This is a genomic window from Sphingomonas sp. 4RDLI-65, from assembly GCF_049472435.1.
Lineage (GTDB): Bacteria > Pseudomonadota > Alphaproteobacteria > Sphingomonadales > Sphingomonadaceae > Sphingomonas.
On the sequence record NZ_JBCEBT010000001.1, the window covers coordinates 518,120 to 574,756 of the forward strand.

At 66.0% G+C, this 56,637-nt stretch carries 51 protein-coding genes and 2 tRNA genes (2 of these 53 only partly in view); 22 read left to right on the forward strand and 31 right to left on the reverse strand.

Translation table 11 applies throughout. The annotated features are described in order from the left end of the window. On the reverse strand, window positions 1–972 hold the start of the coding sequence (gene gspD / locus VH567_RS02200) for a type II secretion system secretin GspD (protein ID WP_423322788.1). It extends 1,236 nt beyond the left edge of the window; the window shows 972 of its 2,208 coding nt (coding positions 1–972); it begins with the start codon at window positions 970–972; the stop codon falls past the left edge of the window. Next, the gene (locus VH567_RS02205; protein WP_423322790.1) at window positions 969–1,787 is read right to left on the reverse strand and encodes a type II secretion system protein N; all 819 of its coding nucleotides are present in this window, start codon (window positions 1,785–1,787) and stop codon (window positions 969–971) included. The genes gspD and VH567_RS02205 overlap by 4 nt, the downstream gene beginning before the upstream one ends. Before the next feature lie 135 nt (window positions 1,788–1,922). Between VH567_RS02205 and VH567_RS02210 the strand changes: the two genes are divergently transcribed. Further along, a complete protein-coding gene (locus tag VH567_RS02210) occupies window positions 1,923–2,579 on the forward strand; it encodes a prolyl hydroxylase family protein (RefSeq protein WP_423322792.1) in 657 nt (218 codons plus the stop codon). A gap of 161 nt (window positions 2,580–2,740) precedes the next feature. Here VH567_RS02210 and VH567_RS02215 read toward each other — a convergent pair whose 3' ends face one another. Together VH567_RS02215 and VH567_RS02220 are read right to left on the reverse strand one after the other, a co-directional pair. Further along, a complete protein-coding gene (locus VH567_RS02215; RefSeq protein ID WP_423322794.1) occupies window positions 2,741–5,479 on the reverse strand; it encodes a TonB-dependent receptor domain-containing protein in 2,739 nt (912 codons plus the stop codon). 82 nt (window positions 5,480–5,561) lie between these two features. Then, entirely contained in the window at window positions 5,562–7,172 is a 1,611-nt protein-coding gene (locus VH567_RS02220) for a hypothetical protein (protein ID WP_423322796.1), read from the reverse strand. Between the two features lie 296 nt (window positions 7,173–7,468). Here VH567_RS02220 and VH567_RS02225 point away from each other — a divergent pair, with 296 nt between their 5' ends. Next, the gene (locus tag VH567_RS02225; protein ID WP_056058003.1) at window positions 7,469–7,804 is read left to right on the forward strand and encodes a DUF6481 family protein; all 336 of its coding nucleotides are present in this window, start codon (window positions 7,469–7,471) and stop codon (window positions 7,802–7,804) included. Window positions 7,805–8,096: 292 nt separating this feature from the next. Here VH567_RS02225 and VH567_RS02230 read toward each other — a convergent pair whose 3' ends face one another. The 7 genes from VH567_RS02230 to lon all read right to left on the reverse strand — a co-directional run bounded on the left by VH567_RS02230 (window position 8,097) and on the right by lon (window position 16,292). Further along, on the reverse strand, window positions 8,097–9,560 hold the full coding sequence (locus VH567_RS02230; protein WP_423322798.1) for an efflux transporter outer membrane subunit: 1,464 nt from the start codon (window positions 9,558–9,560) through the stop codon (window positions 8,097–8,099). Continuing rightward, entirely contained in the window at window positions 9,560–11,173 is a 1,614-nt protein-coding gene (locus VH567_RS02235) for a DHA2 family efflux MFS transporter permease subunit (protein ID WP_423322800.1), read from the reverse strand. Before VH567_RS02235 ends, VH567_RS02230 begins: the two co-directional genes overlap by 1 nt. A gap of 1 nt (window position 11,174) precedes the next feature. Beyond that, window positions 11,175–12,338: an HlyD family secretion protein gene (locus tag VH567_RS02240; protein ID WP_423322802.1), complete on the reverse strand. Its 1,164-nt coding sequence runs from the start codon at window positions 12,336–12,338 to the stop codon at window positions 11,175–11,177. Beyond that, entirely contained in the window at window positions 12,335–12,982 is a 648-nt protein-coding gene (locus tag VH567_RS02245) for a CerR family C-terminal domain-containing protein (protein WP_423322804.1), read from the reverse strand. Before VH567_RS02245 ends, VH567_RS02240 begins: the two co-directional genes overlap by 4 nt. A gap of 233 nt (window positions 12,983–13,215) precedes the next feature. Beyond that, window positions 13,216–13,290 (reverse strand) — tRNA-Val (locus tag VH567_RS02250). 207 nt (window positions 13,291–13,497) lie between these two features. Further along, entirely contained in the window at window positions 13,498–13,770 is a 273-nt protein-coding gene (locus VH567_RS02255; RefSeq protein ID WP_056048186.1) for an HU family DNA-binding protein, read from the reverse strand. Window positions 13,771–13,898: 128 nt separating this feature from the next. After that, entirely contained in the window at window positions 13,899–16,292 is a 2,394-nt protein-coding gene (gene lon, locus VH567_RS02260) for an endopeptidase La (RefSeq protein WP_423322806.1), read from the reverse strand. A 261-nt stretch (window positions 16,293–16,553) separates the two neighbouring features. Between lon and VH567_RS02265 the strand changes: the two genes are divergently transcribed. Further along, window positions 16,554–18,278, forward strand: coding sequence for a M1 family metallopeptidase (locus VH567_RS02265; RefSeq protein ID WP_423322808.1), 1,725 nt, complete (start codon window positions 16,554–16,556; stop codon window positions 18,276–18,278). Window positions 18,279–18,588: 310 nt separating this feature from the next. Beyond that, the gene (locus VH567_RS02270; protein WP_423322810.1) at window positions 18,589–18,972 is read left to right on the forward strand and encodes a c-type cytochrome; all 384 of its coding nucleotides are present in this window, start codon (window positions 18,589–18,591) and stop codon (window positions 18,970–18,972) included. Window positions 18,973–18,974: 2 nt separating this feature from the next. Here VH567_RS02270 and VH567_RS02275 read toward each other — a convergent pair whose 3' ends face one another. Further along, on the reverse strand, window positions 18,975–20,099 hold the full coding sequence (locus VH567_RS02275; RefSeq protein WP_423322812.1) for a calcium:proton antiporter: 1,125 nt from the start codon (window positions 20,097–20,099) through the stop codon (window positions 18,975–18,977). A gap of 100 nt (window positions 20,100–20,199) precedes the next feature. Between VH567_RS02275 and VH567_RS02280 the strand changes: the two genes are divergently transcribed. Then, complete coding sequence (locus tag VH567_RS02280) at window positions 20,200–20,652, forward strand: hypothetical protein (RefSeq protein WP_423322814.1); 453 nt, start codon at window positions 20,200–20,202, stop codon at window positions 20,650–20,652. A 426-nt stretch (window positions 20,653–21,078) separates the two neighbouring features. On the opposite strand, the gene clpX is transcribed toward VH567_RS02280, so the two are convergent. The 5 genes from clpX to VH567_RS02305 form a co-directional block, all read right to left on the reverse strand. Beyond that, window positions 21,079–22,344: an ATP-dependent Clp protease ATP-binding subunit ClpX gene (clpX, locus tag VH567_RS02285; RefSeq protein ID WP_056048170.1), complete on the reverse strand. Its 1,266-nt coding sequence runs from the start codon at window positions 22,342–22,344 to the stop codon at window positions 21,079–21,081. A 123-nt stretch (window positions 22,345–22,467) separates the two neighbouring features. Next, window positions 22,468–23,157, reverse strand: coding sequence for an ATP-dependent Clp protease proteolytic subunit (locus VH567_RS02290; RefSeq protein ID WP_056048165.1), 690 nt, complete (start codon window positions 23,155–23,157; stop codon window positions 22,468–22,470). 214 nt (window positions 23,158–23,371) lie between these two features. Further along, window positions 23,372–24,298 carry a glycosyltransferase family 2 protein gene (locus tag VH567_RS02295; protein ID WP_423322817.1) on the reverse strand — a complete coding sequence of 309 codons (927 nt, stop codon included), beginning with the start codon at window positions 24,296–24,298 and terminating at the stop codon, window positions 23,372–23,374. A 212-nt stretch (window positions 24,299–24,510) separates the two neighbouring features. Further along, window positions 24,511–26,166 carry a trigger factor gene (tig, locus tag VH567_RS02300; RefSeq protein WP_423322819.1) on the reverse strand — a complete coding sequence of 552 codons (1,656 nt, stop codon included), beginning with the start codon at window positions 26,164–26,166 and terminating at the stop codon, window positions 24,511–24,513. Between the two features lie 70 nt (window positions 26,167–26,236). Continuing rightward, window positions 26,237–26,321: transfer RNA gene (locus VH567_RS02305), tRNA-Leu, on the reverse strand. Window positions 26,322–26,432: 111 nt separating this feature from the next. Between VH567_RS02305 and VH567_RS02310 the strand changes: the two genes are divergently transcribed. Together VH567_RS02310 and VH567_RS02315 are read left to right on the forward strand one after the other, a co-directional pair. Beyond that, window positions 26,433–26,588: a hypothetical protein gene (locus VH567_RS02310; RefSeq protein WP_423322821.1), complete on the forward strand. Its 156-nt coding sequence runs from the start codon at window positions 26,433–26,435 to the stop codon at window positions 26,586–26,588. A 2-nt stretch (window positions 26,589–26,590) separates the two neighbouring features. After that, window positions 26,591–26,809, forward strand: a complete 219-nt coding sequence (locus tag VH567_RS02315) for a hypothetical protein (protein ID WP_423322823.1) — start codon at window positions 26,591–26,593, stop codon at window positions 26,807–26,809. Window positions 26,810–26,812: 3 nt separating this feature from the next. On the opposite strand, the gene VH567_RS02320 is transcribed toward VH567_RS02315, so the two are convergent. Then, window positions 26,813–27,343 carry a hypothetical protein gene (locus VH567_RS02320; protein WP_423322825.1) on the reverse strand — a complete coding sequence of 177 codons (531 nt, stop codon included), beginning with the start codon at window positions 27,341–27,343 and terminating at the stop codon, window positions 26,813–26,815. A 350-nt stretch (window positions 27,344–27,693) separates the two neighbouring features. On the opposite strand from VH567_RS02320, the gene VH567_RS02325 reads away from it, so the two are divergent. Continuing rightward, window positions 27,694–28,254: a retropepsin-like aspartic protease family protein gene (locus tag VH567_RS02325; protein ID WP_423322827.1), complete on the forward strand. Its 561-nt coding sequence runs from the start codon at window positions 27,694–27,696 to the stop codon at window positions 28,252–28,254. A gap of 302 nt (window positions 28,255–28,556) precedes the next feature. Here the strand turns inward: VH567_RS02325 and gatB are convergent, their stop codons facing one another. From gatB to gatC, 3 genes are read right to left on the reverse strand one after another with little or no spacing between them, the layout of a single operon-like run. After that, the gene (gene gatB / locus VH567_RS02330) at window positions 28,557–30,038 is read right to left on the reverse strand and encodes an Asp-tRNA(Asn)/Glu-tRNA(Gln) amidotransferase subunit GatB (RefSeq protein ID WP_423322829.1); all 1,482 of its coding nucleotides are present in this window, start codon (window positions 30,036–30,038) and stop codon (window positions 28,557–28,559) included. 1 nt (window position 30,039) lies between these two features. Beyond that, window positions 30,040–31,524 carry an Asp-tRNA(Asn)/Glu-tRNA(Gln) amidotransferase subunit GatA gene (gene gatA / locus VH567_RS02335; protein ID WP_423322831.1) on the reverse strand — a complete coding sequence of 495 codons (1,485 nt, stop codon included), beginning with the start codon at window positions 31,522–31,524 and terminating at the stop codon, window positions 30,040–30,042. Beyond that, window positions 31,524–31,826 carry an Asp-tRNA(Asn)/Glu-tRNA(Gln) amidotransferase subunit GatC gene (gene gatC / locus VH567_RS02340; protein ID WP_056048145.1) on the reverse strand — a complete coding sequence of 101 codons (303 nt, stop codon included), beginning with the start codon at window positions 31,824–31,826 and terminating at the stop codon, window positions 31,524–31,526. Before gatC ends, gatA begins: the two co-directional genes overlap by 1 nt. Before the next feature lie 245 nt (window positions 31,827–32,071). On the opposite strand from gatC, the gene VH567_RS02345 reads away from it, so the two are divergent. The 4 genes from VH567_RS02345 (at window position 32,072) to VH567_RS02360 (ending at window position 35,910) form a co-directional block, all read left to right on the forward strand. Next, entirely contained in the window at window positions 32,072–33,178 is a 1,107-nt protein-coding gene (locus tag VH567_RS02345; protein ID WP_423322833.1) for a DUF3089 domain-containing protein, read from the forward strand. Beyond that, window positions 33,175–33,642, forward strand: coding sequence for a Holliday junction resolvase RuvX (ruvX, locus tag VH567_RS02350; protein WP_132898100.1), 468 nt, complete (start codon window positions 33,175–33,177; stop codon window positions 33,640–33,642). The genes VH567_RS02345 and ruvX overlap by 4 nt, the downstream gene beginning before the upstream one ends. A 64-nt stretch (window positions 33,643–33,706) precedes the next feature. Further along, window positions 33,707–34,693, forward strand: a complete 987-nt coding sequence (locus tag VH567_RS02355; protein WP_056048137.1) for an aspartate carbamoyltransferase catalytic subunit — start codon at window positions 33,707–33,709, stop codon at window positions 34,691–34,693. Then, window positions 34,690–35,910 (forward strand): dihydroorotase, encoded by a 1,221-nt coding sequence (locus VH567_RS02360; RefSeq protein ID WP_423322836.1) that lies wholly within the window; start codon window positions 34,690–34,692, stop codon window positions 35,908–35,910. Before VH567_RS02355 ends, VH567_RS02360 begins: the two co-directional genes overlap by 4 nt. Window positions 35,911–36,075: 165 nt before the next feature. On the opposite strand, the gene VH567_RS02365 is transcribed toward VH567_RS02360, so the two are convergent. The 3 genes from VH567_RS02365 to VH567_RS02375 are packed head-to-tail and all read right to left on the reverse strand — an operon-like array spanning window position 36,076 to window position 38,577. Next, window positions 36,076–37,398 (reverse strand): SPOR domain-containing protein, encoded by a 1,323-nt coding sequence (locus tag VH567_RS02365; protein WP_423322838.1) that lies wholly within the window; start codon window positions 37,396–37,398, stop codon window positions 36,076–36,078. Continuing rightward, window positions 37,395–37,868 (reverse strand): hypothetical protein, encoded by a 474-nt coding sequence (locus tag VH567_RS02370; RefSeq protein ID WP_423323685.1) that lies wholly within the window; start codon window positions 37,866–37,868, stop codon window positions 37,395–37,397. The genes VH567_RS02365 and VH567_RS02370 overlap by 4 nt, the downstream gene beginning before the upstream one ends. Window positions 37,869–37,872: 4 nt before the next feature. Next, window positions 37,873–38,577, reverse strand: coding sequence for an AAA family ATPase (locus VH567_RS02375; RefSeq protein ID WP_423322840.1), 705 nt, complete (start codon window positions 38,575–38,577; stop codon window positions 37,873–37,875). Between the two features lie 173 nt (window positions 38,578–38,750). On the opposite strand from VH567_RS02375, the gene VH567_RS02380 reads away from it, so the two are divergent. The 3 genes from VH567_RS02380 (at window position 38,751) to VH567_RS02390 (ending at window position 40,683) form a co-directional block, all read left to right on the forward strand. After that, window positions 38,751–39,806, forward strand: a complete 1,056-nt coding sequence (locus VH567_RS02380; protein WP_423322842.1) for an SPOR domain-containing protein — start codon at window positions 38,751–38,753, stop codon at window positions 39,804–39,806. 10 nt (window positions 39,807–39,816) lie between these two features. After that, window positions 39,817–40,116, forward strand: coding sequence for a putative quinol monooxygenase (locus VH567_RS02385; RefSeq protein ID WP_423322844.1), 300 nt, complete (start codon window positions 39,817–39,819; stop codon window positions 40,114–40,116). An 81-nt stretch (window positions 40,117–40,197) separates the two neighbouring features. Then, a complete protein-coding gene (locus VH567_RS02390) occupies window positions 40,198–40,683 on the forward strand; it encodes a hypothetical protein (protein WP_423322846.1) in 486 nt (161 codons plus the stop codon). Between the two features lie 136 nt (window positions 40,684–40,819). Here VH567_RS02390 and serB read toward each other — a convergent pair whose 3' ends face one another. Further along, window positions 40,820–41,701 (reverse strand): phosphoserine phosphatase SerB, encoded by an 882-nt coding sequence (gene serB / locus VH567_RS02395; protein WP_423322847.1) that lies wholly within the window; start codon window positions 41,699–41,701, stop codon window positions 40,820–40,822. On the opposite strand from serB, the gene miaA reads away from it, so the two are divergent. From miaA to leuA, 6 genes are all read left to right on the forward strand, one after another. Continuing rightward, window positions 41,694–42,623, forward strand: a complete 930-nt coding sequence (gene miaA, locus VH567_RS02400) for a tRNA (adenosine(37)-N6)-dimethylallyltransferase MiaA (protein ID WP_423322849.1) — start codon at window positions 41,694–41,696, stop codon at window positions 42,621–42,623. The genes serB and miaA overlap by 8 nt on opposite strands. An 82-nt stretch (window positions 42,624–42,705) precedes the next feature. Next, a complete protein-coding gene (locus tag VH567_RS02405; protein WP_107961894.1) occupies window positions 42,706–44,454 on the forward strand; it encodes an acetolactate synthase 3 large subunit in 1,749 nt (582 codons plus the stop codon). A gap of 143 nt (window positions 44,455–44,597) precedes the next feature. Next, entirely contained in the window at window positions 44,598–45,113 is a 516-nt protein-coding gene (gene ilvN / locus VH567_RS02410) for an acetolactate synthase small subunit (protein WP_056057922.1), read from the forward strand. Between the two features lie 100 nt (window positions 45,114–45,213). Continuing rightward, entirely contained in the window at window positions 45,214–46,233 is a 1,020-nt protein-coding gene (ilvC, locus tag VH567_RS02415; protein WP_093397093.1) for a ketol-acid reductoisomerase, read from the forward strand. Between the two features lie 483 nt (window positions 46,234–46,716). After that, on the forward strand, window positions 46,717–47,322 hold the full coding sequence (locus VH567_RS02420) for a YceI family protein (protein ID WP_423322852.1): 606 nt from the start codon (window positions 46,717–46,719) through the stop codon (window positions 47,320–47,322). A gap of 225 nt (window positions 47,323–47,547) precedes the next feature. Further along, window positions 47,548–49,206 carry a 2-isopropylmalate synthase gene (leuA, locus tag VH567_RS02425; RefSeq protein ID WP_093397090.1) on the forward strand — a complete coding sequence of 553 codons (1,659 nt, stop codon included), beginning with the start codon at window positions 47,548–47,550 and terminating at the stop codon, window positions 49,204–49,206. 254 nt (window positions 49,207–49,460) lie between these two features. Here leuA and VH567_RS02430 read toward each other — a convergent pair whose 3' ends face one another. From VH567_RS02430 to folE, 3 genes are read right to left on the reverse strand one after another with little or no spacing between them, the layout of a single operon-like run. Further along, a complete protein-coding gene (locus VH567_RS02430) occupies window positions 49,461–49,811 on the reverse strand; it encodes a dihydroneopterin aldolase (protein WP_423322854.1) in 351 nt (116 codons plus the stop codon). After that, on the reverse strand, window positions 49,804–50,574 hold the full coding sequence (locus VH567_RS02435; RefSeq protein ID WP_423322856.1) for an SDR family NAD(P)-dependent oxidoreductase: 771 nt from the start codon (window positions 50,572–50,574) through the stop codon (window positions 49,804–49,806). Before VH567_RS02435 ends, VH567_RS02430 begins: the two co-directional genes overlap by 8 nt. After that, entirely contained in the window at window positions 50,574–51,212 is a 639-nt protein-coding gene (gene folE / locus VH567_RS02440; RefSeq protein WP_423322858.1) for a GTP cyclohydrolase I FolE, read from the reverse strand. Before folE ends, VH567_RS02435 begins: the two co-directional genes overlap by 1 nt. Before the next feature lie 204 nt (window positions 51,213–51,416). Here folE and VH567_RS02445 point away from each other — a divergent pair, with 204 nt between their 5' ends. Further along, on the forward strand, window positions 51,417–54,437 hold the full coding sequence (locus VH567_RS02445; RefSeq protein WP_423322860.1) for a TonB-dependent receptor: 3,021 nt from the start codon (window positions 51,417–51,419) through the stop codon (window positions 54,435–54,437). Between the two features lie 250 nt (window positions 54,438–54,687). On the opposite strand, the gene fghA is transcribed toward VH567_RS02445, so the two are convergent. The 3 genes in view from fghA to VH567_RS02460 are tightly spaced (at most 10 nt apart) and all read right to left on the reverse strand, a layout consistent with a single transcriptional unit that may run on beyond the window. Beyond that, a complete protein-coding gene (gene fghA, locus VH567_RS02450; RefSeq protein WP_423322862.1) occupies window positions 54,688–55,524 on the reverse strand; it encodes an S-formylglutathione hydrolase in 837 nt (278 codons plus the stop codon). Next, entirely contained in the window at window positions 55,524–55,907 is a 384-nt protein-coding gene (locus tag VH567_RS02455) for a VOC family protein (RefSeq protein ID WP_423322864.1), read from the reverse strand. Before VH567_RS02455 ends, fghA begins: the two co-directional genes overlap by 1 nt. Before the next feature lie 10 nt (window positions 55,908–55,917). Then, on the reverse strand, window positions 55,918–56,637 hold the 3' portion of the coding sequence (locus VH567_RS02460; protein WP_423322866.1) for an S-(hydroxymethyl)glutathione dehydrogenase/class III alcohol dehydrogenase. It continues 387 nt past the right edge of the window; only the last 720 of its 1,107 coding nucleotides appear in the window; its start codon lies off the right edge, out of view — the gene reads right to left on this strand; the stop codon is at window positions 55,918–55,920.

Here is a 56,637-nt window from a genome sequence, read left to right on the forward strand (position 1 = left end):
GGTCGGCGTCGACTGATTGACCTGTGGCTGCGAGATGTTCGACTGGCCACCGGACGCCCCGTTGGTGCTGCTCGATCCGAAATTGGAGCGGGAGAGTGCGGTCTGCACAGGCTGGGTCGGGGTCTGGCCGACGAGTTCCTGCAGGACCGGCAGCAACTGTTCGGCGTCGGCGTTCTCAAGGAATACGACCTTGATCTCGGTGCCGTTCCGCGCCTTCTGGTCGAGATCGGCGGCGACCTGCGCGAGGCGGGCGACGGTGGTCGGGTCGCCGCGCAACGCAACCGCGTTCGACCCTTCGACGGCAACGACCGAGGCGCTCGGGCCGGTCGCGGCGGCGCCCCCCTGCCCGCCTCCGGTGCCCGTGCCGATCAAGCCCTGAAGCGCGGTAGCGATTTCCTTGGCGCTGGCGTTCTTAAGCGCGACGACGCGGGTCGACGACGTGTCGGTATCGATACGACGGAGGACTTCGCGGATGCGACGGATGTTGTCGGCAAAATCGACGACCACGAGGCTGTTGCCGCCGCGGTTGGCGCTGACTGAGCCTTGCGCGCTGACCAGCGGACGGACGGTTTCGACCGCGGATTGCGCGTCGATCGCGCGGAGGCGGACGATCTCGGTGACGTAGCTGTTGCGCGCGGCGCCTGCGACACCGATTCGGCTCGGCTGCGAGGCGGCGTTGTCGAGCGGCTGGACGCGGAACGCCCCGTTCGAGGTCGGTACCGCGACGAGGCCGTTAGCGCGCAAGGTCGAGAGGAAGACCTCGAAATATTCGGAGCGCGACAGCGGTCGGTCAGTGACCACGGTCACCTTGCCGGCGACGCGGTTGTCGATGATGAAGGTGCGGCCGGTGACCTTGGCGGCATCGGCGATGAACGCGCGGATGTCGGCGTCGCGAACGTTTAGCGTGGTCTGGGCATGGACGCCGGCGGCGAGCGCGAGGGCCACGACGGGGCCGAGAAACAGTTTTTTCATTGGGGTGGCGCGATCGTGATGGCGAGCGGCAGGGTATCCTGGCCGCGTTCTACGGTGATGGGGACGTTGCCGCCGCCCGCGAAATCCTTGGCGATGCGGTCGAGATCGCCTGGGCCGGAAACCGGGCGACCGCCGATCGAGGTGACGACGTCGCCATCCTTGAGCCCGGCCGAGCGAAACGCATTGCCCGTGCCTTGCGCGCGGACGGTGAGCCCGCTGATGCGGCCGCCGTCGATGCGCGGGATGAAACCGATCTCGCTGCGAAGCTGCGCGACCGGGATGCCGACCGCGGGGGCTGGCGCGCCCGCTGGTGCTGCGCCGGGCGCGACCGGGGTCACGGCGCCGGACTGATCGAGGAACAGGTCTTCGTCGGCGCCGCCGCGGTCGATCGTGACGTGGTCGAACGCGACCGCTTTCAGCCGCACGCCCGGCTGGATCTCGTCGCCGATCGCCACGCTCTGCTGCACGCCGTCGGGGCCGGCGATGATCGCCGAACTGCGGCCCATCGCCTCGTCCATGCGCGTGCCGAACAAGGTGAGTTGCAGCGACGTCACGGTCGAGGGCTGGCCTGCCGCGCCGCCGAGACGGAAGAACGGATCGAAGCCGCGGAGGATGTCGGCGGGCGAGCCGACCACGACCGGCGCAGCGGGGCGCCAGTCGCCGAGCGGCGTGATCGGCGTCACGATCGTCCAGGCCAGCCGCGCGCACTGCACCGCCAGCCCGGCCAGCAGCGCGAGTTCGACGACACTATAGACATTCACGACCGGCATACGCCGCAAGATACGGCGCGCCCGCGCGTCCAGCTTCAATCGCATCCGCGACCCACCCCATTTTCCCGCATCTCGTCGCGTAGGCATGCCATGTTACAATTCCGCGTCAATGGCTTGCGCGTCGGTTGTCCGCATTCCGATGGGGTAGCGCTCCGTCTCCAGGGTTGGCAGAAGACGCGGATGTCCGAGCAACTCCCCTCCAGCGGCTCCGGCCTGCCCCCCGAACCGGTCATCGCGCGGCTGTCGGTGCCGGGCGTGCAGCGGGTGCCGAGCGCGAAACTCGACCTGTTCGTGCGGAAGGACTTCCTGCCGCCAGACCTGTGCGCGGCGCTGATCGAGCGGATCGATGCGGTGCGGCGGCCGTCGACGATCTCCGATTCGAACGGTGATTTGAGTTATCGGACGAGCGAGACGGGCGATCTGTCGGCGGACGATCCGGTCGTGATCGAGGTCGAGCGTCGGATCCTTGCGCTGACTGGGCTCGACGGCCGCCACGGCGAACCGTTGCAGGGGCAACGCTATGCCGTCGGGCAGGAGTTCAAGGGCCACACCGATTATTTCGAGCCGAACGGCGTCGATTACCAGCGCTATTGCGGGGTCGCGGGGAACCGGACTTGGACCGTGATGGTCTATCTCAACCAGCCTGAGGCGGGTGGTGCGACGCGGTTCAAGGCGATCGACAAGATCGTCCAGCCGGAGACGGGCAAACTGCTCGCGTGGAACAACCGGCGTGCGGACGGGAGCTTGAATGCGGCGACGCTGCATCATGGGATGAAGGTGCGCGCAGGGGTGAAGTATGTGATCACGAAATGGTTTCGGGAGAAGGCTTGGGGGTGAGGCGTGGGGGTCAGTCGGCCTCATACGCTCACACCACCCCGGCGGAGGCCGGGGCCCAATTGGGGGACGGCAATGACAAAGCGCACCGCTCCATTACGTCCACCTTGCCAATTGGGCCCCGGCCTCCGCCGGGGTGGTGGCGCGCGAGGGAACTCCCGCCCCTAGAACTGGACGCTCGCGCCGAGAGTGAACACCCGGCCGAGCTTGTAGCGGTTGATGTCGACTTCGGTGCCGTTCGAGAAGGTCTGGTACTCGCGATACCCCGTCCCCGTCAGGTTGCGGCCTTCGAACTTCACCTCGATCTGCTTGCCCGCCACGTCGATCCCCTGCCGCGCGACGACGTCGAAGCGGATGCCGGGCTTTTCGATCAGGTCGGGCAGGCGGATGCCGCCGCCGCCGCCGACCGGGCCGCGATTGGTCACGCGCTCGCTCGCATAGTTGAACAGGAACGTCAGCTGCGACAGGCTTTCCTTGTCCTCGATGCCGAGCTGCAGGTTGACCAGATGGTCGGACTGGCCGGTCAGCGCCGCGCCGTTCTGGAACAGCACGTTGGCGGGCAGCAGCGTGGCGACGCTGCCATTGCCCTGGATCGGGCTGGCGATCTGCTGGTTGCCGACCTTCAGTTCGGAATGCGTGTAGGTGTAGTTGGCGATCGCGACGAGGCGGCGGGTGGCGAAGAAGCCGTCGCCGAGCGTGTCGAGCGGGATGTATTTCTGCAGCTCGACCTCGCCGCCGTACAAATTCGCGCGCGGTGCGTTGGCGAAGCCGGTCTGGATCGTGTCACTGCCCGCCGGGAAGAACGCGACCGCCTCGATCGGGTTGTCGATCCGCTTGTAGAAACCGGCGAGGTTGAAGCGCTGGTCCTTGGCGAAATACCATTCGTAGCGGAGCTCGCCGTTGTAGAGCTGTGAATCCTGGAGGAACGGGTTGCCGAAGAACAACCGGTCGCTTTCGAAATCCTGATACAGCTGCGGTGCGAGTTCGCGGAACTGCGGGCGCGCGAGCGTCTTCGACATGTGACCGCGGAGCTGCATGTCGGTCGCGAAGTTCCAGGTGACCGTTACTGCGGGCAGTAGATAGGAGCGCGACAGGCGGGTCGAGGCGAGCGCGACTGCGGCACCACCACCTGGCATCACCGTTTCGAGCGCATCCTCGTAACGCAGGCCGACGCTGGCGCGCAGTCCATCGACAATCTCACCCTCGACCTGGCCGTAGGCGCCGTGGACGCGGAGCGAGGCGTCGTAGGTCGGTGCACACGTCGGCGCCACGCAGGTATTGGCGAGGCCGATGCCGTAGGTCTGGAGGTTGAAGTCGGACAACAGGAAGTCGGGGCGCTGCTGCGCGACGGCGTCGTTCAGCGCGACGTTGCCCGTCGTCTGGTAGCGGAAGGTGTAGCGGCTCGAGCTTCGGTCGGTGTCCGAATAGGCATAGCCGACCGACAGCGCGAACGGCCGGTCGAACGGCACGTTCCAAGTGAGGTTCGCCTGGCCGGTCCACAGCGTCTCGTCGAGCTCGCTGAACGCGATGGTCGCGCTCTGCAGGCCACTCAGGCGGTTGATGTAATCGCCCGCCGCGACGTTGTATTCATAGGTGAACTGGCGCTCGTACGGCGAATTGCGCTTGGTCTTGGCGTAGCTGCCGCGCGTGTCGAGTGCGAAGTTCCCGAACTTGAACTCGCCCGCGAGCTGCGAATCGATCAGCTCGCGTTCGAACCAGCTGGTGTTCTGGACGATGAACGCGGGCACGCCGTAGGGCGACGGGATACCGATATTGTCGGTGTTGCCCGCGCTGAGGCGGCCCTGTTTCAGCGTGTCGTGGATGTAGAGATTGGTCCAGCGGATCTTGTTCTCGCCGAATTCCGCGCCGAAGCCGAGCAGGCCGTTGACGATCGCGCGGTTGTCGGTGAGCACAGTCTGGAAATCGCGGCGCAGGATGCCGCCGGCGTCGTCGGTGACCTGTTGCCGCGTGTCGCGCGTCCGCCAGCTGTTACTGATCCCGGCCGCGGCGATCACGCCGACGCGGGTGCTGCCGATATCGGCCGACGTGCCGAAGCTGGTCTCGCCCGACCAGTTTGCGGGCAGCTGGTTGTTCTGCTGGAGCAGCGACGTCTTGGCGTTCGACAGGTCGAGAATCTGCGCGCCCGCCAGCGAGGTGCCGGCGACGCCCGCGGTCTTGATGACGCCGGGCACCTTGCGCTCGCCGCTGTCGAAGCCGGTCCAGTCGTGCTTGCCGCCATTATAGACGTAGCCGAGTTCGCTGGTCGTGACGGTGTCCGCCGCGAGCGATCCGCCGAACTGGAAGAAGGTCTTTTCGGGGACCGCCTTGGTCGTCAAATTGATGACGCCGCCGCCGAACTCGCCCGAATACTGGACCGAATAGCTCTTTTGCACGAGCGCGGAGGCGACGACGTTGGTCGGGAAGATATCGAGCGGGACGACGCGGCGCAGCGGCTCGGGCGAAGGCAGCGGCAGGCCATTCAGCAGCGACGACGAATACCGGTCGCCCAGCCCGCGGACATAGACGAAGCCGTTGCCGACCACCGACAGCCCGGTGACGCGCTGCAACGCGCCGGCGATGTCGCCCTCGCCGGTGCGCGCGATGTCGGCGCTCGACAGGACGTTGACGACTTCGGCGGTGGCGCGGATCGCGTTGGGGATGTTGCGGCCGATGACGACGATGTCCTCGCCGCCGGAATTGCCGCCGGGAGTCGAGACGTCGACCTGCTCCTGCGCCTGTTCCGCCTGAGCGGCCGGATCGTTGCGCGCCTCGACCGGCGTGCCCGCCTGCGGTGACACCACACTGCCCGAGGGGCTGGCCGCCGGGGCGGATTGCGCCAGCGCGTGCGCAGGCACGAAGGTCGTCGTCCCGAGAAGGACGGAGACGAGAACGGATGACTTCATGGCTGCCCCGGCAACAAGAGGAATTCTTTCAGGAGTGCGCGGCGGGCCCCCGCCCCCCGCGCATGATAGTTCGTCGATCGGATCAGCTGGTCGGCAGAGCCGTGCAGGCGCTGCTGGTGGTGCCGAAGTTCGCGCGGTTCGAATTGCACGTCCAGCCGCGGTACCAGGTGTCGGTGGTGCCGTTGACCGCGCCGACATAGGTGGTCGGGACCAGGAACGACGTGCCCGACGGGTTGAGCGTCGAGGCGTTGAACGCGGTCGTGGTCGACGACACGCCGGCGGGCAGGAAGATGCCGGTGACGGCCGAACCGACTGCGGCGCTCTCCGTGTTGTTGGTGCCGGCGCGGAACAGTGCCTGCTGCTCGGCGGTCGTCACCGTCACGCCGTTGACGGCGGTTTCGGCGAACGGCGTGGCGCAGCTGAAGACGACCGAGTTGAACACTGGCGGGCCCTTGTCCTGCAGCGTCGCATCGGCGGGGCGGATCGTCGTCTTGCCGCCCGCATCGGCACCGGCGATGACGTTCAGGCAGGCGCTGCTCGGGTTGCTGACGATGCCGTTGACGAAAGTCGCATCGGCACCACCGCGCAGGCGGATCGCGGCGTTGGTTGCGGTCGAGGTCTGGATGAAGGTGAAGTTGGCGAGCGTGTACGCCTGGCGGGGCAACGCGTCTTCCGACCCGTTCGAGTCGATCTCGGTCGAGTAATTGTCGCCCTGCGTATTGATCGGCTTCTGGATCGCGAGCACGAACTGCACGAAGCCCTGCCAGCCGACGTCGGTATCCAGGCCGTCGTCGTCCGACCCGGTCAGCGCCAGATAGCGCAGGTTGCTGCGGCCGCCGAAGATCTCGATGCCATCATCCGAGCTGTTGTGGACCTGGATGTGGTCGAGCACGGTGCCCGACCCGGTGCCGCCCAGCGTCAGGCCCTGCAACTCGTTGTTCGGGCTGATGACGGTGCCCGAATAGCGGATCTGAACGTAGCGGATCGTGCCGCTGTTGTCGGTCGGGATCGCGCCGCCGTAGAGTGCGGTGCTGGTGCCCTCGACGACGTTCTCGCAGGCTGCGGTGCCGCCGGCGACGGTCGTGTTGCAGTTCGAGATCGGTGCGCGACCGGCGAGGATGATGCCGCCCCACAGGCCCTGCGATTCATCGGTCACGCCGCCGGTCAGATTGGCCTGCGCGGTGAAGATGATCGGCTGCGTCTCGGTACCCTCGGCGATCAGCTTCGAGCCACGGTTGACGACCATATAGTCGTTATCGGCGTTGGTGGTGTTCGCATAGACCAGCGAGCCGGCGGCGATCGTCAGCGTGGTGGCGATGCCCGACGGCGCGGTGCCGGCACCGCCGATGTCGACGCCGACATCGACGCGGCCGTTGATTTCATAGGCGACGCCTGCGACCTTGGGCAGGCTGAGCGCGGAGGTGATCAGCGACGGCAAGCGGCACGAGCGATAGGCGCCGAGGATGCCGACATCGGTGGTGCCGGTCGGGCAAGACGCCGCGGGCGTGCCTGGGGTCGGCGTCGGCGTAGGCGTAGGCGTGGGACTAGGCGTCGGCGTACCGGGAATGACGATCACGCCTTCGCCTGGCGACGCGACGCTGTCCGCACCACCACAGCCCGACAGCGCGACACAGGCGGTGCCGGCGAGCAGGACGTGGCCGATACGTTTGATTAGGGGCGCGTGCGTGGTCATTGGAGACTCCCGGTCGAAATCGTTGATCTGATGGATCGACTCAGGCTCCCCCCTGCCGACCTCGATTAGCCGACTATGCGGAGCACGTGACGCTACGATGCGATTTGGATGACGCTTGCGTGACTGTCGCGTGACGTAATGATGACACTGCAAGCGTCGCGGGCCTTGAAAGCAGCGGGTGCGAACACATCTCTTCCGATCCGGCGCGCGATGATTTACAGGCGCAGCCAGAGTCACTGCCCGCGCATTCCTGCGTCCGGGCGGCCAGACCGATATTACAGGATTATTCTACGACAATGGCCTCTTTCAAGGACCCCAGCTTCCAGGACCGCACGAGCAGCGCAGCCGCCGCCAAGCAGAAGGCGCTAGAGGCGCTCCGTGCCAAGCCGCCGATCGACGAGGCGGTCGTCGCCGAGCGTCTCGCCGCACGCGAAGCCAAGGAACTCGCCGAGCGCGAAAAGCGCGCTGCGAAGCGTGCTGCCGAGGACGAAGCCAAGGCTGCGAAGAAGGCCGAGGCCGAGGCGGCTGCTGCGAAGAAGCGCGAGGCCGAGGCGAAGGTCGAGCTGACCGACGCGGAGAAGAAGGCGATCCGTGACGCGAAGTATGCGGCGCGGAAGAACAAGAAGAAGTGATTTAAGGGGGCGGCTAGTGGCCGCCCCGCTCTGATACGTTACCAGCTGCTCGCCTGACGCGAGCCACCACCCCGGCGAAGGCCGGGGCCCAGGTGGAGAGGTCGCAGTAACGGCGCGAAGCGCTTAGTTGGCGGCGTCCCCCAACTGGGCCCCGGCCTCCGCCGGGGTGATATCTTGGTTTGGGCGTAGCTCCCCATTACTTGTTCTCCCGCGAAGGCGGGAGCCCAGACTGGTCTCCCGCCTTCGCGGGAGAACAAGTTAGTGCGGGTAACAGGCGAATAAGGGCGACCCTCTACTCCGCCTGCTCCCAACCGCCCCCGAGCGCCTTGAACAGCGCAACCGTCAGCTGCCGCAACTGCGCATCGCTCGCCACCAGCTGCTCGCGCGCCGAGAGCACATCGGTTTCCGCATCCAGCAGCGTATTCTGCGCGACGAACCCAGTACGATACTGCGACTCCGCCGCCTTCGCGCTACTCTGCGCATCGACCACCGCGCGTTGCAGCGCCGCGTTCCGCCGGCGTTCGGCGGCGATCTGCGCCAATGGGTCCTCGACGTCGCGCAACGCCTGCAACACAGTCGAGCGATAGCGGAGATACGCCTGCTCACGGTCCTCCTCGCGCGATTTTACAGTCGACTTGCGCCGGCCCCAGTCGAGCAGCGGAAACTGCGCCGCACCGCTCGCGGTCAGCTGAAGGCTGTCGCCCGAGAACAGATTGCCGAGCGCAGTCGAGATCAGCTGGCTCATGCCGGTAAAGCTGAACTTCGGATACATATCCGCCACCGCGACGCCGATATCGGCGGTCGCCGCCGCCAGATCGCGTTCGGCCGCGCGGATGTCTGGCCGACGACGCAACAACTCGGAGGGCAAGCCCGCCGGGATCGTCGGCACGCCAAGCGGTGCGACCGACGGCGCCGCGAGTTCGGTCATCAGCGTTGCGGGCGGCTCGCCGAGCAGAATCGCCAGCGCGTGCATACGGACATCGACATCGGCGCGGACCGGTTCGGCACGCGCCTGCGTCGACGTTATCGAAGCGCGTTGGCGCGTGACGTCGATCGGCGGGACGAGGCCGACCTTGGCGATGTTGCCCGCGATCGTCAGCGCGCGCTGCTGGTTGGCGATCTCGCCCTCGATCGTCGCGAGCTGCGCCTGGTCGAGCCGGAGCGCGAAATACGCCTGCGCGACTTCGGCGGCGAGCGTCACCGCAGCGTCGCGCTTCGACCAGACCGCCGCTTCGGTGCGAGCACGTGCCCCCTCGGTACTACGTCGGACACCGCCGAACAGGTCGAGTTCCCAGCTTGCATCGAAGCCGACCGAGTACGTCGTGATGCCACTGCCGGGCAGCGCGATGCCGCCAGTCGAACCGGTACCACCCGCCCCCGTGCCGCCGCTGAACGCGCGCGCGATCGACGAGAGGCCGGCGTTCTTGCTGAACTCGATATGGCTCGGGCTGGCGCTCGCGTTGACGCTCGGCAACCCTTGCGACCGCGCGACGATCTCCTGCAATCGCGCCTGACGCACGCGCGAGGCGGCGATCGCGATGTCGGGATTGCCCTTCAGCGCGCGCTCGACGAGGCCGTCTAGCTGCGGATCGCCAAACGCCGACCACCAGCGCGCTGGGTCAACCGAAGCACCGACTGTAGCCTGCGGACCGACGAACGACGGCGGCACCGCCATCTCGGGCGGCGTGTAGTTCGGGCCGACGGTGCACCCCGCGAGCAGGGCTGCGACCGCAACCACCATGAACCGCGCACGCATCAATGCATCCCTCCCGAGGGCGCGCTGCCGGTCTTGCCGGAGCGCATGAATAGAACCAGTGGCGCGACGACCAGCACGACCACCATCATCGCGCGGAACACATCGAGGAACGCGAGCATCGTCGCCTGCCGCTGCATCTGACTGTAGAGAACGGCTAATGGCGTCGTCGCGTCGCCCTGGCCGCCGAACACGTTCGCCGCCTTCTGCATCCAGTCGGTATAGTTCGGATCGAGCGGGTTGAGCGTCTGGGTCAGTTCCGACTGGTGCCGCTGCAACCCGCCCGCAAGCTGCGTCTGCGCGAAGCAGATGCCGATCGACCCGCCCAGATTGCGTGCGACGTTGAGCAGGCTCGACGCCTGCGCGGTCTGCGTCTGCTTGAGACCGACATAGGCGATCGCGTTGATCGGCACGAACAGGAACGGCAGCGCCATCGCCTGAAACAGCCGCGCGAACGCCGCGTCGGAAAACGCGATGTCGGCGCTCAGGTGGCTCATGTTCCACAGCGCGAACGCCTGCACCAGCAGCGCCGGGAACAGCAGGAAGCGCACGTCGACCACGCCGCTGAGCCGGCCTGCGAACGGCACCATCACCAGCGTCGCGAGCCCGCCTGCGGTCAGCGCGAGCCCAGCATCGAGCGAGCTGTAGCCGAGCACCTGCTGCAGCATCTGCGGGATCAGCTGCGTGGTGCCGAACATGATCATGCCGACCACGCCCATGATGCCGATGGTCAGCGCGAAATTGCGATTCTTCATCAGCTTCAGGTCGACCACCGGATCCTTGTGGTTGAGCTCCCAGATCACCAGCGCGATCAGCGACACCGCGGCGATGCCCGCCGACATGACGATGAAGCCGCTCGCGAACCAGTCCTCGCGCTCGCCGCGGTCGAAGGTGAGTTCGAGGAAGCCCAGGCCCAGCACGACCAGGATGACGCCGATATAGTCGATCGTCAGGCCGTTCTTGAAGCGCGCGTCGCGGTCCTTCCTCACCTGCGGCGGCTCGTCGACGAAGGTCTCGACTGCGAACCATGCGGCGATGCCGACGGGAACGTTGATCAGGAACACCCAGTGCCAGCTCGAATATTCGACGATGTAGCCGCCCAGCGTCGGCCCGAGCACGGGGCCCACGACGACGACGATCGCAAACGCGGCGAACGCCATGCCGCGCTTTTCGGGGGGGAAGGTGTCGGCGAGGATCGACTGTTCGACCGGCGCGAGGCCGCCGCCGCCGATACCTTGCAGCACGCGCGCGACGACCAGCGTACCGATGTTCGGCGCCAGGCCGCAGAGCAGCGATGCGAGCGTGAACAGCGCGATCGACAGCAGGAAATAGCGCTTCCGCCCGATCGCGTCCGACAGCCAGCCCGAGATCGGGATGACGATCGCGTTGGCGACGAGGTAGCTGGTCAGCACCCACGTCGCCTGATCGGTGGTGATCGACAGCCCGCCGGAAATATGATCGAGCGCGACGTTGGCGATCGAGGTGTCTAGCACCTCCATGAAGGTCGGGATCGAGATGATCGCGACGATCAGCCACGGGCTGTACTTGCCCGCCGCCGACCGGCTCGGCGACCAGGTGTGGCCGCCCGCACCGGCCTTTGCGGGAGCTTTTGCCACCTCAGCGGACCTTGACGGTCGGCACCACCGACATGCCGGGGCCGATCGGATAGCGCTTCGGATCGGGGCCGTTCTTCGCGTCGAATACGATCCGCACTGGGACGCGCTGGACGACCTTCACGTAATTGCCGGTCGCATTCTGGGGGGGCAGCAAGGCGAACGCCTGGCCCGCGCCGCGCTGGATCGAGTCGACATGCCCCTTGAAGTCGACGCCGGGATACGCATCGACATGGATGTCGACGGGCTGGCCGATCCGCATCAGGGTAAGTTGCGTTTCCTTGAAGTTCGCGGTCACCCACATTTTGTCTGGGATGATCGCCATCAGCTGCGTGCCGGGCGCGACATAGGAGCCGACGTTCACCGAGCGGTTGACGACCTGGCCGGCAACCGGCGCGGTCAGGCGGAGATCGCCGATCGTGACGTTCGCCTGATCGACCTGCGCGCGGCGGGCGTCGATCACCGACTTAGCCGCGCCGACCTGCTTCCTGGCGACGCTGATCTGGGCGGAGGCGGTGTCGATCTGCTCGCGGGCGGCAGCGGCATCGGCGGCGGTCTGGCGAGCGGTGGCGCGCGCCTGATCGAGCTGTTGCCCGGCGACAGCGCTCGGATCGAGCCGCAGCAACGCCTCGTACCGCGCGAGATCCTGCTGCGCCTTCACCGCAGCCGCCATTGGCACGCGTGCCTGTGCGGCGGCCTGCTGGCGTTGCGCCTCGGCAGCGGTGACCTGCGCCTGCGCCTGCGCGAACTGCGCGCGCGCCTGCGACTCGTTCGCCTGCGCCTCGGCGACCTGTGCATCGCGACCCGACGCCTTGATCACGGCCAGCAGCCGCCCGGCCTCGACATGACGGTTGTCGATATCGGCGACCTGCACCAGCGTGCCTGCGACCTGCGGCGCGAGGCGGACGATGTGCGTGTCGACGAACGCATCGTCGGTCGATTCGAACTGCCGTGCATGGAGCCAGTAGAGCACGCCACCGATAATCAGCCCACCGACGACGATGACGAGGATGATCCAGAACAGCGGCTTCTTGAACACCGACGGCTTCTTGTCGTCGTCGTCGGACTCATCCTGCTGGTCGGTATCGGACTGCTGATCCTCGCCGTTCGGATCGGACTTACGATCCTCGTCGTGATCGGTGTCGGAGTGGTTCGTCTGGTCGGTCATGCCTGGCCCTGTTCTTCAGCACGCATCGAATCGAGAATGGCGTCGATATTGGCGTCGATCCGCGCCTTGATATCGAGGATGTCGGAGAGCTCGAGCGTGTCACGCTCGAGCAGTTTGAGGCAGGTCGCCCGGCTTGCGCGCAACGTCAGTACCTGCCCCATCAAGGTGATCGTCGCGATCCGGCCGGTGCGGATCTCGGCGCAGCCGGTGGCGATACAGACCAGGTCGCCGAGCTTGCGCACCATCTGGCCCATGACGCCGCCATAGATGCGCTCGAACGCCTCGCCCGGCTTCATCTGCTCGCGGAGCACGAACAGCGTCCAGTCGGCGCTCTCGTTGCTCGCCATCTTGTCCGCCAGCCGGCCGAAGATGCTATGGATTTGCGCGCGGGCTTCGCTCGCGTCGTCGGCCGCAAGGTCGTGCGACAGCTCAGACGGATCGCCCAGGACCGCTGACATGCGCTCGGCGATCCGATCGGCGGCGGCGAGGTACAAGCCCTCCTTGCCGCCGTAATGATAGGTGATCGACGACATCGCGGTCCCTGCCGCAGCAGCGATCCCGCGCGTGCTGGCCCCCTCGAGCCCCTTGGTACCGAATTCGCTGATCGCGATGTCTAGGAGTCGGGATTGAAGCACGCGGCGCATTTAGTTCGATCGAACGAACGAACCTAATGAAGAAGATGTCATGTTGAGATCGGCGACGTTCCACCTTCTGTTCCCTCGCGCATGCGGGGGTCCAGGATTACGGACGATGCGCTCTTTTACCCTGGACTTCCGCCTTCTCGAAAGAACAGTCGGATACCGCCAGATCTTGCAGGCATTCCGGGAGCACCAGAAACAACAAAGGCCACCAACTCATTGAGTTGATGGCCTGATAATGGTGGGCGCGGCTGGGATTGAACCAGCGACCCCACCCGTGTGAAGGGTGTGCTCTACCACTGAGCTACGCGCCCGAAACTCGTTCGGAAGCGGGCCTTTAGGCAGACCCCGTCCGCCTGTCCAGCCCTTTCGGCCGTGTCAGGACCTTGCATAGGCAATCCAAGGTTCGCCAAACCCACTCCGTCACCCCGGACTCGTTCCGGGGTCCACCGTTCCGCCTGTCAAAGGCCGATGATCAAGTCCAACGGTGGATGCCGGAACAAGCCCGGCATGACGGGTTGTTAGTTGACCGCGTCCTTCAGGCCCTTGCCCGCCTTGAACTTCGGCTGGGTCGAAGCCTTGATCGTCATCGGCTCGCCGGTGCGGGGGTTGCGGCCGGTCGACGCCTTGCGCTTCGAGATCGAGAACGTGCCGAAACCGACCAGGCGGACCTCGTCGCCCTTCTTCAGAGACGCTTCGATCGCGTCGAACACCGCTTCGACGGCCTTGACCGCGTCGGCTTTCACCAGCCCGGACGTGTCGGCGACCGTCGCGATCAGTTCCTGCTTGTTCATATAGTCCCCCGGAAAGTCTCAATTCGGCCACGAATGAATCACGGCCGCGGCCAGCGCGCAATAATGCGGCGGCTCCGTCTGCTGTCAAACGAAACCGCCGCGTAAGCCAAGTATGACCCCAACCTCGATCAGTGGTGAAGACCGCCACCGACCGGCGGGATCGGTGCCGGTGGCAGTGCCGCCAGCTCGTCCGCGTCGGTCCACTCGATCGCCTCGAGCGGCTCGGTCAGCGCAAGGCGAAGCACCTCGTCGACATGGGACACCGGGATGATCTTCAGCCCCGCCTTGATGTTCGCCGGGATCTCCGCGAGGTCCTTCTCGTTCTCCGCCGGGATCAGCACCGTCTCGATTCCACCCCGGAGCGCCGCGAGCAGCTTCTCCTTGAGGCCACCGATCGGCAGCACGCGGCCGCGCAGCGTGACCTCGCCGGTCATCGCCACCTCGCGCCGGATCGGCACGCCGGTCAGCGTCGAGACGATCGACGTGACCATGCCGATGCCTGCCGACGGACCGTCCTTCGGTACCGCACCCTCGGGCAGATGGATGTGGATATCCTTCCGCGCGAACAGGCTCGGCTTGATCCCGTAGCTCGGCGCGCGTGCCTTGACGAAGCTGAACGCGGTCTCGATCGACTCCTTCATCACGTCGCCGAGCTTGCCGGTGAGCTTTGCCTGGCCCTTGCCCGCAACCGTCACGCTCTCGATCGTCAGCAGTTCGCCGCCGACCTCGGTCCAAGCGAGCCCGGTGACCGCACCGATCTGGTTCTCGGTCTCGCCGAGCCCGTGGCGATACTTCTGCACGCCGGCATACTCACCGATGTTCTCGGGCGTGATCGTGACGCTGGTGGTCTTGTTCTCAAGGATCTGGCGCAGCGCCTTGCGGCACAGCTTGGCGATCTCGCGCTCGAGCGTACGCACACCGGCTTCCCGCGTGTACTGCTGGATGAGGGTGCGAAGCCCCTCCTGCGTCAGCGTGAACTCGCCCGGCTTCAGGCCATGCGCCTCGATCTGCTTCTCGACGAGATGACGCTCGGCGATCTCCACCTTCTCGTCCTCGGTATAGCCCTCGAGACGGATGATCTCCATGCGATCAAGGAGCGCCTGCGGCAGGTTCAGCGAGTTGGCCGTGCAGACGAACATTACGTCGGACAAGTCTATGTCGACTTCCAGATAATGGTCCTGGAACTTGCCGTTCTGCTCCGGGTCGAGGACCTCGAGCAACGCCGACGCCGGATCGCCGCGGAAATCCTGGCCGAGCTTGTCGATCTCGTCGAGCAGGAACAGCGGGTTCGACGTGCCGGCCTTTTTCAGGTTCGTCACGATCTTGCCCGGCAGCGAGCCGATATAGGTGCGGCGATGACCGCGGATCTCGGCTTCGTCACGCACGCCGCCCAGCGACTGGCGGATGAACTCGCGCCCCGTCGCCTTCGCGATCGACTTGCCGAGCGAGGTCTTGCCGACGCCCGGAGGACCGACGAGGCACAGGATCGGCCCCTTCAGTTTGTTGGTGCGCGCTTGCACCGCGAGATACTCGACGATCCGGTCCTTGACCTTCTCAAGCGCGTAATGATCCTCATCCAGCGTCACCTGTGCGGCGGCGATGTCCTTCTTGATCTTCGACTTCTTGCCCCAGGGGAGCCCGAGCAGCACGTCAAGATAATTGCGCACGACGGTCGCTTCGGCGCTCATCGGCGCCATCGTCTTGAGCTTCTTGAGCTCCGACGTGGCCTTGCCGCGCGCTTCCTTGCTCATCTTGAGCGTCGCGATCTTCTGCGTCAGCTCGGCAATCTCGTCGCCTTCGCCATCATCGCCCTCGTTGCCGAGCTCGCGCTGGATCGCCTTCAACTGCTCGTTGAGGTAATATTCGCGCTGCGTCTTCTCCATCTGGCGCTTGACGCGGCTCTTGATCTTCTTCTCGACCTGCAGGACGCCCAGCTCGCCCTCCATCGCGACCATCGCCATCTCGAGACGCTTCGACGGGTTGGTTTCGATCAGCATCGCCTGCTTTTCGGCGACCTTGATCGCGATGTTGGCGACAACCGCGTCGGACAGCTTCGACGCGTCCTCGATCTCCGACATCTGGACCGCGGTCTCGGACGCGAGCTTGCGGTTGAGCTTGGCGTAGTTCTCGAACTGGTCGACGACCGAGCGCATCAGAGCGGTGACCTCGGCGCCCTCGACCTCGGCATCGGCGACCGTCTCGACCGTGGCGGTCAGGAACTCGCCGCTCTCGTCCAGCGTTTCCAGCGTCGCGCGCTGCTTGCCCTCGACCAGCACGCGAACGGTGCCGTCGGGGAGCTTCAGCAGCTGCAGGACGGTCGCGGTGACGCCCATCGAATACAGGTCGTCGCGCGAAGGATCGTCCTCGGCGGGATCGACCTGCGCGACCAGATAGATCTCCTTGTCCGCCGCCATCGCCGCTTCAAGCGCGGCAACGGATTTATCGCGGCCGACGAACAGCGGCACGATCATGTGCGGGAACACGACGATGTCGCGAAGGGGAAGGACGGGGTACTGGGTCATGAACGCTCCGGTGGGTGCCTGCATGGGGGCATAGTCTACAGCTTATATGGTGAGGATGAAGCGTCCATCAATTGGTTGGCGGTTGGATCGGTATTTGTCGGGGCCGACAATGCCTCCCCCACTGCGTCACCCCGGGCTCGTTCCGGGGTCCACCTTACCGCGAACTCACGTCTCTCGGGCGTGCGGAACGGTGGATGCCGGAACGAGCCCGGCATGACGGAGGGGGCTTGTGTCGCCATGACCGCCGCGCGAGAACGCCGCATGAGTTCCCGTCTCCTTCTCGCCGCCAGCGCCACCGCGCTTCTTGCCGCCGCCCCACTGCCGAAGAAGGGCGAGCCCGCGATCACCACGCAAACCCAGCGGTCCGGCGGCGTACTGACACCCGAGCAGACCGCGCTACGGTTCGACAGCGCCGACCTCGCGTTCGAAGTCCTGCCGGAGACGGAGAGTTTGAACGGCGTGGCAACGCTGGTCTTCACCGCGAAAGCCCCCCTAACCCGCCTGCCGATCGACCTCGACCGCAACCTGCCGGTCAGCGCGATCGCGATCGACGGCGTTCCGCTCGCGCCCTTGGCTTGGACTAATCCCGAAGGACGGTTGACGATCACGCTGCCCAAACCCGTCCCGGCCGGCGGGAAAGTCACCGCGAAGATCACCTATGGCGGCACGCCGCACGTCGCGGTGAAGGCGCCGTGGGACGACGGCATGGTCTGGTCGAAGACGCCGGACGGCCGCACCTGGTTCGCGACCACCGCGGAAGGCTATGGCTGCGACCTGTTCTGGCCGTGCCTCGATTTCCCGACCGGCGAGCCCGCGCTGGTGACGCTGCACATCACCGTGCCGAAGGGCCTGAAGGCGCCCTCGAACGGCGTGCTGCTCGGCGTCGATACGCTAGCTGACGGCCGGACGACGTGGAACTGGCGCGCCAAGCACCCCAACACCTACGGCATCGCGCTGAACGTCGGACCGTATGAGGAGATCAGCGGCACGTACAAGAGCCGCTTCGGCAACAGCATCCCGATGTATTATTGGTACCTCCCGGGCGAAAAACCTCAGGCGGAAAAGCTGTTCGCCGAGTTCGCGCCGACGCTCGATTTCTTCGAGAGCATGATCGGCCCCTACCCGTTCGGCGACGAGAAGGTCGGCGTGGTCGAGACGCCGCACAAGGGCATGGAGCACCAGACGATCAACGCCTACGGCAACGAATACGCCAAGGCGCCGGAGGGGTTCGACTGGCTGTTCCAGCACGAATTCGCGCATGAATGGTTCGGCAACCAACTGACCGCCGCCAATTGGGACGATTACTGGCTGCACGAGGGGTATGGCACTTACATGCAGCCGCTCTATGGCCAGTGGCGCGAGGGGCGTGCGCGGTACGCGACGATCATGCAGACCGAGCGCGCGTCGATCATGAACCTCAAGCCGATCACGCAGCAGCGCATCACCACCGAGGAGGAGGTGTACGAACTCGACAAGGGCGGTGCTGGGCAGGACATTTATTACAAGGGCTCGTGGATGCTTCACACGCTGCGGGGGCTGATCGGCGACAAGGCGTTCTTCGATGTTACCCGGCTCGCGGTGTACGGGCGCTCGGATCCGAAGCCGGGCAATTTCGCGCCGCGGTTCGGGTCGACCAAGGAATATGAGGCGCTCGTCCGGAAGGTGACGGGGAAGGACTATACATGGTTCTTCGACGTGTATCTTCGGCAGGCCGCCCTGCCCGAACTGGTCGAGACGCGGACCGGGAACACGCTCGCGCTGGCGTGGAAGGTGCCGGGCAATGGCCCCTTCCCGCTGCCGGTACAGGTGCAGATCGATGGGAAGACGCGGACGCTGCCGATGACGGGCGGGAAGGCGAACCTGTCCGTCCCGGCCGGCGCGCATGTCGTGATCGATCCGGACGCACTGGTCCTCCGGCGTAGCGTCGCGCTCGAAGACGTGGCCGCCTGGAAAGCCGCGCAAGCTGCGAAGGCCAAGCCCCAATGACGTCTTCATCGTTCCCCCGCGAACGCGGGGGTCCAGGGCTCCAAGAGACACCGCTAGATACTCCTGGCCTCCTGCGTGCGCAGGAGAACGGGCCGTGGCCTTCTCGCGCGGCGGAAATGGCGGCGCTCTTCATGGTAGGCGATGGCTTGATCGGCCTCCTCCAGCCCCGTCGGCACGTTGATCTTTGGAAGGACGATGCGCTCGGTACCGAGAAACTTGTGAAGCCGTTCGTCGACCGCCCCGGTCGGCGACGCCTATATGCGGTGGCGCAGATCGCCGCTGGTCTCGCCTTGGCCGCGCGTCAAAAGCGATGAAGGCCACGGGCTGGGTTCCGCTGGCGCTCGCGCTGGCCGGATGCGGTTCGGGCCATGATGCCGCGAGCGACCAGATCGCCGACGGCAAGCGCGTGTTCCAACGCTGCACCGCGTGTCACACGATCGGCCAATATGCGACCGACACCGACGGGCCGAACCTCTACGGCGTGATGAACGCACCGATCGGCGAGCGGCGCACGCGGTTCTCGTACACCGCGGGTCTGAAGGCGCTCGGCGGAAATTGGGACGCCGAACGTGTGGACCGATGGCTTGCCAACCCGCGCCGGATGGTGCCCGGCACGACCATGGCGTTCGCGGGCCTACCCAACCCGCAGGACCGCGCCGACGTCATCGCATACCTGTCGACGCAAGGCCCCTGAACTTACGGCACCACCGTTGTGAACAGATAGGCCGCGAAGATCACGAGGTGGACGACACCCTGCAGCACCGTGGTCCGCCCGGTGCCGAGCGACAGCGTCGCCACGAACAGCGACAATGCGAGCAGGGTCATGCTCTTAGCATCGATGCCGAGCGCGATCGGCAGGTCGAGCACTAGCGACACGATCGCCACGCTCGGGATCGTCAGCCCGATCGTCGCCAGCGCGGAGCCAAGCGCGAGGTTGAGGCTGGTCTGCAACCGGTTGCGTCGTGCGGATTTGTAGGCGGCCAGACTTTCCGGCGCGAGCACCAGCGCAGCGATCACGACGCCGACCACCGTCAGCGGGAGGCCCGCACCGAGCACCGCCGCCTCGATAGTCGGCGACAGCGTCTTCGCGAGCAGCACCACCGACACGAGCGCCACCAGCAACGCCGCGAACGCGATCCCCGTCGCGCGACCCGACGGCGGCGCAGCGTGATCGTCCTTGTCGTCGGTCGACGGCAGGAAATAGTCGCGGTGGCGCACCGTCTGCACCAGCACGAATGTCCCGTAGAGGATCAGCGACACCACCGCGACGAACATCAGCTGCGACGCCGCGTAAGTCGGGCCCTGTGTTGACGAGGTGTAGTTCGGCAGGATCAGCGACAGCACCGCCATCGCAGCGAGCACACCCAGCGCCGCAGTCATGCCCTTCAGCGTAAAGCGTTGCTCATGATGCCGCACCGCGCCCGCAAGCAAGCAGATCCCGATGATAAAATTGAGGATGATCATGATCGCCGCGAACACCGTGTCGCGCGCGAGCGTGGTGGCGTCTCCGGCGTTGGAGAGCATCAGCGAGACGATCAGCGACACCTCGATCACGGTAACCGCGATCGCGAGGACGAGCGTGCCGAACGGTTCGCCGACCTTGTGCGCGATCACTTCGGCGTGATGGACGGCGGCGAGCACGCTGCCGATCAACACGATCACGGCGGCGGCGGTGCCGAGCGTGCCCATCTTGGCGAGACCGATCAGGACTGCGACGAGGCCCAGACCCGGGGCGATCAGCGTCCAGATCGGGAGTGCCATCCGGTCCGGCATTGTTTCTACCACGTGTTCGTTCGGTCGGTCGGCCACTTCGATCGTCATGCATGCTCCCTCGTTCCACTTGGATAACGAATGCGTGAGGGGCGATAAGGGTCCGAGTCGGGGCGATTGCAGTGGGCTGGGGATCGGGTAGGTTGCTGCGATGCTGGCGCCCGATCTTCGCGAAACCCTGGTCATGGTGGCCGAGGCGATGCGAGATGCGCGGGACCCGTGGTGGGTCATTGCGAGCGCGGCGGTGGCGCTTCACGGGGTGACGCCGATCGAGGTTGGCGACGTCGATTTGGTTATGAGCGTCGGCGATGCCCGGCGACTGATGGATGCGCTTGGTATCACACCAATCGAGGACGGCGCGAGTTCGCTTTTCAGATCGACGCTGTTCGGACGGTGGGAGACGCCGCCTTTGATCGTCGAGATCATGGCGGGGTTTTATGTTGCGACGGCGGCTGGGTGGACGGAGGTTTTGCCGAGGACGCGCATGCCTGTCCTTGTCGAGGGGTCCGTCGTTTACGTGCCTGAGCGAGAGAAGCTAGCCGGAATGCTCAGGCTGTTCGGGCGCCCAAAGGATCTGGAGCGGGCTCGGCTTTTGGCTTCTTAAGATAGCATCGGAGCCGCTCTCACCGTTCCCCTGACGATGGGTGACGACCGAGAGGTCGATCAGGCCCATCGAGAAATCCTCTCCTGCAAGGGGAGGTGGCAGCGCAGGGCGCTGACGGAGGGGTGACCCGCTCACGATAGGCCATCACCCCTCCGTCGCTTCGCGCCACCTCCCGTTGCAGGGGAGGAACGAAGTGATCTCAGCCCGGCTGATGCCGTCCGTTATCCTAACGAAAGTCAGGATCCAGGGTACAAAGCGCAGGTCTTCTTGGCTCTGGGTCCTGACTTTCGTCAGGATGACGTATCGGGTTTTATGGGCGAGTTTCACCCCAACGGGTGGGGCGTTTGCGGACCGCGCGCTCTCCGCAAAACGAAAAAGGGCGCCGATCGCTCGACGCCCTCTCCCGTATCTCAGACCAGCACCGCGCTACGCAGCGTCGCCAGTCTTCTTCTTCTCCGCATAAACGCGGATCGGTTCCTTGCGGCCTTCGATCACGTCCTTGTCGATCATCACCTCGTCGACGCCGTCCATGCCGGGCAGGTCGAACATCGTGTCGAGCAGGATGCTCTCGAGGATCGAGCGAAGTCCGCGCGCGCCGGTCTTGCGTTCGATGCCCTTCTTGGCGACCGACACCAGCGCGTCGTCGGTAAAGCCGAGCGCGACGTCCTCCATCTCGAACAGTTTCTGGTACTGCTTGACCAGCGCGTTCTTCGGCTCCTTGAGGATCTTCACCAGCGCGTCGACATCGAGATCCTCGAGCGTCGCGATCACCGGCAGACGACCGACGAACTCGGGAATAAGACCGAACTTCAGCAGATCCTCAGGCTCGACCGACTTCAGCGTCTCGCCCGTCTTGCGCTCGTCCGGCCCGGCGACATACGCGCCGAAACCGATCGACTTGCCCTGGAGGCGATCGCCGATGATCTTCTCGAGACCCGAGAACGCACCGCCGCAGATGAACAGGATGTTCGTCGTATCAACCTGCAGGAATTCCTGCTGCGGATGCTTACGACCACCCTGCGGCGGCACCGACGCCGTCGTGCCTTCCATCAGCTTGAGCAACGCCTGCTGCACACCCTCGCCCGACACGTCGCGCGTGATCGAGGGGTTCTCGGCCTTGCGCGAAATCTTGTCGATCTCGTCGATATAGACAATCCCGCGCTGCGCCCGCTCGACGTTGTAGTCCGACGCCTGGAGCAGCTTGAGGATGATGTTCTCGACATCCTCGCCGACATAGCCGGCCTCGGTCAGCGTCGTCGCATCGGCCATCGTGAACGGCACGTCGAGGATGCGGGCAAGCGTCTGCGCGAGCAAGGTCTTGCCGCAACCGGTCGGCCCGACGAGCAGAATGTTCGACTTCGAAAGCTCGACATCGGCACCCTTGGCGCCGTGGTTGAGCCGCTTGTAGTGATTGTGCACCGCCACCGACAGCACGCGCTTGGCGCGCTTCTGGCCGATCACGTAATCGTCGAGGACGTCGCAGATCTCCTGCGGAGTCGGCACGCCGCCGTCCTTCTTGGACACCAGCGCCGACTTCGTCTCCTCACGGATGATGTCATTGCAAAGTTCGACGCACTCGTCGCAGATGAACACGGTTGGACCCGCGATCAGCTTGCGCACCTCATGCTGCGACTTGCCGCAGAACGAGCAATAGAGGGTGCTCTTCGAGTCGCCACCGCTCAGCTTCGTCATTCAATCACCTCTCGCGCATGTCGGTGCACGTGCCGTTTCCGGGGCCGCTACCGTAACGCACCCCGGAGTTCCTACAATCAAATAAACCGGCGGGGTTTACGATTCACCCCATGCCCGTCTCGTTCAAGCGGGTTTCGGCGCATCCTCGGATACCGCCGGACGCTTGTCGAATACCTCGTCGATCAGCCCGAAATCCTTCGCCTCGTTCGCTTCGAGGAACGTATCGCGGTCCATCCGGCGTTCGATCTCTTCGATCGGCTGACCGGTATACTGCGAATACAGCTCGTTCATGCGCTTGCGAATACGCAGGATCTCGCGCGCCTGGATCTCGATGTCGCTGGCCATGCCCTGTGCACCACCCGATGGCTGATGGATCATGATGCGCGCGTTGGTCATCGCGACGCGCATGCCGGGCTCGCCGCTCGCGAGCAGGAAGCTGCCCATCGACGCGGCCTGGCCGATGCAGACGGTGCCGACGCGCGGGCGGATGTACCGCATCGTGTCGTGGATCGCCATGCCCGCCGTGACGACGCCGCCCGGCGAGTTGATGTACATGAAGATGTCCTTCTTCGGGTTCTCAGACTCGAGGAAGAGCAGCTGTGCGGTGATCAGCGAGGCCATGCCGTCCTCGACGCCACCGGTCACGAAGATGATGCGCTCGCGGAGCAGGCGCGAGAAGATGTCGAACGAACGCTCGCCGCGGTTCGACTGCTCGATGACGATGGGAACCAGGCCTGCTTGCGTCTGCTGCAGGCCGAGCCCGGCGCTGGCCAACGGGCTCGCGAAATCGCCGGTCTCGAACGGATTGTGCATGGAAATCTCTCTTATGCCCCAGTGAACCGCTAACATCGGCTGTCCGGGAGGGGAGTTCAAGCCCCGCTTAACCCCTCGCCCCTCCGGGGAGAGGGAGGGGCCCGCACGCACTTGCGGGTGGGAGGGTGAGGGGCGGTTGGGATCCGCCAACCGCCCCTCACCCTCCCGTCGCCAAAGCGGCTCCTCCTTCCCTCTCCCCGGAGGGGCGAGGGAGTCAGATGCCTGGGGCGGGGTATGCGAGGTAGGCGAGGCGCCGGACTTCGCGGCGGCCTCTGACCACCGTGTCCAGGATCAGGCCGGTGAAGACGTTGAGCGCGGCGAAGATGCCGAGCCCGGTGATCAGGATCGCGGTCGGGAAGCGCGGGACCTGGTGGATCTCGATGTACGTGAGCACCAGCGGGATACCGAGGATCAGCGCGAGTAACCCGAAGACGCCGCCGATCGCGCCGAAGAACCAAAGAGGGCGCTCGATGCGGTACAGCGTCATGATCGTGCGGAGGATGCGCCAGCCGTCGCCGTACGTGCTGAGCTTCGATTCGGAGCCTTCTGGACGCGCGTAATAGGGCGTCTCGACCTCGCCGATCGGCATCTTCAGCTCGAGCGCGTGGACGCTGATCTCGGTCTCGATCTCGAACCCGGCGGACAGCGACGGGAAGCTCTTCACGAACCGGCGCGAGAAGACGCGGTAGCCTGAGAGGATGTCGGTGAAGCTGCGGCCGAACAGGCGCGCGAGCATGCCGGTGAGGAGCGCGTTGCCGAACCGGTGGCCGCGGCGATAGCTTTCCTGGACCTGGCTGATCCGCGAGCCGACGACCATGTCGAGCTGCTCGTCGAGCACGCGCTTGACCAGGTTCGGTGCGGAGGCAGCGTCGTAGGTCGCGTCGCCATCGGCCATCACGTAGATGTCGGCGTCGATGTCGGCGAACATCCGCCGGACGACCGCGCCTTTGCCCTGGATGCGCTCGGTCCGGACGACCGCACCCGCGGCGCGCGCAACCTCGATCGTGCGATCGGCGCTGTTATTGTCGTAGACGTAGATCGTGGCGCCCGGCAGCGCATCGCGGAAGCCCGCGATCGTCTGCGCGATCGCGGCGTCCTCATTGTAGCAGGGGAGCAGGACGGCGATTCTCGGTTCGGTCATGCCCTGCCCTCAATACCAAAAACGATGCACCGGCCGCATCGTCAAAAACGCACTTCCCCGGCGGAGGCCGGGGCCCAATTGGGGAAGGCCCATAACGAAGCTTTGCACCCCGTTACAGCTACCTTTCCAATTGGGCCCCGGCCTCCGCCGGGGAGGTGGCTCAACTAACTCGCTCCGTCACCCCGAAACCGGTTCGGGGCGACGGCAAGGCATTATGCCTCGGTCTTGGCCGCAGCCTTCTTGGCAGCTGGCTTCTTCGCGGCCGGCTTTTTTACCGGTGCGTCGGCAGCTTCGGTGCCCTCCGCGTTCTCGGCAGCGACCGGCGACGATTCCGTTACAGCCGTCTCGGCTTCGACAGGTGCCGCCCTCTTCTTTGCAGCTGCCTTCTTCGCAGGCTTGGCCTCGTCCGCAGCGTCCGAAGCCGGTGCTTCTTCCGTCACGGCCTCATCCGAAGCTGGCTTAGCCTTCTTGGCAGCGGCCTTCTTCTTCGGCTTGTGATTGTCGTGATCATGCGTGTGCGTGCCGCTCGCGAAACCGTCCTCGCTCTCGATTGCTGCCTCTAGCTCCTCGCGCGTCGCTTCGCGGTCGGTGATCTCGGCCTTCTCGAACAGGAAGTCGACGACCTTGTCCTCGTACAGCGGCGCGCGCAGCTGGGCGGCAGCCATCGGCTCCTGCTGGATGTACTGCATGAACTGCTGACGCTGCTCGGCAGGATACTGCTGCGCCGCCTGCGCGAGCAGACGCTGCATTTCCTGGTTGGAAACCTCAACGCCGTTCGCCTGGCCGATCTCGGACAGGAGCAGACCCAAGCGCACGCGACGCTCGGCGATCTTGCGGTAATCGTCGCGCTCGCCTTCCATCTCGGCCATCGCCGCCTCGGGATCGGCCTCGTGCGTGGCTTCGTGCTGGAGCTGCGACCAGATCTGGTTGAATTCGGCCTCGACCATCGACGGCGGAACCTCGAAGTCGTGACCCTCGGCGAGCTGGTCGAGCAGCTTGCGCTTCATGTGCGTGCGCGTGAGCCCGTTATGCTCCTGCTCGATCTGACCCTTGAGCAAGCCCGTGAGCTGCTCGAGGCTCTCGAGACCCAGCGACTTGGCCAGATCCTCGTCGATCTTGCTCTCGCCCGCGGTCTTCACCGACTTGACGGTGATGTCGAACGTCGCCGGCTGCCCTGCGAGCGACTTCTCCTGATACTCATCCGGGAAGGTCACGTTCAGGACTTTGTCGTCGCCGGTCTTCACGCCGACGAGCTGATCCTCGAAGCCCGGGATGAGACGACCCGCGCCCAGCTCGACGCCCATGTCGGTGCCGGTGCCGCCCTCGAACGCGACGCCGTCGGCGGTCTTGCCGACGAAATCGACGGTAACGAGATCGCCCATCGCCGCGACATAGTCGTCGGCTGCGTCGTCCCACTTCTTCTGCTGGTCGGCGAACTTCTGGAGCTGCTCGGTCACCGCGTCGTCGGCGACGGGCACGGTCAGGCGCTCGAGCTTGATGCCGTCGATCGCGGGTGCTGGGACCTGCGGGAGGACCTCCATCTCGACCTTGACCACGGCGTCCTTACCGAGGTCATAGCCGTCTTCCAGCTCGACAGAAGGCTGCATCGCGGGGCGAAGCTGCTTCTCGGCGACGAGCGTCTGGACGCTCTCCTGGATCGCCGCGTTCAGCGCGTCCTGCGTCAGCGCCGGGCCGTGCATCTTGCGGATGAGGTTTGCCGGCACCTTGCCTGGACGGAAGCCCGGCATCTTCATCTGCGGCGCGAGGCGCTTCAGCTCGACATCGACCTTGGCATCGATATCCTTCGCGGTGATGGTGAGCGTGTAGGCGCGCTTGAGGCCCTCGTTCAACGTCTCGACAGTCTGCATGTCCGGCCTTTGTCTAAAAGAGCATTCGGGATAAATTCGTTCTGGCTGTCGCCCCGCCCGAGCGGCGGAGTGGTGCGGGCGAAGGGACTCGAACCCCCACATCTTGCGATGGCAGGACCTAAACCTGCTGCGTCTACCAGTTCCGCCACGCCCGCACAGGACATCGCCGTAGCGGGCGCGTCTATACCAACGTTGCACGTCGGGGCAAGCACGCAAGGCAACTACACGTGATTGCACGCGTTGAACGGCTAGAAGGAGAGAGCATCATGGCTACCCAACCCCCCGCAGAATTCCCTACCCCGAGCCAGCCGGCGCAGCCGACCACGCCGCCGCCCGAGTTCAACCCGCCCGCGCCGGACGTGGATTATCCAGATCCCGGCGCGCCCTCGACCGATCCCGCACCGATGCAGCCGGAGTTTTGAGCATGGCCGATCCGCATTCCGGTACGAACCCCGAGACGCTGCCCGAAGGCCGCGACGAGGATACCCGTAGCGACATCGAACAGGCGGTCGAATCGCGCTCGGACGCGGTCGAGCGCGGCGAAGGCGGCGACGAGCCCGAGACGTTCACCGACAGTGGCCTGCCCGACGGTGTCGGCGGCACCGGTGGCGTGACCAAGAACCAGGACGGCGACGCGCAGTAGGCGTCAGGACTTTGGTAGATGGCGGTCGGTGCGATAAGCGTCGACCGCCATCAGCAAACCCGATATTTCCGCCGTCGTGAGTAGCAAAGGGCGTTCGGCGCCGTTGTGCGCCATAAGCTTGAAGCGCCACACGGTACTCTGATCGCTCATATAGAGCGCGGCGTTCATCTTGAGCAGCGCCGCGTCGATCGTAAATCCGACAGTTTCCGATCGGGCACAGGCAAAGCCCCTCCCGCACGATGCCCGTACGCGCGCAATCCTCTGCGTCGCAATCGATCGTGGCCCGGTCGGCGTCGCGTAATTCACCGCCTGCCAATCCGCCCAACCATAATCGCGATACCGTACCGTCGCGTAGACCTGATACGCGGTCCGGCCCGAGCGCTTGTCGATGAACGCGCGGAGAAAAACATCGTCGGGTGCTATCCCCAGCAGCGGCCTGCGCCTGGTAAACCCGTCCGCGGTCGTGATGGTAGCGACGGTGTCCAGATCATCGTCATGAAGCATCGTTCGAGCTTGGAACTGCGCAGGTGTCATGGCTGCAAGGCGTCGCTCGTCGTCGGGCTCACTCCTGCCCGACGCGTGTCCAGACGCGAGCGTCAGGATCGCGACCGTGATTGCCCACCTGATCGTCATGCGCCGATCCCCTAGGCATAAAGGAGCGCCTCACGAAGGGCGCATGCAAGCCATCGGGACGGCAATCTGGCCGGTTTCGGATCGGTCCCATTCCGCAGGCTCAGTTCCCCTGCTTCGGTCAGCACCGATACACATTGCCGCAGCTAGTCTAACACATTGCGTTCAAGCCTTTTTAGGACCCGCCGATTTTCACGTTCCCGAATTCCAGCCAGCCCCACACGCTCTACCTTGCACTCGGCATCGCCGTCGTCGTGCTCGTCGTCGCGCAGCGTATTCCGATCGTGCGGACGCTGGTGAACATCGGCATGACGCTCGTGCTGGTCGGCTTGCTGTTCGTCGCGGTCGATCAGCGGCGGCAGTTCGACCCGTATGTCGGCAAGATCGCGCGGTTCCTGAAGATCGAGGATCAGCAGGTGGTCGGCGGCGAGGTCCGCATCCGCATGTCGCCCGACGGCCATTTCTGGGCGCGGGCGACGATCGACGGGGTGAGCCAGCGGTTGCTGATCGACAGCGGTGCGACGATCACCGCGATCTCGGAGACGACGGCGGAGGCTGCGGGGATCGAGGCGCGGGTCGGCGTGGTGCCGATCGTGTTGCAGACCGCCAATGGGTCTATCGCGGCTAAGACGGGGACGATCGCGAGCTTGCGGCTCGGCGCGATCGTCGCGCGGGACTTGCAGGTGGTGGTTTCGCCGGCGTTCGGGGACACCAATGTGCTGGGAATGAACTTCCTGTCGCGGCTGGCGTCGTGGCGCGTGGAGGAAAACACCCTGATTCTCGTGCCGCATCATCCGCAGAAGGTGGCGGCGTAAGCCCCCGCCATGCCTCCCCCTCGCGCCCGTTTTCACTCCAACCCCGCCCCAACTGCCGCCACCCCGGCGGAGGCCGGGGCCCAATTGGAAAGGTCGCAGTAACGTAGCACCGCCACCAGTTAGCAACGTCCTCCAACTGGGCCCCGGCCTTCGCCGGGGTGGTTCAGTTTGGGGAGACGCCACTCCTTCTGTTCCCTCGCGAACGCGGGGGCCCAGGAATCAAGCAGCGCTGCGCTCGGTTACCCTGGACTCCCGCCTTCGCGGGAGAACGGAAAGGGCGGGAGAGGTAGGAAGTCGCCAGCTTACGAAGCCACCGACTCCCCAAGCGCCCCCTTCAACACCTCATTAACAACGGCCGGGTTAGCCTTCCCCCCCATAGCCTTCATCGTCTGCCCGACGAAGAACCCGAACAGCTTGTCCTTGCCGCCACGATAATCGGCAACCTTGTCCGCATTCGCCGCCATCACCTCGGCGATCACAGCCTCGATCGCCCCGGTATCGCTGGTCTGCTTCAACCCACGATCCTCGACGACCTTCGCCGCGCCATCACCGGTCTCGAGCATCACCTCGAACACCTGCTTGGCGAGGCTCCCCGACAGCGTGCCGTCCGCGATCAGCCCCAGCAGCTCCGCCGCCTGAGCCGGCGAAACCGGCGAGTTCTCGATGTCCCTGCCCGTCCGGTTCAGCGCGCCGAACAGCTCCGAGGTCGTCCAGTTCGCCGCCGCCGCCGGCTTCACGCCCGCATCCAGCAACGCATCGAACCACCGTGCAGCCTCGACCTCGGCGGTCAGCACGGTCGCCTGGTACGCGGTGATCCCGAGCGCCTCGTACCGCGCGCGCTTCGCATCCGGCAGCTCGGGCAGCGATGCCCGGCACTCGGCCAGGAACGCATCATCCAGCACCAGCGGCAACAGATCGGGATCGGGGAAGTAGCGGTAATCATGCGCATCTTCCTTCGACCGCATCGACCGCGTCTCGTTGCGATCGGGATCGTAGAGCCGCGTTTCCTGCTGGATCTTGCCGCCGGCCTCGAGCACCTCGACCTGACGCTTGGCCTCCTGCTCGACCACCGCCATCACGAAGCGCACCGAATTGACGTTCTTCGTCTCGGTCCGCGTGCCCAGTTCGTCGCCGGGCTTGCGCACGCTGACGTTGACGTCGGCGCGCATCGAGCCCTCTTCCATGTTGCCGTCGCACGAGCCGACATAGCGCAGGATCGATCGCAGCTTCCGCAGGTAAGCCCCTGTTTCCGCGGGCGATGCGAGATCGGGCTTCGACACGATCTCCATCAGCGCGACGCCCGACCGGTTCAGGTCGACATAGGACTGGGTCGGATGCTGGTCGTGCATCAGCTTGCCCGCATCCTGCTCGACATGGATGCGCTCGACGCCGATCCGCTTGCCCGCGGCATCCGGATTCTTCTCGTCGAGGCTGATGTCGATTGCGCCCTCACCGACGATCGGATGATAGAGCTGGCTGATCTGATAGCCCTGCGGCAGATCGGCGTAGAAGTAATTCTTACGGTCGAACCGCGACCATTTGTTGATCTGCGCCTCGATCGCCATGCCGGTGCGGACCGCCTGGCGGATGCACTCGCGGTTCGGCACCGGCAGCATGCCCGGCATCGCCGCATCGACCAGCGACACCTGCGTGTTGGGCTCCGCGCCGAACGCGGTGGCCGCGCCCGAGAAGAGCTTGGCGTTCGACGTCACCTGCGCGTGCACTTCGAGGCCGACCACGACCTCCCACTCACCGGTTTCGCCCTGAATTCTGTAATCGCTCATGTTACCACCAAGCCTCTGGTCGCGCGGTAAATCCTGCTCGCTGTTCGATCGCGAGCCCTGCGTTCAGCACGCCTTGCTCGTCCAGCGGCTTGCCGATGATCTGCAGTCCGAGCGGCAGGCCCTGCTTGTCGAGACCACCCGGCACCGACATCGCCGGCAGCCCGGCGAGCGACGACGGCACCGTGAAGACATCGTTCAGGTACATCGCGATAGGATCCGCCGACTTCTCGCCGAGCGCGAACGCGGCCGACGGTGCGGTCGGGGTGAGGAGGACGTCGCACGTCTCCCAAGCCTTCTCGAAATCGCGCGCGATCAGCGTCCGGACCTTCTGCGCCTGCGTGTAATACGCGTCGTAGAAGCCGGCCGACAGCACATACGTGCCGACCATGATGCGGCGCTTCACCTCGGGGCCGAAGCCGTCGGCGCGGGTGGCGGCATACATGTCCTGCAAGCCGGCCCCGGCCGGCAGGTCGCGGATGCCGTAGCGCACGCCGTCATAGCGCGCGAGGTTCGACGACGCCTCGGCGGGCGCGATGATGTAATAGGCGGGCAGCGCGTATTTGGTGTGCGGAAGCGAAACCTCGACGATCGTCGCGCCGGCGTCCTTCAGCCAGTCGATACCCTGCTGCCAGAGCGCCTCGATCTCCTCGGGCATGCCGTCGACGCGATATTCCTTGGGAATACCGACGCGCAGACCGTTGAGATTGCCGGACAAACCCGCTTCCCATTTCGGTACGTCGAGCTGCAGCGAAGTGCCGTCCTTCGCATCGAACCCGGCCATCGCCTCGAGCAGGATCGCGCAGTCCTTGACGTCGCGCGCCATCGGCCCGGCCTGGTCGAGCGACGAGGCGAACGCGATCGTTCCCCAGCGCGAGCAGCGGCCATAGGTCGGCTTGATGCCGCTGATGCCGGTGAAGGCGGCGGGCTGGCGGATCGAGCCGCCGGTATCGGTGCCGGTCGCGCCGGGGCAGAGCCGCGCGGCGACTGCCGACGACGAGCCGCCCGAGGAACCGCCCGGCGCGAGCGAGGCGTTGCCGCCGTCGTTACGCTTCCACGGCGAGATCACGTTGCCGAATGCCGAGGTCTCGTTCGACGAGCCCATCGCGAACTGGTCCATGTTCAGCTTGCCGAGCATCCCTGCGCCGGCGTCCCACAGATTCTGCGAGACGGTCGACTCGTAGGTCGGCGTGAAGCCTTCGAGGATGTGGCTCGCCGCGGTTGTCGTGACGCCCTTCGTGCAGAACAGGTCCTTCATGCCGATCGGCACGCCGGCCAGCGGCTTGAGCGTCTCGCCGGCTTCGCGCGCGGTATCGGCGGCGGTGGCGGCGGCGATCGCGTGGTCTGGCGTCTCGACAAGAAACGCGTTCAACGCCTTGGCCTGGCTCACCTTTACGATGAACGCATCGGCGACTTCGCGCGCCTTGAAGCTGCCGTCGCGGACGCCGTCGCGAATGCCGGCAATGCCCAGATCGGTAAGTTCGCTCATTATTCGATCACCTTCGGCACGGCGAAAAAGCCATGCTCTGCCACGGGCGCATTGGCGAGAACCTGCTCGCGGATGCCGCCGCCGGTCAGCGGGTCGGCGTTGACGACGTCGTCGCGCAGCCGCAGCGTGTTGGGGATGACGGCGGTCATCGGCTCGATACCGGTCGTGTCGACCTCTTCGAGCATCTCGATCCAGCCAAGGATGTTTCCGAGTTCCGGCGCCATGCGGGCGGCGTCCTCGTCGGTGATCGCGATGCGCGCAAGGCTCGCGATCCGCTTCACGGTTGCAGTATCTACGGACATGCCGTGCGGCTAGCACCGCGCGGCGCGAAGGCGCAACACCCTTCTAGCTCGCGGCCCTTCTTGTTCCCCCGCGGAGGCGGAGGCCCAGGATTACAGACGATGCCGCCCGAGATCCTGGGCCCCCGCCTCCGCGGGGGAACGAGCCAGTTCCGGGCCGCCGCCGGTTTCCCCAACGAGAAGGCGCCCGTTGCAACCTTCCGCCGCATACGGCACGGGAGCCGGACCGCCTGCACGGAAGGTCCCGCTTGGCCCGCAAGTTTCTCTATTTCGTCGCCGCGATGATCGTCCTCGCGATCGCCGCATTGCTCGCCTACCGCCTGTTCGGCACGCAGTTGATGCGCGTGGCGATGGTCCCGACCGAGACGTTCCGCGCGCAACGTGAAGCCCCCCGCAACATCTACGCACGGAAGATCATGTGGCTCGCGCGGCCCGATGCGCCCGGCAACCCAGCGCTGTGGACGCCGCCCGGCTACACGCCCGGCCAGCCTGGCAAGGGCGCGGCGATCTTCTTCATCCACCCGACCTCGTACATCAACCGCGACCACTGGAACGCGCCGATCGACGATCCCGAGACCAACGCGCGGGCAGAGTTGTTCCTCCGCGGCCAGGCCAGCGCGTTCAACGAGGCCGGCGACATCTGGGCGCCGCGCTATCGCCAGGCGACGTTCGGCGCTTTCCTGACGAGCGCCGCCGAAAGCGAACGCGCGCTGGCCTTGGCATACGGCGACGTCTCTGCAGCGTTCGACCGCTTCCTCAAGGAAGCCGGCCCGAAGCGCCCGATCATCCTCGCCGGGCATAGCCAGGGCGCCCTCCACCTCACCCGCCTGCTCCGCGACCGGATCGCCACCGATCCGAAACTGAAGGCCCGGATCGTCGCGGCGTATGTCGTCGGCTGGCCCGTCTCGCGCACGACCGATCTGCCAAAGATGGGCCTCACCGAATGCCGCACGGCGGATCAGACCGGCTGCATCCTGTCGTGGGAGAGTTTCGCCGAACCCGCCGATCCGTCGTTGATCGTCGACACCTATGATCAGACGACCGGCTTCGACGGACAGCCGCGCAAGGCCACGCCGATGATCTGCACCAACCCGCTGACCGGCACCGCCGACGCGACCGCGCCCGCCACCGCCAACCTCGGCACGCTGGTGCCCTCCGCCGACCTCAAGACCGCGACGATCGCGATCGGCAGCGTCTCCGCACGCTGCGCCGACCGCGGCTTCCTGCTGATCGGCGACAGCCCGAACCTGGGCCCGTACGTGCTGCCCGGCAACAACTACCACGTCTACGACTACAGCCTGTTCTGGGCGAACATCCGCGCCGACGCCAACCGCCGCCTGAAGGCTTTCAAATGATCACGCTCTCCGCCGCGCAGTTCCGCGACGCGCTCCCCAATGGCGGCCGGCTGATCGGCCTCGACGTCGGTACCAAGACGATCGGCACCGCGCTCTGCGACGCCGGCTGGTCGTTCGCGAGCCCCGCGCTCCTGATCCGACGCACCAAGTTCCAGAAGGACAAGACCGCGCTCGCCGAGATCATCAAGGCGCAGGCGGTCGTCGGCCTCGTCATCGGCCTGCCGATCAACCTCGACGGCAGCGAGAGCCCGCGCTCGCAATCGACGCGGGCGTTCGCACAGAACCTCAAGGACATGGGCCTGCCGATTCTGCTCCAGGACGAACGCTGGTCGACCGTCGCGGTCACGCGCACGCTGATCGAACAGGATGCGAGCCGCGCCAAACGCGCCGAACTCGTCGACAAGATGGCCGCCGCCTACATCCTCCAGGGCGCGATCGACGCGCTGGTCACCGCGCAGATCTAACAGCGCAGATCTGACGTTCGCGCCACTTGCCCCCCGCCCCCGCGGCCACTATCCCGCGGCTTTAATGCGCACTTCAGATCACCGCCCCGCCGCCCTCATCGAAGGCGGCGCCGTCTTCCCGCACCGGCATCTCACCGGCATCGACGGGCTCCAGCCGCACGAGATCGCGTTCCTGCTCGACGAGGCGGAGACGTGGGTCGGCGCGAACCGGACGCATGCGACACCGGACAAGCGGCTGGCGGGCCTTACCCAGATCAACGCGTTCTTCGAGAATTCGACGCGCACGCTGCTGTCGTTCGAGATCGCCGGCAAGCGGCTTGGCGCGGACGTCGTCAACATGCATGCGGCGCAGTCTAGCGTGAAGAAGGGCGAGACGCTGATCGACACCGCGATGACGCTCAACGCGATGCGCGCCGACGTGATCGTGATCCGGCACATGTCGTCGGGCGCGGTGCGGTTGATCGCGGACAAGGTCGATTGCCCGGTACTCAACGCGGGCGACGGGCGACACGAGCATCCGACCCAAGCCTTGCTCGATGCGCTGACGATCCGGCGGCGGAAGGGCTCGATCGCGGGGCAGCGCGTCGTGATCTGCGGCGACCTGCTGCACAGCCGCGTCGCGCGCTCGAACATTCTGGCGCTGACCGCGCTCGCCGCCGAGGTCCGCGTCTGTGCGCCGTCGACGCTGATGCCGCCGATGATCGAGCGCATGGGCGTCACCGCGTTTACCGATTTCGACAAGGCGCTGGAGGGTGCGGACGTGGTGATGATGCTCCGGCTCCAGAACGAGCGGATGGACGGCGCGTACGTGCCCTCCACGCGCGAATACCGGCTGCGCTACGGCCTGACGCTCGACCGGCTGGCGAAGGCGGCGCCCGATGCGCTGGTCATGCACCCCGGCCCGATGAACCGCGGCGTCGAGATCGACTCGGCGGTCGCCGATCACGCCCGCTCGGCGATCACCGAGCAGGTCGAGATGGGGGTCGCCGTCCGCATGGCCTGCCTCGACGTGCTGACCCGAAGAGCGCGCGGCGTGGAGGGCTGGGCATGATCCTCGCCCTCACCAACGCGACGCTCGCCTGCCCCGTCGGCGGCGTGACGAAGGGCAATGTGCTCGTCCGCGACGGCGTGATCGTCGCCACCGGCATCGTCGACATTCCCTCGGATGCCGAAATTATCGACTGCGCAGGCAAGACGGTCGCACCGGGGATCGTCGATCTCGGCGTGGCCAAGGTCGACCGTGCCGCCTTCCGCGCCAGCGGGATCGTGCGGATCGGCCTCATGCCCGACCAGTCGCCGGTGCTCGACGACCCCGGCATCGTCCAGCGTGCCGCGCTGATCGGTAAGCCCGACCTGTGGATCCACCCGATCGCCGCCGCCACGCGCGGGCTCGCGGGGCACGACCTCGCCGAGATGGCGATCTGTCTGTCGGCAGGCGCGAAGGCGGTCGGGACGGGCCGGCACTGGATCGCCGACAGCGGCGTGATGCGGCGCGTGCTGGCCTATGCGCGCGACCTCGACGTGGCCGTGATCGCGCATGCCGAGGATGGCGGGCTGACCGCCGGAGCGGTCGCCACCGAGGGCGAGACGGCAACGCGGCTCGGCCTGCCCGCCGCGCCGGCGGTTGCCGAAGCACTGGCGATCGCGCGCGACCTGATGCTCGCCGAGGATACCGGCGCGCGTATTCACATCCGTCAGGTGACGACCGCGGCGGGCTTCGACCTGATCCGCGCGGCGAAGCGTCGCGGCGTGTCGGTCACGTGCGGGATCACGCCGGCGCATCTGCATCTGTCGGAGATCGCGGTCAGCGATTTCCGGTCGTTCGCGCTACTATCGCCGCCGCTTCGTGCGGAGAGCGATCGGCGGGCGGCGCTGGACGCGATCGCCGACGGGACGATCGACGTGCTGTGCTCGGGGCATGATCCGCGCGGGCCGGAGGAGAAGCGGCTGCCGTTCACCGATTCGAGCAGTGGCATGGCAGGGGCGGAGACGTTGCTACCGCTCGCGCTGATGCTGGTGCGCGACGAGTTGCTGACGCTGGAACGGGTGTTCGCACTGCTGGCGCGGAATCCGGCGCAGGTACTCGGGCTCGATACGGGGACGTTGGAGGCAGGCAAGCCAGCCGATTTGATGCTGTTCGACCAGCAAGCGCCCTGGCAGATCGTCGGAGATGCGTTCAAGGCCGAGGCGGGGAATACGCCGTTCGACGGGCTGCCGGTGCAGGGCCGCGTGTTGCGGCTGTGGAAGGGTGGCCGCGAGGTTCGGTGAGGCGCGTGCCCTACCTGTAAAACTCCACCCCGGCGAAGGCCGGGGCCCAATTGGGGCACGTTGCCAACCGAGGACTATCCTCCGTTACGCTGACCTTTCCAATTGGGCCCCAGCCTTCGCCGGAGTGGTGGTTCGATAACCGGCGTAGCCGCCAGACCGCTCTGCTTACCGCGACGCCATCTGCATCGCAGGCTTGCGCAGCCATTGTGCCATCATGTCGCCAGCGCCCTGGCGGACGAAGCAGGCGCCGCCCTTGGCGCGGTACTGGCGGCACATCGAATCCGCCGTCGTGCGACTGAAGCCACCCACCGACAGGCGATAGAATTCCTCGCCGCGAGCCTTGAAGCTCATTCCGTTCGGCGTGTAGCCGGCCAGCATCGCGAACCGGCGCGACGCGCGGCTCCAGGCGTCCTTGGCGATGCCGGCGCTGTCGAAGGCACCGAGCTGGACGTACCATGTACCCGTCGTCGGTGCGGTCACCGTGTGCGTGACAGTTGCCGCCTCGCGCTGGGCATGGCCATGCGCCGCGACCTTGATCGGTCCGCCCGCAGGACGCAGCATCATCGCCGGCAGCGACTGGACGACCTCCTGCCGAGGCCCGAACGACACCTTCGAGAAGCCCGCGCCAGCCGCGGAAACCGGCACCATCGCGGACGCCGGTACCGAAGCGACCTCGACCGGAGCCTCTTCCACGGCAGCCAGAGCCTGCGCCGGCGCGCCCGGCATGACGGGTGCGGGCGCGTTCAGTGCCAGCGCGACCGGCTGGCCGGCATCGGCCACCGTGCGGACGCCGAGCAGCCCCGCCACCTGATCCGACGCGGTCGCCGGCTGCGCGAACGCCGCCCATTGCTCGAGCCGCGCATCGACATCGGCCGGCGCCATATCCGCCGCCGCGACCACGCGTGCCTCCTGCCAACGTCCCGCCAGCGCGAAACTGAGCGCCAGGTTTTGCCGCGCCTTCGCGCTGCTCTCGAGCGAACGCGCCACTTCGGTCAGCACCACGATGCCGCCTGCGGTATCGCCCGCCAGCGCCATCGCCAGCCCGCGATCGATCGCCGGAATGATCGCCGCGTTGCTCTCCAGCGTGCGGCGTGCGGACTGCCAATCCCCGGTCGCGACCTGCGACAGAGCGAGGTTCAATGCCGCCTTGCCGTTGGTCGGCGAAAGCTGGAGCGTATCGGCGAACGCGCGCGAGGCCGAGGTGAAGCGGCCGCCCTGCAGATAGCTCTGGCCAAGCAGCATGCGGTAGTCCGCCGATTGCGGCATCAGCGCCACCGCACCCTCCGCAAAGCCGATCGCCGCCGGGCCGTCGCGCCGGGCGAGCGCGGTCTGCGCCTTGCCGGCGTCGGCCGCCGCGCCTTTCGCGGCCAGCGCGCCGCTCCGATCGCTCGCGGAGGCAACGCTGCCGCCATTGGCAGCGCAACCGACCATCGGGCCACCGAGCAGGAGCGCGGACATGCCGCCAATAAGGAGTGCGCGCGTTGTCATCGGGATGATCCCTGTTTTAACGATTTGGCTTTGGCCGGCGGCAGTTGCGCGACGAGCGCGTCCACCTCCGGCAACACGTTCAGAAAGGCGTCGAGCGCCTGCGTGACGAGTTGCTGCGACGAGAGATTGGTAACTGCGCTCGCCAGCCGCAGCCGGAGGTGGCGATCGGTGTCGAGCCGCAAAGTGAAGGCCACCTTGGCGCCCTTGGACTTCGGTGCCGTCTCGCGCCCGATCCGCGTTGCGGTGGCGATCGACACCGACGTCACCGCGACCGGCTGCGCCTCGATCTCGACCTTCAACGCCTCGCGCTCGACGAGTACGGGCGGGACCGGCCCCATGTCGTTCCAACCGAGATCGTCGGCCTCCGCAAGCGGTGCGCGCGTATCCGGAGCACGCATCGCCGGGCGCGCATCACCCTTGCGGGCCAGCAGCGACGACGACAGCGACGCGAGGGGTTTGGGCTGCGCCATGATTTCAGTTGACCACACGACGGCCGAAGCCACCCGCGGCAGGACGCTGTCCGGCGGCGGCGGGCACGCTGAATACGGTGCGGCGGAAATTCTTCTCCAGCCGGTCGCAGACATAGGTCCACAGCGCCTCGATCTCGGCGGTCGAGCGGCTCTTCGCGTCGACTTCCATCACGGTGCGGCCGTCGATCATCGAGGCGGCGAAGTCGGTGCGCTGGTGGACGATGACCGGTGCGACGGTGCCATGCTGCGACAATGCGAGCGCGGCGTCGGCGGTGATGCGGGCTTTGGGCGTCGCGGCGTTGACGACGAAGATCAGCGGCTTGCCGGCCCGCGCGCACATGTCGACCGTGGCGCCGACCGCGCGCAGATCGTGCGGGCTCGGCCGGGTCGGCACGACGATCAGCTCGGCGACCTGGATCACGCTCTGGATCGCCATCGTGATCGCCGGCGGGGTATCGATCATCGCCAGCTTGAAGCCTTGCTGGCGGAGAATTTCGAGATCGGCAGCGAGCCGCGATACGGTGGTCTGCGCGAACGCCGGCTCCTCGGCGGTGCGCTCGTTCCACCAGTCGGAGAGCGAGCCCTGCGGATCGATGTCGATCAGCACCACCGGACCATGCCCGGCACGCTCCGCCTGGACCGCGAGATGACCCGTCAAGGTCGTCTTGCCCGATCCTCCCTTCTGCGATGCGAACGCTAGAACGCGCATGTGCCCCTGACCCCTGTATTCGCGCATGGCCTTGCACGCGGTGGTCTAAGAACCGGTTAACGGCGCGTCATAATGGGTGTTTATCGAGCAAATTCGGGGCGAAAGTTGCGCGCCCCTTTGCCTTGCACGACGAACGGCGGCATGGTGGCGACGAGCGGATATGGGGTAGAGCGATGACGGTTGGGCGAAAGCTTCTCTTGGGTGCGGTCGCGACGAGCGTGCTGCTCGTCGCGGTTCCCGCCGCGGCCGACGTGAAAGCCGGCGTCGACGCCTGGGCCAAGGGCGACTTTCCCCGTGCGGTCGGCGAATGGCGCCCGCTCGCGGTGGCGGGCGATGCCGATGCGCAGTTCAATCTGGCGCAGGCCTATAAGCTCGGCCGCGGGGTGCCGCTCGATCCCGCGCTCGCCGAGAGCTGGTTCCGCAAGGCGGCGCTGCAGGGGCATCTCCAGGCCAGCGAAAATTACGGGCTCGCGCTGTTCCAGGCGGGCAAGAAGACCGATGCGCTGCCGTGGCTGGAGAAATCGGTCGCACGCGGCGAGCCGCGGACGCAGCTCGTGCTCGGCACGATGCTGTTCAACGGCGACGGCGTGCCGCGCGATTTCCCGCGGGCGTATGCGCTGATGACGCGCGCCTCCGCGTCGGGATTGCAGTCCGCCTCGCAGACGCTCGCGCAGATGGACCAGTATATCTCGCCGGCGGACCGCGAAAAGGGCACCGCGCTCGCGCAGCGATATGCGTTGCAGGCGACGTCGCCCCCGCCGCGCACGACGGGCGGCCAGACGGTGGCGCAGGCCGATACACCCTCCGCGGGCACGGCAGCGACGCCGCGGCCGACGCGCCTGCCACCGAGCTCGCTGCCGGCGCGGATTCCGGGACCGACGCGGGCGCCCGCACCCGTGCTCCCGGCGCCCGTGAGGCCCGCTCCCGCGAAGTCGACCGCGCCGAAGCCTGCCCCTGCCAAGACGGTCGCGGCCAAGCCCGCCCCTGCACCGAAACCCGTGGCGCCGCGCGCAACCGGCAAGTGGCGCATCCAGCTCGGGGCGTTCCGCGACCAGTTCAACGCCGAGAACTTGTGGAGCCGGATCGGCGGCAAGCTTCGCGGCGCACAGCCCTATTATACGAAGGCCGGCGCCGTGACGCGTCTCCAGGCTGGCGGCTTTGCTTCGAAGGCGGACGCGAACCGCGCCTGCGCGGCGGCGGGCGTGCCCTGCGTCATCGTCGCGCCGTGATGTTTCACCGATGCTGCTGATCGTCGGCACGTTCCGACTTCCACCCGGTGGCGTGTCGGCGGCCCAGGCAGCGATGGCGGCGATGATTGCCGCCAGTCGGGAGGAGGATGGCTGTATCGAGTACGCCTATGCGCTGGATGTGCTCGATCCGGGCCTGATCCGCGTCACGGAACAGTGGCGCGACCAGGCTGCGCTCGACCGTCACTTCGCCTCCGCACACCTTGCGGCCTGGCGCGCAACCTGGGGCGCACTCGGGATCACCGACCGCGACCTTCGCCGCTTCGATGCGGAATCTTCGAGCCCGACCTGATCGAGATACGCTGATCGCGACCATCGGGATCGAAATGCGGACCTCGTCGTTATGTCCCGACATCGACCGGGAGCTAGATGCATGAATTCGAAGACCTTGGCGCTGGCACTTGCCGGCGCAACGCTGTTGGCCGCGTGTTCTGGCGAGCAGCCTGCGACGACCACGACCAATGATGCGATGGCGGACAATGGCGTATCGCTGCGCAACCTCGCCGAGACGGACGTAGCCGTCCCCAAGCCAGAACAGCTTACCGTCAAGGGCCGGCTGATCCCGACCCCGTCCGATCCGACTTCGCGGCATTTCCTGCTGCGCGAACGCAAGGCCGTCGGCGGCACGATCATCGCGATCCTGCGCCAGGAGCATGACGGCAAGGTCGCCTATGCACGCACCGAGACCGATTGCGCAAACCGCCTGTTCCATGTGCTGGGCGTCGGCCCCAACCGCGCTCTGGTCGAGACGAACGTCGCGCATGACGGCCCGCTGCGGCCGATCAAGGGCCTGCCGTTGCGTGAGGAACTGGCAACGTACGTCTGCGAAGCGAGCGGAACGCCGCTGGCGAAGGGGTAACCAAATCCAGGTCGGCGATCGTACAGGCCGCCGACCACCCTATTCCGTCATCCTGGGCTTGACCCAGGATCCAGTGCCAAGGGGAACATCGCCTGTGGCTCTGGATCCTGACTTTCGTCAGGATGACGTACTTGGATTACTCCAAAACCCAATCGCGTTTCGCGATACCCTGCGCATAGAGTAGCGCCGTCAGATCCCCATGATCGATCCGCGCAGCCGCAGCCGCAGCGACGATCGGCTTGGCGTGATACGCCACCCCCAAACCCGCCGCCTCGATCATCGCTAGGTCGTTCGCGCCATCACCGACCGCGAGCGACTCCTCGACCGTAATTCCCCGCTCGGCAATCGCAGCCCGCAACGTCGTCAGCTTCGTGTTCGAGCCGACGATCGGCTTGGTCACCGTCCCCGTCAGCACGCCGCCGTCGATCTCCAGCACGTTGGCGATCGCGCGATCGAAGCCGATCGCTTTCGCCACCGGCTCGGCGAACCGCGTGAAGCCGCCAGACACCAGCACCGCCAGCGCCCCGCGCGCACGCATCGTCCGCGCCAATGCCTTCGCGCCCGGCATGATCGTGACGCGCTCGGCGAGGCAGCGTTCGATGTCGCTCTCCGCCAGCCCCTTCAGCAGCGCCACGCGCGCATCCAGCGCTGCCTCGAAATCGAGTTCGCCGCGCATCGCGCGCTCGGTGATCTCCGCGATCTGCGGCTTGATCCCGGCATAGTCCGCCAGTTCGTCGATGCACTCGACGGTGATCATCGTCGAGTCCATGTCGGCGACGAGCAGTTTCTTCGTGCGCGCAAGGCTCGACTGCACGACCACGTCCGCACCCGAGAAAGCGCCCTCAAGCGCAACCCGAGCAGTATCCGGCGCCATCCCGAAGATCAGATCCGCCGCATCGCCCTCGTCGATCCACCCGCTCACCCCCGGTGCGCAGCCGGCATCGCGCAGGCGGTCCATCGCGGTCGAAATATCGCCTGCGGTCAGCGTGCCCGAGGCTATAAGCGTTGCCGTGAACATAAATTCCCTTCCGAAGGTCGCGCTCATCGCAGGGCCGACCGCGAGCGGCAAGTCCGCGCTCGCGCCCGCCATCGCCGCGCGCCACGACGGCGTCGTCATCAACGCCGACTCCGCGCAGGTCTATGCCGACCTCCGCATCCTCACCGCGCGCCCTTCGGTCGAAGAAGAGGCGAGCGCCCCGCACAAGCTGTTCGGCCATGTCGACGCCGCCGACGCGACCTACTCCGCCGCGCGCTGGGCCGCCGAAGCGACGCAGTCGATCCGCGACACGCTCGCCGAAGGAAAGCTGCCGATCCTGGTAGGTGGCACCGGACTCTATATCCGCACCTTGCTCGACGGCATCGCCCCCGTCCCCGCAATCGACCCGGCCCTCCGCGAGCAAGTCCGCGCCCTCCCCGTCGCCGAAGCGCACGCCGCGCTCGCGCAACTCGACCAGCATGCCGCCCAGAAACTGAACGCAGCCGATACCACCCGCGTCGCTCGCGCGCTCGAAGTCGTTCGTGGCACCGGTCGCACGCTCGCCGACTGGCAGAAGGACAAGGTCGGCGGGATCGGCGAGACGATCGACGTCCGCGCGCTGATCCTGATCCCGGACCGCGACTGGCTCGACGCGCGCATCGACCAGCGCTTCGCCGAGATGGCCGACACCAGCCGCGAAGAAATCACCGCACTCCTCGCCCGCACCGACATCCCGCACGACGCCCCCATCCGCCGCGCGATCGGTGTGCCTGAGATGACTGCGCTCGTCCGTGCCGAGACCTCGAAACCAGAAGCCATCGCCGCTGGATCGCTCGCCACGCGCCGTTACGCCAAGCGCCAATACACCTGGCTCCGACACCAGCCGCCCGCCGCCTGGCCCCGCACCGAAGCCCTCGATCTCCCAACGCGCTTGCAGCAATTTGAAACTATATTGCTCAAATGATGTTTGACACGCATCTTTTATATCGGTAGCCGGCCCTTCCACGAGACGCTAAAGGCAGCGTTCTCGCAAAGGATGATTTGAAATGACCGAGAAGAGTGGAGCCGATATCCTGATCGAGGCGCTGTGCGATCTCGGTGTGGAGGTCGTCTTCGGCTATCCGGGTGGTGCCGTGCTGCCGATCTACGACGCGTTGTTTCGCTCGGGTCGGATCAAGCACATTCTGGTGCGCCACGAACAGGCCGCGACGCATGCGGCCGAGGGTTACGCGCGCTCGACCGGCAAGCCCGGCGTGGTGCTCGTCACCTCGGGCCCGGGCGCGACCAACGCGGTCACCGGCATCACCGACGCGCTGATGGATTCGATCCCGATGGTCGTGATCACCGGTCAGGTGCCGACCGCGCTGATCGGCACCGACGCGTTCCAGGAGGCCGATACCGTCGGCATCACGCGCCATTGCTCAAAGCACAACTATCTCGTGAAGGATCCCGCCAAGCTCGGCGACGTGATCCACGAGGCATTCCACATCGCCACCTCGGGGCGTCCGGGGCCGGTGGTCGTCGACATCCCCAAGGACGTGCAGGTCGCGACCGCGCGCTACAAGAAGCCCGGCCCGATCCAGCACAAGACCTATCGCCCACAGGTGAAGGCCGACCAGTCGCAGATCGAGCAGCTCGTCGACATGCTCGCCGCGGCCGAACGGCCGATCCTGTACACCGGCGGCGGCATCATCAATTCGGGTCCGGCCGCAAGCCAGTTGCTGTGCGAACTCGTCCGCATCACCGGCGCGCCGGTGACGTCGACGCTGATGGGCCTTGGCGCCTATCCCGCGTCCGGCCCGCAGTGGCTCGGCATGCTCGGGATGCACGGCACGTACGAGGCGAACATGGCGATGAACCAGGCCGACCTCGTCGTCGCGCTAGGCTCGCGCTTCGACGACCGCGTGACGGGGCGCTTGGACGCGTTCAGCCCGAACTCGCGCAAAGTGCATATCGACATCGACCGCTCGTCGGTGAACAAGACGGTGCGCGTCGATCTCGGCATCATCGCCGATGTCGGTCATGCGCTCGAGGACATGGTCCGGATCTGGAAGAGCCGCCAGCACCCCAAGCCCGACACGACCGACTGGCAGCGTCGGATCGCCGGCTGGCGCGCGGTGAAGTGTCTCGATTTCCCCGAGAACGATCCGAACGAGATCATGCCGCAGCGTGCGATCCGGGCGCTGTTCGACGCGACGCACGCCCAGTCGCCGATCATCACGACGGAGGTCGGCCAGCACCAGATGTGGGCGGCGCAGCATTTCGGGTTCGAGAAGCCGAACAAGTGGCTGACCAGCGGTGGTCTCGGCACGATGGGCTATGGCCTGCCCGCCGCGATCGGCGCGCAGCTCGGCAATCCGAATGCGCTGGTGATCGACATCGCCGGCGAGGCGTCGATCCAGATGAACATCCAGGAGCTGGCGACCGCCACGCAATACCGGTTGCCGGTGAAAATCTTCATCCTCAACAACCAGTATATGGGCATGGTCCGCCAGTGGCAGGAGCTCACCTATGAGAGCCGCTACGCCGAGAGCTATTCGGACTCGCTCCCTGATTTCGTAAAGCTCGGCGAGGCGTATGGCTGGAAGGGCATCCTGATCGAGACGCGCGACCAGCTCGATAGCGGGATCGCCGAGATGCTCGCCTACGATGGCCCGGTGATTGTCGACTGCCGCGTGTCGCAGCTGACGAATTGCTTCCCGATGATCCCGTCGGGGGCTGCGCATACCGACATGATCCTGCAGGCCAACGAAGTGTCCGGCACGATGGACGACGAAGCGAAGGCGCTGGTGTGATGGCGCAGTCACTTCTTCCCCCCTCCCGCACGCGGGAGGGGCCGGGGGTGGGCTCGCGCTCAATCCCGACCGGCATCGCCTGCGGCCATCCGCGCGCCCACCCCCTACCCCCTCCCGCAAGCGGGCGGGGGGGAGACTGAACCATGCACATTTCCCAGGAAAAGGCCGAGCGGCACACGCTCGCCGTCATCGTCGACAACGAACCGGGCATCCTCGCCCGGATCGCCGGCCTGTTCACCGCGCGCGGCTATAATATCGAGAGCCTGACGGTGAGCGAGATCACCGCGGACAAGTCGGTCAGCCGGATCACCATCGTCACCAGCGCATCGCCGGCGACGATGGAGCAGATCCTGGCGCAGCTCGACCGGCTGGTGCCGGTGCACAAGGTCACCGACCTGACCGCACAGGGCGCGCACGTCGAACGCGAGCTCGCGCTGGTGAAGGTCCGCGGCACCGGCGATCACCGGATCGAGGCGCTGCGCCTCGCCGACGTCTACCGGGCGCGCGTGGTCGATGCGACGACGTCGAGCTTCGTGTTCGAGGTCACCGGCGGGATCGACAAGATCGACAAGTTCGTCGAACTTATGGGTGAAGTCGGTCTGATCGAAGTCGCTCGAACCGGCATCGTCGCAATCGCCCGCGGCAAAGAGCCGGCTTAAGCCTCTCCGCTAAATTAGTTTTGTTCTCCCGCGAAGGCGGGAGCCCAGCCTGGACCTCCGCCTTCGCGGAGGGACACACCTTATCGAAAGGACCATTCCAATGCGTGTCTATTACGATCGCGACGCCGACCTGAACCTCATCACCGACAAGAAGATCGCGATCGTCGGTTACGGCTCGCAGGGCCACGCCCACGCGCAGAACCTCCGCGATTCCGGCGTCAAGGACGTCGCGATCGCACTCCGCGAAGGCTCGGCCACCGCCAAGAAGGCGATCGAGGCCGGTTTCGCGGTCAAGTCGAACAAGGAAGCCGCCGCCTGGGCGGACATCGTCATGATCCTCGCCCCCGACGAGCATCAGGCGGCGATCTATGCTGCCGACCTGCACGACAATCTCAAGCAGGGCGCGACGATCGCGTTCGCCCACGGCCTCAACGTGCATTTCGGCCTGATCGAGCCGCGCGCCGATCTCGACGTCATCATGATCGCGCCCAAGGGGCCCGGCCACACCGTGCGCAGCGAATATGTCCGCGGCGGCGGCGTGCCCTGCCTGATCGCGATCGACCAGGACAAGTCGGGCAACGCGCACGACATCGCGCTGGCGTACGCATCGGGCGTCGGCGGCGGTCGCTCGGGCATCATCGAGACCAACTTCCGCGAGGAATGCGAGACCGACCTGTTCGGCGAACAGGCCGTGCTGTGCGGCGGCATCACCCACCTGATCCAGGCCGGGTTCGAGACGCTGGTCGAAGCCGGCTACGCGCCCGAAATGGCGTATTTCGAGTGCCTCCACGAGACCAAGCTGATCGTCGACCTGCTGTACGAGGGCGGCATCGCCAACATGCGCTACTCGATCTCGAACACGGCCGAATATGGCGACATCACGACGGGGCCGCGGATCATCACCGCGGAGACCAAGGCCGAAATGAAGCGCGTGCTGGCCGACATCCAGTCGGGTCGGTTCGTGAAGAACTTCATCCTCGATAACCGTGCGGGGCAGCCTGAGCTGAAGGCGGCGCGGAAGCAGGCGCTGGCGCATCCGATCGAGAAGATCGGGTCGGAACTGCGCGGGATGATGCCTTGGATTGGGAAGAATGCGCTGGTCGACAAGGCGAAGAACTGACGCGAGCGCGCGAAAGCGCGTGAGCGCGGCCGGCACGGCGGAGCCAGCCCACAGGGCGCGGCTTCGCCGGGTCCGACGGGCGGGCGTGAGGAAAGTGCCTGGCTCGAAGTCACGTCCAACCCCATCCCACCCCGGCGAAGGCCGGGGCCCAGTTGGGGGACGTTGCTAACGGACGACGACGCTCCGTTACCTCGACCTTTCCAACTGGGCCCCGGCCTTCGCCGGGGTGGTGGCGTTTTGGGGGAAGCGTCAATCGCAGCCTATCCCGTTCCTTCGCGAACGCGGGGGGCCAGGGTCTTGGGCGGTGATCGTGGTTCAGCTGTTCCCCCGCGTCCGCGGGGGAACAAAGCTGGCGGTGCACTCTACCGCGCGCGCGCGCGCGCGCCCCCCACCGACCCAAATCCGAAACACAGCGTTGGCATAACGCCGTTTGACGCGCCCCCTCCCCTCGGCCAGCATCGCGCGTCAAACAGGAGACCCCGCATGCGCCTAGTCCTAGCCACCATCCTCGCCCTCACCGCCGCGCCCATCATGGCGCAGAGCGCAGCCATCCCTGGCGCCCCCGTCAAGGCGCGCGTCGCCGCCGGCACGTACGCGGTCGACCCCAACCACACCCAAGTCACGTGGCAGGTCAACCACATGGGCTTCTCGATGCTCGAAGGGCAGCTCGGCGCGTCGGGGGGCAGCATCACGATTGATCCCGCCAAGCCGAATGCGACCAAGGTCGAAGTGAACTTCGCGATCGACCAGCTTTCGGTCACCTCGGCACCGTTCGCTGGCCATCTGAAGTCGAAGGACTTCTTCGACGCCGCGACCTACCCGACCGCCAAGTTCGTCTCGACCAAGGTCGTCGCGACCGGCGACAAGGCGACGATCACCGGCGACCTCACGCTCAAAGGCGTCACCAAGCCCGTCGTGCTCCAGGCGACCTTTATCGGCGCGGGCGCGAACCCGATGAACAAGAAGCTGAACTTCGGCTTCCGCGCGACGACCTCGATCAAGCGCAGCGACTTCAACATCGGCGCCTACGCCCCGGTGGTGTCGGACAAGGTCGACCTGACGATCAACGCGGCGTTCTCCGCGCAATAATCTGTCCCCGCGCTCCCGAGGAGCGCAATCAACACTTAAATATCCTATCGCGCTGGACACGGGACGTGTCCGCGCGATAGGACGCCATCAATGACGTATGGCCGCCTCCTGCTGCTTCGACTTACGCGCCCTTAGGCGCGCCGATCGTTTGCGCGGTGGCCATGCCCCGCGCCTCGCGCCTAAGGGCTGACCCGAACGCTCCCGACGATACGAGAGACACGAGCCATGCTGCGCGACCCATCGACCAAATACCGACCCTTCCCGCAAGTCGACCTGCCCGACCGCCAATGGCCGTCGAAGACCATCGTCAAGCCACCCCGCTGGCTCTCCACCGATCTGCGCGACGGCAACCAGGCGCTGATCGATCCGATGGATGCCGAGAAGAAGACACGCTTCTTCGATCTGCTCTGCAAGGTCGGGCTGAAGGAGATCGAGGTCGGTTTCCCGAGCGCCGGCGCGACCGAATTCGACTTCATTTCCGGGCTGGTGAAGACCGGCCGCATCCCCGACGACGTGTCGATCCAGGTGCTCACCCAGTCGCGCCGCGACCTGATCGAGACGAGCTTCGCCAGCCTGGTCGGCGCGAAGACCGCGATCGTGCATCTCTACAACGCCGTCTCCCCCGCTTGGCGCAAGATCGTGTTCGGGATGGACCGCGCGCAGGTGAAGCAGATCGCGATCGATGGCGCCAAGGTGCTGCGCGACGAAGCCGCCAAGCAGCCGAACGTCCGCTGGCAGTTCGAATACAGCCCCGAGACCTTCTCGACCGCCGAACTCGATTTCTCATTGGAGGTCTGCGAGGCGGTGATGGACGTCCTCATGCCGACGCCCGAGAATCCGATCATCTTCAATCTGCCCGCCACCGTCGAATGCGCGACGCCGAACATCTATGCCGACCAGATCGAATGGTTCGGGCGGCACATCCGCAACCGTGACGCGGTGGCGATCAGCCTGCACACGCACAACGACCGCGGCACCGGCGTCGCGGCGGCGGAGCTCGGGATGATGGCAGGTGCGGACCGGGTCGAGGGCTGCCTGCTCGGCAATGGCGAGCGCACCGGCAATTGCGATCTCGTGACCGTCGCGCTCAACATGTACACGCAAGGGGTGGACCCTAAGCTCGACCTGTCGGACATCGACGGCGTCGTGAACACGGTCAATTACTGCACCAACATCCCCGTCCACCCGCGCACGCCCTATGCCGGCGACCTGGTGTTCACCGCGTTTTCGGGGTCGCATCAGGACGCGATCAAGAAGGGCTTCGCGGCGCAGGAGGCGAAGAACGACACGTTGTGGGAGGTGCCGTATCTGCCCATCGACCCCGCCGATCTGGGTCGCAGCTACGAGGCGGTGATCCGCGTGAACTCGCAGTCGGGCAAGGGCGGCGTCGCCTGGGTGATCGAGCAGGACAAGGGACTGAAGCTGCCCAAGCGGTTGCAGGCGGACTTCAGCCGCCACGTCCAGGCCTATGCCGACGAGACCAGCCGCGAGCTGAATGCGGCGGACATCTGGGGCCTGTTCGAGCGGACCTACATGCCGCAGGCCGACGACCGCGTGGAGTTGCGCGATTACGAGGAGAGCGGCGCATCGGGGCAGCGCGTGTTCATCGGCCGCGTTGCGATCGATGGCGAGGAGCGGTCGATCTCCGGGCGCGGCAACGGGCTGATCTCGGGTGTTATCGCGGCGATCGCGGAGTCGACCGGGCCGACGCTCGACGTCGTGGACTATAACGAGCACGCGATCGGCCACGGTGCGGACGCACAGGCGGCGGCCTATGTCGAATGCCGGACCGCCGAGGGCAAGACGGTGTTCGGGGTCGGCATGGACACCGACATCGCCACCGCCTCGGTCCGCGCGGTATTGTCGGCCGCGAACCGCGCATAACGCACACCTCCCTCTCCCCTCCGGGGAGAGGGTCGGGGAGAGGSSCMGCCAAGCAGCGCAGCGCTCGGAACAGCCCCTCACCCCAGCCCCCTCCCCGGAGGGGAGAGGGAGCAGTTCGCGTAATCCTCCCCGGCACGGGGAGGGGGACCGCCGCGTACTTGCGCGGGGGTGGAGGGGGGCTTCCCCAAGCGCAACGCCCGCGGCAAGCCCCCACCACCAGCTACGCTGGTCTCCCTCCCCGCGTGCGGGGAGGATCAGCGGGTGCGGACGATCTCGCAACCTACACGAGCGTCCGGATAGACGTCGGCCTTCACCGTGCGGACCTTGACCCGCCTCACCCGCTCGTCCGCCAGGCATAGCCCGGCGATCGCCTCGCAGAGCGTCTCCTGCAACGCGATCGGCCGCTCCGCCACCATCGCCAGGATCCCCGCCCGCACGAAGTCGTAATCGAGCACTTCCCCGATCGCATCCTCGCCGAGTGGCTTCGGATACACGACCGTCATCTCGACCGAGACGACCACGCGTTGCGGCGCGACCTCGTGCGGATGGATGCCGAGCCGCATCATGACCTCGAGCCCGTCGAGGATCGTCGTGAACTCAGCCATTGCGCCCCCCAAGATCCCGATCGAACATCACGTCGCCGTCGCGCTTCAGAAACCGCTGCCCGCAATCGACGAACACATTCTGCCCCGTCACACCCTTCGCGGTGAGCAGCCACGCCACCGCGTCCGCCACCGCCTCCGCACCGACCGGTCGCCCGAGCAGATTGTCGCTCGCCACCGCCGCGAACTCCGCGTCGGTCTGGTCGCCACTCGGCAGCGTCAACCCCGGCGACACAGCGTTCACCGCAATCCGTGGCCCAAGCGCCTGTGCCAGCATCGTCGTCGCCCCCTCCAGCGCGATCTTCCCGCAGCTATACGAGAAGAAGTCCGGGTTCAGGTTCGCCACCTTCTGGTCGAGCACATTGACCACCGCGCTCTCCGCGACGTCATCCTGCGATGCGAGCGCGGACGCCAGCAAAACCGGCGCGCCGCAATTGATCGCGCCAAGCTCGGCGAACAGCACGGGATCGACGCCCGGCGGCCGATCGAACTCGAACCGCGAGGCACAGTTCACCAGCCCGTCGATCGGTCCGCCAATCGCAGCCCGCGCCTCTGCGAACAGGTCGCCGATCGCACTCAGGTCGCTCAGGTCGCCTGCCACCGCCGCGGCACGACCGCCCTTGCCAACGATCTCCGCGACCAGCGCCGCCGCCTCGTCCCGCGAATGTCCCTGGTGCACGACCACCGCGTGGCCATCCGCCGCCAGCCGCCGCACGATCGCCGCGCCCAGCCGCTTCGCCCCGCCCGTGACCAGCACCGTCCGCATCAGGCGCGCTGTCCCATCAACGCCAGCACTTCCTTGCGGCTGCGTTCGTCGTCGCGGAACACGCCCATCATCCGGCTCGTCACCATCGTCACACCGGGCGTGCGGACACCGCGCGCGGTCATGCAGGCATGGCTCGCCTCGATCACTACCGCGACGCCCTGCGGCTTGAGATTGTCCCAGATGCAGTCCGCCACTTCCGCGGTCAGCCGCTCCTGCACCTGCAACCGCCGTGCGAACCCGTGCAGCACGCGCGCGAGCTTCGAGATGCCGACGACATGGTTGCGCGGCAGGTACGCGATGTGCGCCTTGCCGATGATCGGCGCCATGTGGTGTTCGCAATGCGACTGGAACGGGATGTCCTTCAGCAGCACGATCTCGTCATAGCCGCCGACCTCCTCGAACACGCGGTCGAGGTGTTTCGCCGGATCGTCGCCATAGCCCGCGCAATATTCCTTCCACGCACGTGCAACACGACGCGGCGTATCGACCAGCCCCTCGCGGGTCGGATCGTCGCCTGCCCAGCGGATCAGCGTACGGATCGCCGACGCTACGTCTTCGGGCACAATCACCTTCCCGTCGGGCCCCAGCGTATCGCCCGCCACGTGCGGCCCCTCGGACCCGTTCAATTCATCCCGCATCGCAACACCCTTTGTCAGCATACCCAAACATCGGAATAAGGGTCCTTTTTTGCAACTGTTTCATTTCAGCAACGTCTCGTAAATCCCCGTAATTCGAGCATCAAAAAGCGTTGACGACCGTTTTCTTTCGTCGTTACTTTGCCATACCCGATAATCGAAATCGTGAACGACACAGATCGACGCGGTTCAGGGAGAGGATAGACCATGGCTAAGTTCGAATTGCTCGCCGCGTCGGCGATGATACTCCTGCCTGTTGTTCCCGCACTTGCCCAGACCGCGCCGCCCACGCCGGTGCAGAATAGCGCACCACCCGAGGCAGCACCGACACCGCCACCCGCCGCCGACCTGTATGGCTCGCAGGATATCGTCGTCACCGCGCAGCGCCAGTCCCAGCGGTTACAAGATGTTCCGATTGCAGTGAGCGCTTTTACCGCTGACACGATCTCGAAACAGCAGATCGTCAATCCGATCGCCTTGCAGCAGACGCTGCCGAACGTCACCTTCACCAAGACCAACTTCACCACGTCGAGCTTTACGATCCGCGGGATCGGCGATCTGTGCGTCGGCGCGACCTGCGACCAGGCGACCGCGATCCACGTCAACGACATGCCGCTCGTCACCACGCGCCTGTTCGAGAGCGAGTTCTTCGACCTCGAGCGGATCGAGGTGTTGCGCGGGCCGCAGGGTACGTTGTTCGGCCGCAACGCGACCTCGGGCGTGGTCAATTTCATCACCGCCAAGCCCGACCTGTCGGGCATCCACGCCGCCGCCGAGGCCGAATACGGCAATTACGATTCGAAGCGTGCGCGCGCGATGATCAACCTGCCCTTCACCGACACGCTCGGCATCCGCGTCGCGGGCACCTATCTCAACCGCGACGGCTATACCAAGAACACCTATGACGGCTCCAAGATCGACGGCCGAGACCTGTATTCGATCCGTGGCACGCTGTCGTGGGAGCCGACCAGCGACACGCGCATCGACCTGATCGGCTATTATTTCCGCGAGAAGGATAACCGCAGCCGTATCCAGAAGCAGCTCTGCCACCGCGATCCGACGGGTATTCTCGGGTGCCTGCCCGACCGGCTGGCGAACGAGACGCCGAACGGCAATTCGACGCTGGCCGCGACGGTCGCCTCGACGCAGTATTTCGGGATCGCGGGCACGCAGCTCGGCCATCCCGAGATCGCCGCGATCGGCCTGCAGAACCTCTACGCGGCCGACACCTATGCTGGCGTGGTCAATCCCGGTGACGTCCGCACCGTCCGGATCGATTCCAACCCGACCTATTTCGCCGAGGAGGAGCAATATACCGCCAAGATCTTCCACGATTTCGGTCCGGTCTCGTTCAACTTCACCGGTGGCTTCGCGCGCAACACCGTCGACAGCACGACCGACTTCAACCTGGCCGTCGAGAATGGGCTGGCAACCAATGTCGGGCTGAACACACTGAACGCGATCGGCCGCCCCGGCGTCGTAATCCCGTTGCCCGGCGGCGCGCTGGTCAACACCGGCTATCTCAACGGCGTCCGCTCCGTGCTGATCCCCAACGGACCTGCCGGCGGCGTCTGCCAGTCGGGTGCCGATCCGACCGGCGTCGGCGTGTTCGGCGGCAACGGGATCGGCTGTTACGCCCAGAGCCTCGACGTCGATCGGTCGCGCCAGGTGAACCGGCAATATTCGGCGGAAGCGCACATCGACAGCTCGTTCGACGGCATGTTCAACTTCCTGCTGGGCGGCATCTACGTCGACTCGCGCAGCCAGAACACCGACTATTTCGTCAACGCGTTCGGGCTGGACTACGCCTCCGGCGTGCTCGGCGCGGCCAGCTCGGCGGCGATCCCCGGCGTGGCGGGCAACGCGTTCCTCGCCACGCCCTTCTACCGCAACGACGGCGACGATTTCCGGCTGAAATCCTACGGCATCTTCGGCGAGACGTATTTCGAGTTCAACGACAAGCTGAAACTGACGCTCGGCCTGCGCTACAACCACGACAAGAAGGAGGTGAAGGCCCGTAACATCACGTTGAACGTCCTCACCCCGATCGGCGCCTCCAACATCACGCAAGGGTTGAACTACGCGGCCACCGATTTCGATTCGACGCGCGCGGGCGTGCAGGAATATGCGCTCGACCAGGTCAGTTTCTCGCGGCTGACCGGCCGCGCCGTGATCGACTACCGGATCACGCCGAACAACCTGATCTACGCGTCGTATTCGCGCGGCTATAAATCGGGCGGTATTAACCCGCCGCTGCCCGCGAACTTCTCGGTACCGACGACGTTCACGCCAGAGAAGATCGACTCGTTCGAGATCGGCTCGAAGAACAGCTTCGGCAATGGCGCGTTGCGGCTCAACGTCACCGGCTTCTATTATAAATACAAGCAGTTGCAGCTCAGCCGGATCGTCGCGCGGACCGCAGTCAACGACAATGTCGATGCCAATGTCTACGGCGTCGAGGCGGAGGCGATCCTCAGCCCGATCCCGGCGTTCGTCGTCAACATGAACGCGAGCTACCTGCACAGCGAGGTGTCAGCGGACAAGTTCCTGGTAAACCCGCGCGATCCGTCGGGCGGGCGCTCGGACGCGGTGATCATCAAGGACCTGCAAAGCGCCGCCAATTGCGCGGTCGTGCCGACCACCGCGGGCAGCATCGTTGCGGTCAACACCTATGTCGCGGCGGTGAACTCGGGGCTGGGCCTGCGGGCGCCGACGGCAATCCCGTCGACCAACACGACCGGCGCCTACAGCCTGTGCTCGGTGCTTGCGTCGACCGCGGCCAATCCATCCGCGCCGCTCCGCGCGCTGTTCGGGGTGCCGACCGGCGCGCTGCCGTTCAGCGTGATCGACGGCGTCGGCGTCAACATCCGTGGGGGGAAGCTGCCGCAGGCGCCGACCTACAAATTTTCGGCGGGTGCACAGTACACGATCGGCTTCGGCAACGGCATGTCGTTCGTGCCGCGCGTCGATCTCAACTATACCGGCGGCTTCTCGGCCTCGATCTTCAACCAGCTGGTCGACCGGGTACAGGGTTACGAGGTGGTCAATGCGCAGGTGCAGCTGAACGGCGCCGACGACCGCTGGTTCCTGCGCGGCTTCGTACAGAATCTGACCAACAACGATTCGATTACGGGGCAAGCGGTCGGCGACCAGTCGTCGGGGCTGTTCACCAACATCTTCACGATCGACCCGCGGCGCTACGGGATCGCGGCCGGGTTCAAGTTCTGAGGGACGACTAAGACTATCCTCCCCCTGGCGGGGGAGGATCACACGCCGCCTTCGTCATCCTGGCGATGTGCAGTACGATACCCGGCGCAAACCGAACCGGGGCGACCGACGCTCGCTTGCCCTCACCCTTCCCACGGCGAAGACGCCGCGGGCCCCTTCCCTCTCCCGTCGGGAGAGGGAGAGACGCCGAAGGCGGCGAGGGTGAGAGCACGGCCTGCAGACCGACAGCCTGGAACCATCACAACCGCGGTTAGCGGTTCAGCCGCTCCGCATGCCAGGCGACGTGATCCGCCATGAAGGTCGAGATGAAATTGTAGCTGTGGTCGTACCCGGGCTGCATCCGCAGCGTCAGGTCGATCCCCGCCGCGGCGCATGCTTCTGCCAGCAACTCCGGCTTCAGCTGTTCGACAAGGAAGCCATCCGCATCGCCCTGATCGATCAGGATGTCCGCCACCCGCGCGCCGTCCTCGATCAGCGCACACGCGTCATACGCGCGCCACGCCGTCCGGTCCGCCCCGAGATACCCGCCAAGCGCCTTCTCGCCCCAGGGACACTGAAGCGGCGAGACGATCGGCGCGAACGCCGACACGCTCCGAAACCGCTCCGGATTACGCAGCGCGATCGTCAGTGCACCGTGCCCGCCCATCGAGTGCCCGAATATCCCCTGCCGCGTCATGTCCGCCATCGGAAACTCCGCGCCGATCAACGCCGGCAGTTCGTCCTCGACATAGGACCGCATCCGGAAGGTCTTCGCCCAAGGCTCCTCGGTCGCATCGACGTAGAAGCCAGCGCCCTTACCGAAGTCATACGCCTCGTCATCCGGCACGTCGTCCCCGCGCGGCGACGTATCTGGCGCCACCAGGATTACCCCCAGCTCGGAACACGCCCGCCGATACTCGCCCTTGTCCATAACGTTGGCATGCGTGCAGGTCAGCCCCGACAGGAACCACAGCACCGGCAACCGTGCGCCTTCGTCATGCGGCGGCACGTGGACGGCGAAGGTCATGTCGGTGCCGGTCGCGGTTGAGGCGTGGCGGTACACGCCCTGGATGCCGCCATAGGCCTTGCTGGTAGAGATGGTCTCCATCACGCGACCCGGTGCGCGGCGCACAGCTTGTTACCCGATGGATCGCGCAGATAGGCGAGATACAGCGTGCGGCCGGCGGTACCCTGGCGGATACCGGGCGAGTCCTCGCACGCGGTCGCGCCGTTCGCGAGCCCCGCCGCGTGCCACGCATCCGCTGCTTCTGGCGAGGCTGCGACGAAGCCCATCGTGCTGCCGTTACCATGGCTCGCCGGCTGCCCGTCGATCGGCCGCGTGATCAGGAAGCGACCGCCAGCGTGCGCATAGACCACCCGTCCCCATTCATCGACGACGCCCTCGGGAACGCCGAGCGCGCCCAGGCTCGCGTCGTAGAACACTTTCGACGCCGCGATATCGTCGGCGCCGAGCATGATATGGCTGAACATCCGCGCGTCCTCAGTAGATCACGACGGAGCGGATGCTCTCGCCGGCGTGCATCAGGTCGAAGCCCTTGTTAATCTCGTCGAGCGTCAGCCGGTGTGTGATCATCGGGTCGATCTCGATCATCCCGTTCATGTACCAGTCGACGATCTTCGGCGTATCCGTCCGCCCACGCGCGCCGCCGAACGCCGTCCCGCGCCAGTTGCGCCCGGTGACCAGCTGGAACGGTCGCGTCGAGATCTCCTTGCCCGCCTCGGCCACGCCGATCACGATCGAGGTGCCCCAGCCGCGATGGCACGCCTCCAGCGCCTGCCGCATGACGGTCGTGTTGCCGGTCGCGTCGAACGTATAGTCCGCGCCGCCATCGGTCAGCGCGACGATGTGGTGCACGATATCCCCCACATCCTTCGGATTGGCGAAGTGCGTCATGCCGAAGCGCCGGCCCCATTCCTCGCGGTCGGGATTGATGTCGACACCGACGATCATCCCCGCGCCCGCCAGCCGCGCGCCCTGGATCACGTTCAGCCCGATCCCGCCAAGCCCGAACACGACGACCGTGTCGCCCGGCTGGACCTTGGCCGTGTGCACCACCGCGCCGACGCCGGTGGTCACGCCGCAGCCGACGTAACACGAGGTATCGAACGGCGCGTCCTCGCGGATCTTCGCGACCGCGATCTCGGGCAGGACCGTGAAGTTCGAGAAAGTCGAGCAGCCCATATAGTGGAAGATCGGCTG

What these genes read in the sequence shown, in the direction of transcription:
- VH567_RS02230 (WP_423322798.1), bottom strand. Translation starts at nt 9,560, where the DNA reads ATGCGTGCGCGGTTCATGGTGGTTGCGGTCGCAGCCCTGCTCGCGGGG.
- gatA (WP_423322831.1), bottom strand. Translation starts at nt 31,524, where the DNA reads ATGAGCGAACTTACCGATCTGGGCATTGCCGGCATTCGCGACGGCGTC.
- lon (WP_423322806.1), bottom strand. Translation starts at nt 16,292, where the DNA reads ATGACCCAGTACCCCGTCCTTCCCCTTCGCGACATCGTCGTGTTCCCG.
- serB (WP_423322847.1), bottom strand. Translation starts at nt 41,701, where the DNA reads ATGTTCACGGCAACGCTTATAGCCTCGGGCACGCTGACCGCAGGCGAT.
- ilvN (WP_056057922.1), top strand. Translation starts at nt 44,598, where the DNA reads ATGCACATTTCCCAGGAAAAGGCCGAGCGGCACACGCTCGCCGTCATC.
- VH567_RS02380 (WP_423322842.1), top strand. Translation starts at nt 38,751, where the DNA reads ATGACGGTTGGGCGAAAGCTTCTCTTGGGTGCGGTCGCGACGAGCGTG.
- VH567_RS02435 (WP_423322856.1), bottom strand. Translation starts at nt 50,574, where the DNA reads ATGCGGACGGTGCTGGTCACGGGCGGGGCGAAGCGGCTGGGCGCGGCG.
- leuA (WP_093397090.1), top strand. Translation starts at nt 47,548, where the DNA reads ATGCTGCGCGACCCATCGACCAAATACCGACCCTTCCCGCAAGTCGAC.
- gatC (WP_056048145.1), bottom strand. Translation starts at nt 31,826, where the DNA reads ATGTCCGTAGATACTGCAACCGTGAAGCGGATCGCGAGCCTTGCGCGC.
- VH567_RS02245 (WP_423322804.1), bottom strand. Translation starts at nt 12,982, where the DNA reads ATGCGCCGCGTGCTTCAATCCCGACTCCTAGACATCGCGATCAGCGAA.
- VH567_RS02310 (WP_423322821.1), top strand. Translation starts at nt 26,433, where the DNA reads ATGGCTACCCAACCCCCCGCAGAATTCCCTACCCCGAGCCAGCCGGCG.
- VH567_RS02220 (WP_423322796.1), bottom strand. Translation starts at nt 7,172, where the DNA reads ATGACCACGCACGCGCCCCTAATCAAACGTATCGGCCACGTCCTGCTC.
- VH567_RS02445 (WP_423322860.1), top strand. Translation starts at nt 51,417, where the DNA reads ATGGCTAAGTTCGAATTGCTCGCCGCGTCGGCGATGATACTCCTGCCT.
- VH567_RS02420 (WP_423322852.1), top strand. Translation starts at nt 46,717, where the DNA reads ATGCGCCTAGTCCTAGCCACCATCCTCGCCCTCACCGCCGCGCCCATC.
- ruvX (WP_132898100.1), top strand. Translation starts at nt 33,175, where the DNA reads ATGATCACGCTCTCCGCCGCGCAGTTCCGCGACGCGCTCCCCAATGGC.
- VH567_RS02280 (WP_423322814.1), top strand. Translation starts at nt 20,200, where the DNA reads ATGCTGGCGCCCGATCTTCGCGAAACCCTGGTCATGGTGGCCGAGGCG.
- VH567_RS02290 (WP_056048165.1), bottom strand. Translation starts at nt 23,157, where the DNA reads ATGCACAATCCGTTCGAGACCGGCGATTTCGCGAGCCCGTTGGCCAGC.
- VH567_RS02405 (WP_107961894.1), top strand. Translation starts at nt 42,706, where the DNA reads ATGACCGAGAAGAGTGGAGCCGATATCCTGATCGAGGCGCTGTGCGAT.
- VH567_RS02360 (WP_423322836.1), top strand. Translation starts at nt 34,690, where the DNA reads ATGATCCTCGCCCTCACCAACGCGACGCTCGCCTGCCCCGTCGGCGGC.
- folE (WP_423322858.1), bottom strand. Translation starts at nt 51,212, where the DNA reads ATGCGGGATGAATTGAACGGGTCCGAGGGGCCGCACGTGGCGGGCGAT.
- VH567_RS02430 (WP_423322854.1), bottom strand. Translation starts at nt 49,811, where the DNA reads ATGGCTGAGTTCACGACGATCCTCGACGGGCTCGAGGTCATGATGCGG.
- VH567_RS02205 (WP_423322790.1), bottom strand. Translation starts at nt 1,787, where the DNA reads ATGCGATTGAAGCTGGACGCGCGGGCGCGCCGTATCTTGCGGCGTATG.
- VH567_RS02255 (WP_056048186.1), bottom strand. Translation starts at nt 13,770, where the DNA reads ATGAACAAGCAGGAACTGATCGCGACGGTCGCCGACACGTCCGGGCTG.
- VH567_RS02295 (WP_423322817.1), bottom strand. Translation starts at nt 24,298, where the DNA reads ATGACCGAACCGAGAATCGCCGTCCTGCTCCCCTGCTACAATGAGGAC.
- VH567_RS02375 (WP_423322840.1), bottom strand. Translation starts at nt 38,577, where the DNA reads ATGCGCGTTCTAGCGTTCGCATCGCAGAAGGGAGGATCGGGCAAGACG.
- VH567_RS02315 (WP_423322823.1), top strand. Translation starts at nt 26,591, where the DNA reads ATGGCCGATCCGCATTCCGGTACGAACCCCGAGACGCTGCCCGAAGGC.
- VH567_RS02355 (WP_056048137.1), top strand. Translation starts at nt 33,707, where the DNA reads ATGCGCACTTCAGATCACCGCCCCGCCGCCCTCATCGAAGGCGGCGCC.
- clpX (WP_056048170.1), bottom strand. Translation starts at nt 22,344, where the DNA reads ATGACGAAGCTGAGCGGTGGCGACTCGAAGAGCACCCTCTATTGCTCG.
- VH567_RS02370 (WP_423323685.1), bottom strand. Translation starts at nt 37,868, where the DNA reads ATGGCGCAGCCCAAACCCCTCGCGTCGCTGTCGTCGTCGCTGCTGGCC.
- VH567_RS02210 (WP_423322792.1), top strand. Translation starts at nt 1,923, where the DNA reads ATGTCCGAGCAACTCCCCTCCAGCGGCTCCGGCCTGCCCCCCGAACCG.
- VH567_RS02365 (WP_423322838.1), bottom strand. Translation starts at nt 37,398, where the DNA reads ATGACAACGCGCGCACTCCTTATTGGCGGCATGTCCGCGCTCCTGCTC.
- gatB (WP_423322829.1), bottom strand. Translation starts at nt 30,038, where the DNA reads ATGAGCGATTACAGAATTCAGGGCGAAACCGGTGAGTGGGAGGTCGTG.
- VH567_RS02270 (WP_423322810.1), top strand. Translation starts at nt 18,589, where the DNA reads ATGAAGGCCACGGGCTGGGTTCCGCTGGCGCTCGCGCTGGCCGGATGC.
- VH567_RS02320 (WP_423322825.1), bottom strand. Translation starts at nt 27,343, where the DNA reads ATGACACCTGCGCAGTTCCAAGCTCGAACGATGCTTCATGACGATGAT.
- VH567_RS02390 (WP_423322846.1), top strand. Translation starts at nt 40,198, where the DNA reads ATGAATTCGAAGACCTTGGCGCTGGCACTTGCCGGCGCAACGCTGTTG.
- VH567_RS02455 (WP_423322864.1), bottom strand. Translation starts at nt 55,907, where the DNA reads ATGTTCAGCCATATCATGCTCGGCGCCGACGATATCGCGGCGTCGAAA.
- VH567_RS02225 (WP_056058003.1), top strand. Translation starts at nt 7,469, where the DNA reads ATGGCCTCTTTCAAGGACCCCAGCTTCCAGGACCGCACGAGCAGCGCA.
- ilvC (WP_093397093.1), top strand. Translation starts at nt 45,214, where the DNA reads ATGCGTGTCTATTACGATCGCGACGCCGACCTGAACCTCATCACCGAC.
- VH567_RS02275 (WP_423322812.1), bottom strand. Translation starts at nt 20,099, where the DNA reads ATGACGATCGAAGTGGCCGACCGACCGAACGAACACGTGGTAGAAACA.
- VH567_RS02385 (WP_423322844.1), top strand. Translation starts at nt 39,817, where the DNA reads ATGCTGCTGATCGTCGGCACGTTCCGACTTCCACCCGGTGGCGTGTCG.
- VH567_RS02240 (WP_423322802.1), bottom strand. Translation starts at nt 12,338, where the DNA reads ATGACCGACCAGACGAACCACTCCGACACCGATCACGACGAGGATCGT.
- fghA (WP_423322862.1), bottom strand. Translation starts at nt 55,524, where the DNA reads ATGGAGACCATCTCTACCAGCAAGGCCTATGGCGGCATCCAGGGCGTG.
- tig (WP_423322819.1), bottom strand. Translation starts at nt 26,166, where the DNA reads ATGCAGACTGTCGAGACGTTGAACGAGGGCCTCAAGCGCGCCTACACG.
- VH567_RS02215 (WP_423322794.1), bottom strand. Translation starts at nt 5,479, where the DNA reads ATGAAGTCATCCGTTCTCGTCTCCGTCCTTCTCGGGACGACGACCTTC.
- VH567_RS02265 (WP_423322808.1), top strand. Translation starts at nt 16,554, where the DNA reads ATGAGTTCCCGTCTCCTTCTCGCCGCCAGCGCCACCGCGCTTCTTGCC.